Here is a 47,228-nt window from a genome sequence, read left to right as displayed (position 1 = left end):
TCTGATTCGAGCTTCAACTGCATAATCAACCCAGCTTAAAGTTTGGTTGTTAACATACCAGATATCTGGAGGATTTGTAAGCCCAGAGGCTGAAGCATAATAATTTCCTTCTGGTTCTTGCACTATAGTCCAATTAGGTCCTTTTGCCTTTCTCATGCCCGCTTGCCAGGAGAACCATCCATCAGCTTTATTATCTTCAAAATCTTCCTGTAAAAGAATGTTGTCCAAAGGAATGGCTGTAAAAGTCGGAGTCAAAGTTGGAATTTCAGTTTTTGTGGGAATTGGAGGCGACTTCGTTGGCGTTTGACTTGGCTCACTTGTTTTGGATGGAGTAACAGTTAATGTTGGAAGTGCTGTTTGCGTTCTCGAAATTGCCGTCTGGATCGCACCTTCCGATGGCGCACAACTCGCTAAAACGATGATGAAAAAAAGTACCACATTGAACTGTTTCATAGCGGTCTCCTAACAAACATTATTCTTCAAGGTAATCCGCGGATTCCTAATTCCCAATCCTGCCCTGGGAGGAGATTGGCTTTGTCGAGCCACGCGTAGCGGTCCACGCCGTCTTGGGTTAGGCGGGCGTAAAGTCCGCGCATATCATCCCCTTGTGGGACGGGGTCACGGTCCGCGTGGGCGTACCCTACGGGCATGATATGGCAGAGAAAGACTTTGAGGGGGCGTTTGTCCATAAGGATGAAGGATGAAACTTAGGACAGGTCAACAACGTGATTTTTTAGCCATTCAGTAAAAGTATTTCGGTCAATTTTCCCAGAAGCAACACCAAGAATAAGGTCAACTTGTTCATCCACGTTTGCGGATATTTCATAACTGTTGAACATGAGAAAAGATTCCATTGCGGCATGACCTGCGCGTTTATTACCGTCAATAAATGGATGATTTTGAATCAAGGAAAATCCAAGCGCAGAGGCTTTTTCCACAATCGTTGGATATAACTCGTCACCGTTAAAAGTCATGCGCGGTTGGGCAACTGCCGATTCCAACGCGCCGAGATCACGAATTCCCACTCCGCCGCCTGATTGCCTCATCACTTGGCTGTAAATTTCTAATACTTCTCCCACCGTCAAGTACCGCATTTATGCCAGCCGTTTGTATAACTCTGCGTTTTTGGTCAAAACCCGTTCCACTACTTTTTGAAAATCGTCCAGCGGACGGGTCAATAATTCTTCCAAACTGGCGCGTACTAATTCTTCAGGGGCAATGCGAAAACGTTCTGCAAGTTCTTGCAGTTTCTTCACTCGTTCATCGGGTAATGTAATGGTAAATGTGGTCATAAGTTACCTGCTTTCTCTTGTGAACAAATTATACAACCGAAAATGAGTGATGCCTTGTTTTTTGGGCGGCGAATCTGAGCCAGGGGCACGTCCGCTTGACCCAGTGTGGGTGACGGATATTCGTGATCAATGCCTGCGGGCTAAAAGTCCCATTTTTCTTTAAACAATGGGGCGGCGTGCAAAAGAAGAAAGCAGGCAGAGTCCTTGAAGGCAGAACGTGGGATGAGATGCCAGTCAACTTGGTGAGAGCGTAAATGAAAAGCCAGTCCGCTGCGGGGCTGGCTTTTTTGTCACCTCAACTTGTCTGACAAAGCGTGAAACAGTCCTCTGATCCTATATCCATCCCCTATCCATCCTCTATCCCAATGTTTCATGGCACAGGTGACGGATATTCGAGATCAATGCCTGCGTTCAGAATGTGGGATGAGATGCGAGTCAACCTGGTGAGAGCGTAAATGAAAAGACGATAGACCGTTGATCTTGGCCTATCGTCCATTGCTGGATTTGCGCTTCATGCGGCGGCGGGAGTTGGTTCTATTTCGAGGATATTTAATCCGCGCCTACGGGATTCCCCACACACTAATCGTGCCATTCGTTGAAACCGCAATCAAACTCTTTCCATCCTCAGAAAAATACAACAGTTGAAATCCGTTTTTATTTGGGTATTTGCCGTTCACTTCGCCGATCTGTTCGCCCGTTTCAGAGTCATAGAACCTGATCACGTTGTCACCCACCGATGCGGCGATCATTGAACTGTCCGGAGAGAAGGCCGCATAATATTCTGATATTCTATAAAGTTCTTTTCCGTCTGGAATCGAGTATACGGTGGCAACACGAGCATCCGGATTCAAAGAATACGTGAACAGTATTTTGCTGTTATCAGGGGAAATCGCCACGGGGAAAAAGCCCGGTTTATATTGTGAATATTCCGAGGCAGGGATCTTTATTGTCATTACACTTTTCTGTGTTTGGATCTCCCACAGACTGGCAACCCCTTCAAGCCCAGACCACGAGAAAACAAATTTCCCATCGGGCGAAATAGTCAGGCTGTGTGTGCCATCAGGTTGAAATGGATTGGAGTTAGGCGCCCAAACCTTGATACTGGGCAGGGCGGTTCCGTCGTCTGCATTCCAAACCCTGACAAAACTGCTGAAAGCATTACCGACCAACAGTAAATGATCAGACGCAGAGTAAACAGACACCAATCCATAGAGTTCCTTTTCATCCACCTGAGCCATGCTCTTTATGAATTGATTCCTGTTATCGGAAATATCCCACACATAAGTACGGCCCTCAAGTACAGTTATCAAGGATTGTCCGTCAGCAGAGAAAAACACATTGGTGACGGGCTGGTAATCAGGATGCCCATATTTCCCATCTTCCTGTTTATCAAGAAGGCTGCCCGCCTTTCCGTTAATAAAATTGACCCTCTTTCCATCAAGCAAGTCAACAATAAATACTATATTTTTATTGGTGTAGGCTATTTTGTTTTCCTTCACAGCTACGCCCAATCCCGCATCTGTCCCGAAACGATATTGGTCGTAAAAGAAATCACCTGATATAAAAGTATCCGGAAGCGTACTGATCACCTTGCCGCTCAAAACATCCCAAATGGATATCCTTCCATTACTTTCAACAAGCAGTCTGGTTCCATCAGGTGAAAATGAAAGGAAACGAACCGGGCCTTCCGTTTCCAAGGTCAGGGTATCGGAAAATCCCTCTCCACTCCTTAAAATGATTTTTCCATCGAATTGTCCTGTCGCCGCAATCTTTTGATCTTTCGAGACATCCAAAGCAGAATAATAATCACCGGCAAAGGAATAGCTGCCATCTTCCGCGACATCATAGGTATAAGCCACCCCGCCAAAGGCGGCAAGAATTTCATAGGATGTTCCATCACGTAGTTCCACGTCCGTTCCAGACTTAACAACAATTGTGTTTCTTTCAGAAAGAGACTCAACAGATATCCAGTCGAGTCTATCGACATAAAAAGAACCGATCTCGCTGCTGTCGACAGCGCTGATCACACGAACTAAAAATTGCCTTTTTTGGCGTCCAAATTCATCTACACTGAGGCCTGAGTCTTCCACATTGAAATATATTTTCGCCTTATCCTCTGTAAAAAGCGCACTCCCATCTTCAACACGCTGGAGCGAAGCATATTCATAAACATTTCGTCCCAAAGATGTATCCACAGAAAATTGGCTGCCATCATCAGACCAGTCAACTTTTGTTACAAATCCTTTTCCCCACACAGCCAATTCTGTCAATTGAGGAAGATTGTCTTTCGAAATCACAGAATCACCAGGGTTTACGGTTCCCCCATCCTGAACTGGAAATTCAGGAGTCAGCGGAACGTTTGGCAGAGAAGTAGACACTGGGGAAACAGCAGTGGCCGTTTCAGTATTAATTGCAACAGCAGGTGCAAGGTTGGAACAAGATACAGTTGCGAGCACGATGAATAAGATCACAGATAAGTGCTTCATTGTTTTCTCCTGAATTGTTTCTTGAAAATCAAGGATACAGAGCTTTGTGAATTTCCATTTCCTAATCCCGCCCCGGGAGGAATTTGGCCCTGTCGAGCCAGGCGCAGCGGTCTACGAAGAGTTTTGGTTCGATTTCCCGGCTTTGAAATTATACGACCGAAAACAAACGCATTGTAAATCTAACGAAAGCGTAAACGAAAAGCCAGTCCGCTACGGGGCTGGCTTTTCTACTTTATTAAACCGAAATGGCACAACGAAACCCGATCGCACTTTCAGACAGATCGGGACCGATCCAACTGCGATAGAAGGTTCTTTGATCGTTCGGCCCTTCACTCCACGCACCGCCGCGGATCACCCGGCTGCCGCCTCTTGTCAAATCCTCCCGTCCATCCGTTGCATCGTAAGGATAAGGCTTATTCAAACTGCTCGTCCATTCGAAAACATTTCCCGCCATGTCATACAGGCCGTAGGGGCTTTGTCCGCTTTCATAATGACCTACTTCTGAAGTTTCTCCTGTGCAAAAGACATCATAATCGGGATCACCATCGTAATTGGCTTGATCGCAACTGATCCCCTCTCCCCATGGATAGGTCCGTGCATCTGTGCCACGGGCGGCTTTTTCCCATTCCGCTTCCGTGGGCAGGCGCGCTCCACGCCACATTCCACAATATGTCTGTGCCATGTACCAATCCACGTAGATCACTGGAAAATTATCGTACTGGGAATTGCCATAATAACTGGAGCGAAAATCCGATCGAGGATAATGCGGAGGGACGCATACGCCCGCCAGCACACAGCTTTCGTAAAGCGCATTGGTTACCTCATATTTATCCATATAAAATGCGTCAAGGGATATGGTATGCGAGTTGTCGCCACTCCCCATTATAAAAATCCCCGCAGGCACAAGGCGCATGGAAACCCCTTTTGTGTCTGTGGTCTCAACTGGCAATTCGGCTTCTATATCTGATACGAGGGGTGATGGCGATGACAAATTTTGAAAATCTGGATTCCCTGTAATTCCCCGATCAATATCATCTCTCCAAAAAAGCATGACAACCGCCAACAGCACAATGGCTCCAATGACGGTTGTCTTTTTACTCATGTGTCATTCTCAAATGTCAACGGATAATTTCCGATACTGACTGCTACGGCCCATCACTTGCACAGCGAAAACCGAAACTCAAAAAGACATCGGTGGGTTTGACGCCGAGGCGGGCGCTGGTACGGAGCAGGTACTCATGCTGATTCCAACCGCCGCCGCGCAGTACACGGCGATCTCCCGTGTCGGCTCCGGAAGGGTTATCCGTTTCTGAAGCATCGTATGTTGGGGAATACCAATCGGCCACCCATTCCCAAACATTGCCCGCCATATTGTATGCGCCGTATGGGCTGAGACTGCCCGCATAATTGTTGAAAGGCTGGGTATCGCCGACGCAATTCAAATAATTCGCCTGATTGCAATCGATCCCCTCACCCCACGGGTAGGTCCGCGCATCGATGCCGCGCGCTGCCTTTTCCCATTGTGCTTCGGTGGGCAGTTGAGCATCGCGCCATTCGCAGTAAGTATTGGCCATCTCCCAATCCACATACACCACAGGATGATCCTTATACTCCGGGTTATCGTAATTCGTTACATCCTGCGGCGGCTTACAGTTGCCATCGGTCACGCAAATCTTATAATCTGAATTGGTGACCTCGTATTTATCAATATAAAACTCATCCAGATACACAGTGTGAACGGGTCTTTCATCGTCATCGCCGTTATCACTACCCATTACGAAATCACCCTCAGGCACCAGCACCATCTGCGCATTTTGTGAATCCGTTATCTCGGCGGCCAAAGGATCGGGTCTCATCATAAAAGCAATGACCAGGGCGATGACGACCACCGCAGCGACTCCACCCAAAGTGGCGATCTTCCAATTAAACGGAGGCAGCTTTCGGGTCGAAGAAGACGCGTCTTTCTTATCCGATAGTTGATCGGGCGATTCTGCGGCAGAATCGCCCATACGGATCGGTATCTTCGTCTCCGCATTGCTTAATAAATTTTCGATCTCTTTGATGAATTCCGTCAGGCTGGCATAGCGATTGGCAGGTTCACGAGACAACACCTTGAGCAAAAATCGCTCCACTGATTCAGGCAGGTGCGGCACGATCTCACGCGGAAAAAGCACCGGCTCGGTCACCTGCATCAGGAAGACGCCGCCCGGGGTATCGGCTGTATATGGCCTGCGCCCGGTGACCATTTCATACAAAATGACTCCCAACGAATACATATCCGCTTGTGGGCCGGTCTTTCCCGTCCACTGCTCAGGCGCCATGTATTCGGGCGTTCCCATGGCCATGCCGGAAGCGGTTAGCGCCGCGCCTTCATTTTGAAATAATTTGGCGATCCCAAAATCGGAAAGGGTGGGCATGCCGTGTTCGGCGAGAAGAATGTTCGAGGGTTTGATGTCGCGATGAATGATCTCGCGATTATGGGCATATTCAACCCCGCGCGCAACAGGCAGGATCAAATGCATGGCATCCTGCCATGACATGGGTTCCCCGATCCTTTGCTTGAGTGTGCCTCCGGGCAGATATTCCATCACCAGGAAAGGCGAGCCTTCAAATTCCCCATAATCCAGCACTTTGACAATGTTCGGGTGCGACAACCGCGCCAGAGATTTTGCCTCGCGCTCAAAACGCTTGAGCGCATCATTCAGAACTTCCGGCGGGAAGGCTTCATGCCGAATGACCTTGACCGCCACTTCACGCTCAAGGCGGGTGTCGTAGGCTTTATACACAGTGGCCATGCCGCCCTGCCCCAACAGGTCGAGGATCTTGTAACGGTCGATGTGTTGTCCGATAAGATTTTCCATTGTAAGTAAGATTTCTCTTCAACTATAAAGATATGGAGCTTCCATTCCGGTTACAGGTCATCTCAAAATATCACCCGGAGCGAGATGCTATTTTTGAGTCGGGTTTTAGTTTTCCAACAGATAACAATAGCATTATACGCTGACTTTGTTTCAGCAGACATGACATCCCAATCCCTAAAAAGTGCGGTCTGCTTATGGGGTTGTGCTGCGGGCACAGCGAAAACCGTAATATCCATATTGAGCAAGGGACGGCACCACATCCCAGCTGCGCAGGGAGGAATGCATCGAACTGGAAACATTGCTCCATGAACCGCCGCGGAGCGCACGGTACTGACCCGTTTCAGGCCCCAATGGATTGAGCGATGGGGAGATGCTGTAATAATCCTCCTGATACCAGTCGCTGATCCATTCCCAAACATTGCCAGCCATATCGTATACGCCATACGGGCTCTTTCCGCTTTCGTAATATCCAACAGGCGATGTGTCGCCAAAGTAATCGTTGTAATCCTTGTTCGCCCAATCCAGCGGACAATTCGAATCGCAGAAATTTACCCGAGTCCCGTCGAATTCATTTCCCCATGGGTATATCAGCCCGTTTGTACCGCGTGCAGCTTTTTCCCACTCTGCTTCGGTGGGCAGGCGGGCGCCGCGCCATTCACAATAGACTTTGCCATCTGCCCAACTGACATGAATCACAGGGTAGTCATCAAACTCTGCGAGGCCATAATACTCATCACGGGTGAATGAACTGGTGGGAGATGGCGCATTGCAAACATCCGCCGCCACACATTCGGCATAGCGAGAATTTGTCACTTCATATAAATCAATGTAGTAATCATCCAATGTGACCAAATGCTGGGGGGTTTCATTCGTAAACCACCAGAGTTCACATTGTCCATTGGTATCCTTCTCACAATTTGCGAAGTCTTGCTCCACCCGTTCCTGGAGCGACCCCATCAAAAACGACCCAGCCGGAATCAGCGCCATCGGGACACCTTTTTCATCTGTGATCTGCGCGGGCAGGGGAATCGAAGTGGGAGGCGGTGTTTCCGAAGGAAGGATGGGGGTCTGCGTATCCAATGGTACAGGTGTTGAAGTTACAGCAGGCGATGTCAACGTGGCCGCGAGTCTTTCTGGTGAATTCCTTAGTCGCAAGAACATCAAAAAGAGAACTGCCGCCGCAGTAAAACAGAGCAGGCCCGCAACCGCTCCCCACCCCAACATACCCCAGCGCGAATCCTGACGAGGGGATTGGGCGGGTTGTTGATGGGTCGGGGTAGCGAGATGTAGACCGTCTCGAGTTGTATTCGTTTCAGGCTGCGGGAAAATCAACTGTGTGGGTTGTTCCGCAAGCAGTTTTTTCATGACAGCGGCAAATTCATCCATACTTTGGTAACGGTTATCGGGATGTTTTGCCAGCGCTTTGAGCAGAACCTTTTCCACCTCATCGGGCAAATTCGGCACGAACTGCCGCGGGTGCGGCAGGGGCTCGCTATTATGTTTGAGCAGTACAGCCATCGGTGTATCTGCCAAAAAAGGCTGACGCCCCGTCACCATTTCATATAAAACAATACCGAGGGCATAAATATCGGCGCGGTGATCAACAGTCTTGGAGGTGACTTGTTCAGGGGCCATGTATTCCGGTGTGCCGATCATCATGCTTGTGCCAGTCAGTTCTTGCGTATTTTCAAGGTCGAGGATTTTGGCGATGCCAAAATCAGCCATCATGGGCTGTCCACGCTGGGTAAGCAGAATATTGGATGGCTTCACATCACGATGGATCATGTTCTGGCTGTGGGCATAATCCAGGGCTTCGGCAATCGGCAAAAGCAACTGGAATGATTCCTGCCAGGAAGTGGGTTTCCCCAATTTCTTTTTCAGCGTGCCGCCAGGCAAATAGGGCATGACCAGATATGGCATGCCTTCAAATTCTCCGTAATCAATGACTTTGACGATGTTGGGATGGAGCAGGCGGGCGAGCAGTTTGGCTTCACGCTCAAACCGTTTGAGTGCATGGTCCAGTACGCTTGGAAGAATGTTATCTGTTCGAATGACCTTTAACAGCTACATCGGTTTCGAGGCGGGTATCGTAGGCTTTGTAGACGATGGCCATGCCGCCTTCGCCCAGTTGCTCAATGATGTGATAACGTCCAAGAGACTTTCCCGTTAGATCGGGCATAACCACCTCTGACCAAATGAAACCAGTATCTTCACAACATGCTGTTCACATGGGTATTTCTTCAGCCGTATCCCTCCCATGCCGTTGTGACATTTAAATTATAAGTCAGATTCCACCATTTCCGCAGCAAGCAAAACATAAAAAAAACAGCCAGCCTGTGATGGGCTGGCTGTTCGGTAGCTCATTTGATTCTATTTACGCTTCCAGAAATACAGCAGGGCGGCGGCAATGGCAACGACCACAGCGATGGTCCACAGCGGGAAGGCGGCGGGCTTTGGAGTTGTTGCGTATTCCATTGCGGTGGGGCTGGTCGGCACGATGGAGGGAGTGGCGATCGCGGGCTGTGTGGGCGTGGCGGCCACTGTTGCAGTGGCGGTCGGTTCCTGGGTCGGCAGAACAGGTGTCGGCGCTGGGTCGAAGCGAGCGTTGACGTCGGCGATTTCCGCTTGAATGGATTCGCCCGGGGCGAAGATATCGAGCATCCCATTATTGATCACAAAGCCGTCGTTCGTACCGAGCTGCAGTTTTGCCTTACGTAGGTCGAGGATGAAAATACCGTTGAGGCCAAGAGCGGTCGCGCCGTTTTCATCGAGCATAATGGCGGTGTCTTTGTTGACGCCGATGGCAATGAATTCGGGATGATTGTAGGCCAGCGAGAACAGACGACCAAAACGCAAGTCGGCCAGCAACTGCGGCTCGATGGTGATGTTAAGGAAACCAAGGCCGGGTGCCATTTTGGTGCGTCCCTGCCAGAAGGATTTTTGTGTGGCGAGTTCCTGCAGTTCAGAATCATCGGGTGTGGGTTCGTGGTTGGAATAGAACGCGCCGAGGACAGGCGTGACGGCGTTATCGGCCATGACGGGTTTGCCCGCCAGCCAGAAATCCTTGAGCGGCGCGAGCGCTTCCACCTTGACCTTGGAAGTGTCTTTGCCTACGACAAGCACGGCGGTGACATCATCAGGGATGACGATGGGCTCATCACCGACCACCAGCGATTGAACCTGCACGCCGAGTCCTTCAGTATATTTCTTGATGGCGGTCTCAGCAGAGCGCGATGACGGATACCCCGTTGCAACGATGAGAATATTTTCGCCCGCCACTGCCTTGAATTTTTCGAGAATGGCACTGCCTTTGAGTGTATCGAGTTGATCGCCGCCGAGGAAAAGCGGACCTGCGCCAGCAGGCAGAGTCAATGCATCGAATTCACGTTCGAGCACATCAGGCGGGTTGCCAAGCGATGAGGTGCGGGTCTTGAGGTCGTAGGTGACATCGCCCGGGGAAAGCAGGTTCAAAACGATATTGCGGACACTGATCAACGGCGGGCGGGTTTCACTGAATTCGACATATTTCACGCCGTCGGCGGAGTGATAAGTTTCCGCATCCAGAACGGTGACGGTGTATAGGCCAAAGACATCGCGCAGAACTTCGCTGTCTGAAACGACGCCGGTGTAGGCATCGACGCCCACACCCACATGCGGCATGCCGGGTTGGGTGATGACGTTGACCAGGCGTCCCATGCGGGCACGTTGGAAGAAGTGCTGATCGAGAACGGCGTTTTGAATGCTGAAGGAAAATCCGTGCTTTTCCTCGGTATTCCAGAGTTTCAATGCGCCTGCCTGAAGTCCGTCATCGGTGGCATAGCCGATATTCAATGAGGCGATCATGATCTTGGATTGCATCGCTGCCCCGGCGCTTGTGCCCGCGATGATGGTGCCCATTTCATGCAACTGATTAATGCGCTCTTCCACGGGCGTGTTGATGATGGCGCCCATGCCGGTCTCCTGGTCACCGCCGAGGATGAAGATCATCGAAACGTCATCAGTGAAATAGGCAAGGTTATCGGGGTTGTTGGAGTCTTCCTGGGTGAAGATGGGCAGGAGTTCCACTTTGCAGGTGAGCGTGGAGCCTTCGGGGATGTTACGCTGGCAGGCGCCATCGGTCTGCAGGCGGCGTTCCTCGGCATCTTTTAGATTTTGGGCACGCTCCCCTTCTGAAATATGTTCCGCATCGGTGGAATAGGGAGAGGCCAGCACAAGAATATGAACCATGTCACCTTTGGCGTTGGCAACCGCGTGCTGTGCCATGGCGGTATATGTATCGGTGTAGCCTGCTCCAATGGGCAGAAGCAGGCCTGGGGCAGTCTGAGCCGAAGTGCCGCTTAATGGCAGAAACAACAGGGCCAGTAAAATGCTCAAGATCATGAATTTTGATTTCATTGGAAATCTCCCTACTTTTATTTTGACTTTATGTTCTTAAAATCGTTCCCGCTCTGTCATCGAAACTAACCTCCGATGGAGCGGGAACACGAATTATTTCTTTACAGAATGACGCGGGTCGAGTGCATCGCGCAGGCCATCGCCGAGGTAGTTGATGGCAATGACAACGATGAAGATCATCAGTCCGGGGAAGATGGCGGTCCACGGGGCGGTGGTCATCTGGCTTTGCGTATTAGAGAGCATATTGCCCCACGTAGGAGTGGGAAGTTGAACACCGAAACCGAGATATGACAAACCCGATTCGCTGATGATGGCACCTGCCAATCCCAGTGTGGCAGAGACGATGATGGGGCTGGCGATGTTCGGGAGAATTCGCAAAAAAAGGATGCGTGCATCGGAGCCGCCCAAAGCACGACAGGCATGTACGAATTCACGTTCGCGCAATTCAAGCGTGGAGGCGCGCACGAGACGGGCAGTACCCATCCATGAAAGTGCGCCGATGACAAGCGAGATCGGCAGGAAGGAACCTGCTTTCAAACTGGGCAGGTCGAGCGTACGCAGGAACATACCCAAAGCGATCAACACGAACAGGCTTGGAATGGACATGAAGATCTCGGTCAACCGCATAAGAAAGCCGTCGATCCAGCCGCCATAATAACCAGAGACAAGCCCGATGGTCGAACCAAGGAGAATTGCAATTCCCATGGCAAGCATGCCCACGCTCAAAGAGATGCGTCCGCCATACATGACGCGCGAGAACATATCACGCCCGAGATCGTCGGTGCCCATCCAATGCTGGCTGGATGGCGGCTGAAAACGGTTGAGCAAATCCTGTGTCATGGGGTCGTAATCGGAAACCAGCGGTGCAAACACGATCAGGATGAGAATCAAGATCGTCACCACCCCGCCGATGAGGGCCATGGTGTGTTTGCGAAAACGCAGCCAATAGAACATGAACAGGGATTGTTCACGCAGGGTCTTTGGACGTTCGGAGGAAAAGGGGGAAGTCGTTGCCATGGTTACGATAACCGAATGCGCGGATCAAGTGCCGCGTAGATAAAGTCCACGAGCAGATTCGAGCCGATGATGAGCGCGGATTCGATCATCAGGACCGCCATCACCAGCGGATAATCGGTCTTGAGCGCGGCGGTGAAATACAGCCGCCCGATGCCCGGCCATGCGAAAATGGTCTCAGTGAACAACGCGCCACCGAACAGCGACGGCAGGTCGAGCGCGACCAAAGTCACCAGCGGAATGATGGCATTGCGTAAAGCGTGGCGATAAATGACAAGGCGTTCTTTTAATCCCTTGGCACGCGCCGTGCGGACGTAATCTTCATGAATAACATCGAGCATAGAGGAGCGCAGATAACGCATATACCCTGCCGCTGAAACAAAGGTCAGCATAGAAACGGGCAGGATGAGATGCTTAATGCGGTCGGCAATCGAAAACGGTTCACCGAGTGTGTACATGCCTGAGCCCGGTAGAAGCGGTTTTCCATTTCCACCTTTCAAGGTGACAGCAAACACGATAATGAGCAAAAGTCCGAACCAGAATACGGGCAGAGATTGTCCCGCAAAAGCAACCGTAGTCATAATGTGGTCGAACCACGTATATTGTTTCACCGCCGATATAATGCCCAATGGAATGGCGACCAGCAAAGTGGTCACCAACATGATACCCATCAGAAGCAGGGTGTTCGGCAGACGATCTGCAATTTCCTGCAGCACGGGTCGTTTTGTTGTAAATGAATTCCCCATGTCACCCTGAAGCATAGCGGTCAACCACTTGAAATAACGCACAGGAATGGGATCGTCCAACCCAAATTTCGCGCGGATGCGTGCCAGGTCTTCCTGTGTAAAATCCGACCGTTCCGTGTAAGCGCTCATGAATCCGCCGGGCACGGAGGAGATCAGGCCGTACAGGATCATGCTGATGACGATCAGGGTGAATAGGGATTGCAAAACACGACGGGTGAAATAAATGGCCATAATGATGACTTAACCCAGATTGCTGCTTTCTTATTCAAAAAGACGCCAGGTCTCTTTGTTGAAAAAATACCGTGTGGGGATTACAGGGCAAAATTATACTTTTCAAAAACTTGAAAGATTGCCCCTCCTCTAAAAAGAGGAGGGGCAAAAATAAACCTGGCTTACTGTCCCATCCACCAGTTGGCGGAATCCCAAGCGAAGTCCACGAAGGTCGGGGAAATCTTCAAACCGTGGAATTCGTTGCGGTGTCCCATGATGGAAAGGCGTTCGTACAGGTAAATGCGCGGCAGGTCTGTGTTGATCTGCTCGACAACCTGGCAATACAGTTCCTTGCGTTTGGCGGTATCGGTGATGGTGGCAGCTTCATCGAGCCAGGCATCCACATCGGCGTTGATGTAGCGGGCGAAGTTGGCACCGGAGCCTTCATTGTCCGCAGTGGGGATCTGCGAGCTGTGGAAGCTTGAGTACAGGTGGCTGTCCGGGTCGGTGGACGGGCCGGTGGTATACATCACGAGATCGTAAGTACCATGATCGCGCATGCCGTCACTTTCCCAACTTGCAAACAACACATCGGAGGGAACGTTCTCGATGACGAGTTCGATGCCGGCGGCCTTGAGCATTTCAGCCAACACCTGCTCGGTCTGTTCGCGCAACTGGTTGCCAGTGGTGGTGGCGATCTTCAAGCTCATGCGTACGCCATCCTTCTCGCGGATGCCATCTGCGCCGACGACCCAGCCAGCCTCATCGAGAAGTGCATTGGCTTTTTCGAGGCTAAATTCGCTGACAGGCTGCGGGCAGCCGAAAGTTCCAACAGGAACCGCACTGTTACCAGCCTTCACGTTGCCATAGAGCAGCGTGTCGACGATCTGCTGCTTATTGATCGCAAGCTGCATCGCCTGACGCACGCTCAAGTCGAACAGGATCGGGTGCGGAGCGGTGGCGGGGTCGGCAGGAGCGGTGCCATCACTGGCTCCGAGATTCAAAGAGAGTAATTCATTTTCGCCGGTCACGGTGGAAACGAACGAAACACCCTGTGAGGAAAGCTGCTCAAGCTCGGGGAAGTTGGCTTCTGTCAAATCCCATAAAGCGTGGATTTCGCCAGTGCCGAGCAACTGCATACCCACTTCGCGGGAAGGTAGGATCTTGATGATCACACTATCGAGATAGGGCTTGCCTTCTTCACGGTACAGCGGATTGCGGCTGAATGTGAGGTGATCGCCGGGTTCCCATTCGGTCAGGATGAACGGGCCGGTGCCCACCGGGTTGCGGTTGAGGTCCCAGGTTTCCATGTCTTCCAACGCGCCAGCGGTATCGGGCACAGTGTAGGAAAACAGGCGCAGGTACGGAGCGTACACTTCGCCAAAGGTAGCCACCACAGTATAGGGATCGGGGCATTCAAGGGTTTCGATATCGCGGTAGCCGGAAGCGCTCACCTGTGAAAGGTCAGAAAGAGCGCCTTCCATTGTGAAACGCACATCATCGCAGTTGAAATCGGAACCGTCAGACCACTTCACGCCTTCGAGCAGTTTCCAGGTCACAACGAGACCGTCTTCAGAAACGGTCGGCAATTCTTTCGCCAACACGGGCACATATTCACCCTTTTCGTTGACAGATACAAGTCCCTCGCCAAACAATGACACGACAGCATCTTCGATGGAAGAGGAAGTCAGCAGCGTGTTCATCATGCCGGGTTCCTGCGGAGTGCCGATGATCACGGTGCCGCCGCTAACGGGGGCATTCGGGTCAACAACTGGCGCTTCCGTGGCGGCAGGCGCATCGGTTGCGGCGGGTTCACTCGTGGCAGGTTCAGCCACAGCTTCAGTGGCAGCAGGACCGCCGCAGGCAGACAACACGAACGATGCAACGAACAGCAATACCAAAACAGTCTTCAAAAACTTCATATTCTTCTCCTTTTTTGATCTATGCTCCAACTAATCCACCAGGAGCTTTTTTTTCGGGAGGGACGCTTTTCGCGTCCGCCCGTCGAACACACTGTTATGGGTCAACACATGCACAAGCAGATTTGAAACCGCAACCGCGCCGCCATGTTCGATCTCGGCGACATCGGTATCGGTGATTTGGAGACCGTCCACGATCGTGACCGCGCCCGAGCCTGCTACTGTCAAACGGGCATTATCTTCAACAATGGCGGCGGTGTCCTCATCGATGCCCACGCCAACGACACCGGGGTGCGAAGACACGGCATAGATCAGGCGACCCAATCGGTCACGCTGACGGAAATGCTGGTCGAAGATGAATTTATCGGTGAAACCAAGGCCCGCCGAAAACTGGATGATCCGCTCACGGGGAGTCGGACCGCCATTTCCGTAGGCGATCATTGTCTTTGAGAGGATCGATGCCCCGGCGCTGGTCCCGCCGACGATGCATCCTCGTCGATAAGCCACATGGATCTCGGCTTCGAGAGCCGTTCCGCCCATCACGGCGGCGATCCGCATTTGGGTTCCACCTGAGAAAAAGATCCCGCTGGCTTTGCGAATCAATTTGATCTGTTCGGCTGTTCCCGCCTCGGAACGCTGGCGGAATTCGAATGAGAGCGCTTCCTTTGCGCCAAAGGATTTGAACAGTTCCACATATTCGATACCCGTATCGCGCCGCGCCGAAGCCTGCGGCAGAATGACGATACGAGCCTTCTTCCCGCCCGCGCGGCGCAGGAACTCCTGCAGAACAGTGGGGTCTTTGCGTTCGTCGAGTGCACCGCCCATCGGCATCAATGTGGTGGTCATGAATTCGCCTTGAGGGAATCGATCAGGTTGCGCGCAGCAGAGAGGATGTGTTCCTTCATGGCTTCGCCGGCTCGTTTTGCATTACGGTTTTCCAGTGCATCCATGATGGCACGGTGTTCCATTTGGTCCTGCATATCACGCTGCGGAAGCGGCCGTTGTGCCGTCACAGCGAAGTTGCCGATCAACATGGTGGGGAAAGCCTCCCACATCTGGGTTAGGGTGCGGATCAAATACTCACGCCTGCTGATGAGGAAGATCGTTTCATGAAATTTGCGGTTAATTTTGCGATATTGGGCGATCTGTTCCGGAGGCAGCGATTCCATCTCGGTCACCATCAATTTCAGATCGGCAATTTCCCCTTCAGTAATATATTCCACGGCTTTTTCAGCCGCTCGGCCTTCGAGAAAGGCACGGTGTTCGTACAGGTCTTCGATGTCTTCCACCGAGAGCGCCACCACACGCACGCCGCGATAGGGCACATGTTCGATCAGGCCTTCGGCGGCCAATTCCTTGAGCGCCTCGCGGACCGGCATCTGGCTGACGCCCAATTCCTGTGCCACCCGCTCCTGGCGCAGCCATTCGCCTGGCTTGAAACGTCCGTCAAAAATGGCAGCCCGGATTTGGTCTGCGACAAGTTTTCGTAACTGGCGATGGGAGGGAAGTTCCTCAAGCATAGGCTTTTCCTTGATATTAGATATAATATCTAAGATAGCATATCAGAAAACAAGAGTCAAGCGCTCACCCGTTTTTTTAAGGTGACGTTTTGGCCTTAAAATCAAAAACCAGCCCAAAATGGGCTGGTTTTTGTAAATCAGAGGGGAATTAAGGCAGGTACTTTTTCATTTCAGGGTTCGAAGCCAAGCTTTCAGCCACCATTTCCCGTGTCCACACCCCCATTCGCCGCACGGTGAAACCCGGAATCCAATCGTCGATATAGAGAACGGGCTTGCATAGGTTGAACGGCGGCAATTCCAAATTAAGCTGACGCGCACCACCGGTCACAATATCGGCATTCGCGGTGCAATCGGTGTGAATGGAGGTGAAAATATATTCGATATCACTGCGCAGAAAATTCGCCAGCGTCTTGAAGATATCTGCATACGAAAAATGGAACAGACAATCGCGGCACATCCACATATCGGCCTGGGGTAGCGCATCCGCGATCACATCAAGAGAAATGAAACTCGTGCCCGCATCCCCGAACCGCACCTGATTCTGCCTGACCAATTCCTCCACAATATCCCCGCCGATATATTCCATTCCAGCAGGGCGCTGTACCGCCTGAAACCAGTTGTAGTCGCCGCAGGGGGCATCTAAAAATTTTCGAACCTTGAACCGCTCCACCAGCAATGGGATTTCCTTGCGCACATTCTCGGTATATTCAAGGGTTGAGCCTGCGCCCGAAACGCTTTCCTTGTTTCCCCAAAAATTATTGAAATAATAATCCGTGAAAACGCTCTTTGGGTCGGCGGGCTGGGTCGGCGGGTTTTCCTTCACCATAGCAACAGGCGCAGGCTGAGGTTTTCTTCTCTTTTCGATGATCCACGCCACAATCCGCTCGCCGTTCGGAAAAAGCAGGATGATCTTTTTTATCAAAGCCTTGATCGCAGTTGCAAGATTGGTCATTTTCATTCCTTGAAGCCGTTTTAAATTCAAATTGCGTGCCCATTATATATCCCTTTCCAGTTGATTTTGTGGGAAAATTACAGAATACGATTCACAAACGATCTCAACCTTAATTTATCAATATGCCATGACCCAGCACGATATCCTAATCATCGGCGGTGGTCCCAGCGGACTCTCCACCGCATTACATCTCAAAAAGATCGACCCGCATCTTGCGACCCGCATCCTGATCCTCGAAAAGGAGCAGTATCCGCGCTTCAAGTTGTGCGCAGGCGGACTCGTCATCGACGCGGAGATCATCCTGCAGCGCCTCGGCCTCGACTCAAGTGAAGTACCGCACGTGGACGTTGACAAGGTGCATTTCGATTTCATGGGCAGCGGATTGCAAGTCCGCGTGCCGAACAGACACGCCCTGCGCGTCATCCGCCGCAACGAGTTTGATGCATGGCTCGCAAAGAAAACGCTCGAAGCAGGCATCGAGATCCGCGAAGGAATTTCCGTAAAAAACGTAATCCCCGACGGTGACGGTGTGACCGTTGAAACTGATCAGGGAAACTTTTTTGCCCAGGTCGTCATCGGCGCCGATGGCTCGAACGGCATAACACGTAGATGTATTTTGCCGAATGCGCCCATTTACACCGCGCGAGTCCTGGAAATCATCACACCCTTGGAACAAAACAGTACCGAGCCGCACAAACGCAACGATGCCTACTTCGATTTCTTTCCCGTTCCGGATAATATCGCAGGATACGTTTGGGACTTCCCCACCCAGATCAACGGCGAGGCAATGAGATGCTGGGGAATCTATGATACAAATCTGCTTGCAGATGAAAAGCGGCCTGCATTGAAGGAACCGCTCGCAAAGGAAATGGCGCGTCACGGCTTTGACCTGAGCCAGTACGAGATCAAAGGACATCCCATCCGCTGGTATGCGCCGCAGAATCAGATCTCGGTGCCGCGCGTATTGCTGGTGGGCGATGCCGCAGGCGCAGACCCGATCTTCGGCGAGGGCATCAGCATGGCGCTGGGATACGGCGCAATCGCGGCGCGCGAGATCAGCGAGTCGTTTCGGCGCAACGAATTTTCATTCAGTGGCTACAAGCGTCGGTTTGCGCGAAGCGGGCTCGGTCAGACTCTATTTGCGCGCTGGGCGATCACAAACATCATTTACCCCATCAAATGGAAATGGTTTCAGATCCTGCTGTGGAGAATCGCAAAACCCATCGTCCTCATCGTCGCATGGATATTTGTTTTGAATTGGAGTAAACGCATTAAATGATCCCAGGGCTGGACGGTTTACGGGCGGTGGCATTTCTGATCGTTTTCTTTTTTCACACACGCAACCTGCCCTTCGGCTGGATGGGCGTGCAGTTGTTCTTTGTGCTCTCTGGTTTTTTGATCACGGATATTTTGCTGCGCATGAAAGAGAAATTGCCGCAGCGGGAGTTCTTCATCAAGTTTTACGGGCGGCGATTCCTGCGCATCTTTCCCCTTTATTATTTTTATTTGATCCTGCTTGCCGCGCTGATCTTTTTATTACCATCCCTGAACCTGAGGACGTTGAATGTGGAACTCGGCAGGGGATTCTTGAATCAGATTTGGGTGGCGGCGGTGTACCTGTACGATTTCTTCCATGCCAGCGCATTTTTTGAAAGAAGCAGATTCTTTACTCACCTTTGGTCGCTTTCGGTGGAGGAGCAGTTCTATTTATTATGGCCGCTGCTCATTTTCCTCGTGCCGCGCGGAAAATTCAAACAGTTGTGTCTTACTGCCATCGGACTTGGTTTTCTCTTTCGTCTGGGCATTACATTGATTTACCGCGCGGAGGCATTCTCATTTTTATTGAACGACCCGCAACAGGCCGTGAATGTCCTGCCGTTTTCACATCTCGATGCGTTTGCCTTCGGCGCATATATTTCCCGTTTTGAAATCCCGCGTCCGCGTTTGCAGTTGCTTTTGCTGGCGATCTTCGTCCCCGCGCTTGGCCTGCTGACAGATTTTCTCTCGAAAGGTGTCGTCGTTGCATCGTCGCTGGGCTATGACCTTCCAATGACTGGCTTCTACAAGGAAGTATGGGGCTACACCCTTTTGAATTACCTTTTCGCGGTATTGATCTATTGCGTGGCGCGCACCGATTTCCTCACAGGCATTTTGGATGGAGCGCTTTTACGCTATCTGGGAAAGATTTCCTACGGACTGTATGTCTATCATTATGGGATCATTGCCCTGGCGGTCGCGATCTTCCGCGAATACGAACTCCCATACTCCGTGCGGTCGCCGCAAATGTTTATAGTCACGATGGGTGCAACAGTATTGATCGCCACGCTTAGTTTTTATCTTCTTGAAAAACCGATCATCGATTTGAAGGATAGACTTTTCCGCGTTTAAAAAAGATTATTGCCCGTTTCAAAATTTTTCACATATAATTCTTTCAGGAACAACATCGCCATGGGCACCGCAGACCTGCACATCCACAGCATCTACTCTCACGACGCCACAACCACCGTGCGCGCCATTCTCAAGCAGGCATCAGATGTCGGCTTGAACGTGATCGCCGTTACCGACCACGATGAAATTCGCGGCTCGCTCGAAGCCCGCGAACTCGCCCCAAAATATGGAATCGAAGCCATCCCCGGCGCAGAAGTCACCACCAAAGACGGGCATCTTGTCGCGCTGTTCGTCGATACTCTCCCCCCTTCCGGGCTGCCGCTCGTGGAAACCTTGATCCACATCGGCAAATTGGGCGGCGTTGCCATTGCCCCACACCCATTCAACAACCTGCCTGGCAGCCTTTCGATGGAAGCCGTGGTCAGTGCGCTTACCAATCCACGCGCCAAAAGCGTCCTCAAAGGCATGGAGACGCACAACATGGGCACTCAATCCTTCGACACGGTTGCGCAAAAACTTTCCATTTACCTGCCGCTGGCAAAGATCGCATCCAGCGACGCGCATATTTATTGGGCGGTTGGCGCAGGCCGCACGGAGTTTCCCGGCGAAACCGCAGCAGACCTCCGCGCCGCGCTCGAAAAAAACACAACTGTCCCCATTCCTTATCACGAAGAATTCTCCGCGAGGGCGATCTTAAGCTGGGTACGCCGCGTGACCCTGCGCAGGTTCGGCTATGCATCAGACAGCGTCTCGGCCACACAGCCGATCAATACCCAAAAGCTCACCGAGTCCTTTATTCAAAGGACAAAGAAGAAAAAGATCATCGACAAATAAAAAGATGGCCGCATGGCCATCTTTTTATTTGCACTTCATGACTTGATCCGCTTGATGAAGCCCGGCGTATTCAGCTCGCGCTCCAGCAAATAAGTGAAATAGCCCTGCATCAGGGCTTCCGCTTCCTTCTGGACCTCGGGACTGGGGTGTGCGCGAGAGGCATCTCTGTAACTTGATCTTTGGAAATGGCGCAAATACTTGAGCGTCTCCATGGAGATCTTCGCAAGGTTGGGCAGCCCCTGCCCGCACTGCGGACAAATCACACCGCCCGTCGCGAACGAGAAAAACTGATCTTCAGGCAGGATCTCGCGACCGCAATTTGCGCACTCGAACAACTGCGGTCGAAAGCCAACGATATCCAACAGCCGCATCTCATAATAACGGACCGAGAGCCAGGCTTCATCCTCTTTTTCGATCCGTCCCAATGTATCCACCAACAGTTTGAAGAGCGATGGATTCCCGCCTTCCTCTTCATAGGAAAAACGATATAGCAATTCAACGATATAGGCTGCGTACCCAGTTTTTATCAGGTTATCATGCAAAGGCAAAAAGGCATCCACGGTTTCCGCCTGGGTCACGATCAACAAGTCGCGGCCCTTTGCCAGTTGCACAGTGATATGCGTAAACGGCTGTAAATGCCCGGCCTTGCGCGATGTGATCTTGCGCGCGCCTTTCGCCAGTGCCTTCACCATTCCCTGCTCGCGTGTGTACAATGTAAGCAAACGGTCCGCCTCGCCCCAATCAGCATGGCGGACAACAACAGCAGAAGCGCGAAACGAACGGAATTCAGTCATGTAGGAAAAGGGTGTTTATAGCTTCACTGTAAATGTTTCGGAGTAAATGCCTCGGGCAATAACTCAGCCACGCTCATTTCTTTTTTCAAGTTTCCACTTCCATCTGCGATCAAAACGATGGTATCCAGCCCGAATTCAGCCATCACCTGCCTGCATCCACCGCAGGGAGAGCCGCCATTATTAGTAACCACCGCCACAACATCAAATTCGGTCTCGCCCTCTGACACCGCCTTGAAGATCGCCACGCGTTCTGCGCACATGGTATGAGGATACGCGGCATTCTCGACATTCACACCGGTATAGATTTTCCCCGTTTTCGTCCGCACTGCTGCGCCTACGGGATAATTCGAGTACGGGACGTATGCACGCTTGCGTATCTCAACAGCAGCTTGAATCAAAGTTCGTCGTTCGTCATTCGTTAGATTCATTTCTCACCTGTTTACGTGTATCTCTACTTCATTAGATTGCTCCAATGAAGCCAAATGGCTTTTCTACTTTTCAACCTTCTTTGTCTTTCGCTCCAACTTCCGAATGGCGCGTGCTGGCATCCCCACCACAAGTGTATCTTCTGAGACATCCTTTGTCACCACCGCGCCTGCACCAGTCCGGGCGCCTGCGCCGATCTTCAGCGGCGCAACCAGCATGGTATCGGAGCCGATGAAAACATCCTCGCCGATCTCGGTGGCATGCTTCTTTTCGCCGTCGTAATTACAGGTGATCGTGCCTGCACCGATGTTCGTATTTGCACCGATCTGGGCATTACCGATATACGAGAAATGTCCCATCTTCACACCTTCGGCAAGATATGAATCCTTCACTTCGCCAAAATTCCCCATGTGTACGTGATTCCCCAAATGAGCGCCCTTGCGCAAACGCGCGAACGGACCCATGTCAACATGATCGTCCAGCATAGCGCCTTCCAATACAGAAGCAAGCACCTTGCAGTAATTCCCGATCTTTGAATCACGGATGATCGTATTTGGTCCGATCACATTACCTTCACCAATCTCGGTTTTACCATGAAGGTAAGTATTCGGCATGATGACCGTATCCTTGCCGATGCTCACACCTGCTTCAATGTAGGTGGATGCGGGGTCGATCATCGTCACGCCATTCAACATGTGCTGCTGGTTAATTCTGCGGCGCATGGCAGCTTCTGCATCTGCGAGATGTATGCGCGTGTTAATGCCGATGGTCTCCTCGACGTCATTCATCACCGTAGCCTGCACCGGCAAACCAGCCCTGGATGCAAGTTCGACCGTATCGGTCAAATAGTATTCACCTTTTTTCGGATTCTTCGGGATGCGATGCAAGGCATCCCAAAGCCAGTTCGCATCGAAGCAATAGCCGCCCACGTTCAATTCTTTGACCTGTAACTGCTCGGGCGTCGCGACATATTCCTCTACGATGGCATCCACCGTGCCGTCTGCTTTGCGGATAATACGACCGAATCCACGCGGGTCATCCGCATGGACCGTCAGCATGGAGATCGGTCCTTTGTTATTCTTCTGCGTTTCAACCAGCGCCTGCAATGTTTCGCCGCGCAATAATGGCATGTCACTATAACAAACGACCACCAGATCGGTATTTCCCTTCAACAGGGCTTCAGCCTGCATCACAGCATGGCCCGTACCCAATTGCGGTTCCTGCAAAACGGTCTGCGCGGAATCGCCGAGATATTTTGTCACATCCTCCGCGCCATGGCCCACGACCACGATGGGTTTCTCGGTCGTGGACTTGCTGATGGCTTCCAAGGCATGCCAGATCAACGGTTTTCCTGTTACTGGATGTAAAACCTTGGGCAGGTTTGATTTCATGCGTGTTCCCTGCCCGGCGGCAAGGAGGACTGCAGTCACTTTCATGATGTCACCTCGATAAGAATATATGAAAACTGCCCTTCGACTACGCTCAGGACGGATGAGTTATAACGAAAATAGGACCTGCGCGAAAATATATTGCTCCGCGACAAATCCTATTTGAGAAAAGAAGCCCCGCATAAGCGGGATTGTACCCCGCGTGAGCGGGTAATGTGGCTGGGGCACCTGGATTCGAACCAAGATCCACAGCTCCAAAGGCTGGTGTGCTGCCATTGCACCATGCCCCAGTGCGGCCAAAATTGTATCACAAATTTTTTACTTTCCATCTCCGGGAAGGAGCCCCAGCTTGCGTGCTTCTTCAAGAGAAATGACTTCATTGCTGGTCGGTTTGCTGCCATGTTTTTCAGCCGCCTGACTCCAAAAATCATCCATGTCTGTTGACTTGCTTTGCTTGGCGGCCGCATCTTTTAGCAACGCTTCCATTTCAGGAGAGGGGGGAACTTCAGCGGGTTTCTCTGCCGGTTTGACAGAAGCAGGTATCGGGATGGTGGGAGCCGCTGCTGTCGCCAGAGGTACGGTCTTCGGGGAAATCGAATGCAGTTCGCCGGTCACACCGATCGAGCGCAGGGATCGTTCCACTTCCTTTCGCAGGGCAAGCAGGGCATTCACAGTTTCGAGGATACGATCTTCGTGAACAAGTCCTGTGCCTGCAACGAGCAGGGCGTACATCGGCGCAACAGGGATGAACAGCAGGTCGTTATCGCCGCCGCTGAAAATATGATACGAGGCCAGTTTTTCCTGATGATTATATTTTGCGACCTTGAGCCCTGCGGCATGGATTGCCATCAACGTGGAAATCAGCGAGACTTCCATGCTTTCATCGTGCAGTTTACCGGTGCGGGCCTGCACAAGGCCGCGATCATTCAACAGGAAGACCGCCTCGGCGTTTATATCCTGCCTGAAATTCGCCAGAAGATCAGACACTCTGGCATGCCGTTGTTCGGTTTTTTCATCGGAGGGTCGTTCGGGTGGGAAGATGGTTTGCACGAGGCCAAGGCCGCGTTCGACTACATCCAAAAAATCCGCAAGCGGAATCGGTTTATCGAAGATCGCCAGTGCCCCAGCGTTGAGCATTTCCTCGCGCACTTTGCGGTCGGTCATGCCGGTGATGAGGACGACTTTCGCTTCCGGATGGCGCGCGCGCACCTTGTGCATCAATTCCACGCCGCTCATGCCCGGCAATTTGTAATCCGTGACCAGCAGATCAACCCTGTGTCGTGCTGATTCGATCAAGGCTTCTTCGCCGGACGGGGTTTCAAATATTTTAAGACCCTGGATCTTTAACGTATCAAGCGTGGCATGCAAAAGACGCAAAATATCGCGCTGGTCATCCACAAGCAAAATATTGCGTTCCATGAGATTCCTACTTCACCATCCAACAGGCAACCCAGTGTCCGGAAACGGCTTCGCGGAATTCGGGTTCCTGTTCGGAACAGATCTTTTCCGCAATGGGGCAGCGCGGGTGGAAGCGACAACCCTTGGGCGGATTCAGTGGGCTGGGCACATCACCCTTGAGCACTTCACGCTGGCGCTTGAGCTTCGGGTCGGGGATCGGAATGGCGGACATCAACGCCTTGGTGTACGGATGCAGGGGATTCTTGAAAAGGTCATCACGGGAAGTGAGTTCCACCATCTTACCGAGGTACATCACCGCCACACGGTCAGAGATATGCTCCACCACGCTCAAATTGTGTGCGATGAACAGATAGGTAAGTCCAAATTCCTTTTGCAGGTCCTTCAAAATATTCAACACTTGTGATTGAATGGATACATCCAAGGCAGAGACGGGTTCATCACAAATAATAAAATTGGGACGGAGGGCAAGCGCACGCGCAATACCAATGCGCTGACGCTGACCGCCGGAGAATTCATGCGGATAACGGCGGGCGTGATAATCTTCGAGGCCGACCTTTTTGAGGGTCTCGATCATCAGGTCGTAGCGTTCCTGCGGTGAGCCGATCTTGTGGATATGCAGACCTTCCATCACCGATTCGCCGATGGGAACACGCGGATCCAAAGAAGCGTAGGGGTCTTGAAAAATGATTTGCATGTGGCGGCGCACATCCTTCAAATCATTGCCGCGCAGCTTCAACACATCCCTGCCGTCATATTGGACGGACCCGGAAGTCGGCTCCACCAGCCTGAGCATGGAACGCCCGATGGTGGTTTTTCCGCAGCCCGATTCACCCACCATGCCAAGGGTCTCCCCTTTCTTCACGGTAAACGAAACATCGTCCACGGCCTTCACCCAGTTTACGACGCGCTGCATCAAACCGGCGCGCACCGGAAAATATTTAACCAAATGTTCAACTTGTACGAGGTCTTCCGCTTTGTGTATTTCCGTAGTTTGACTCATGCTGATCGACTCCAGACGATTTTTACATAAAACTGGCAAATGAAACTTTAACTTGGAAGCGCCCCCGAAAAACCGCTCCGAAATTACCCCTGTTTTACCTTTAACGGTGCTTGATGATCTTTCGAGTTCTGATACAACCAGCAGCGCACTTTGTGACCGGGCGCAGAATCAGTCAGCTCGGGTTTCGTTTCTGTACAAATTTTCAAACCGAATTTTTCGCGTGCAGTACAGCGCGGCGCAAAGCGGCAACCAGCAGGCAGGTTCACCAGGTTCGGCACGGAGCCGGGAATCACATCGAGGCGTTCCTTGATCTGGCCAAGAATGGGGATCGAACCGATCAAACCCTGGGTGTAGGGATGCAGAGGCTGTTCGAAAAGTGAATTCACTTCGGCCTGTTCCACGATCTCACCCGCATACATCACCGCCACACGTTCCGCCATTTCAGCCACCACACCGAGATCGTGCGTGATCAAAATGACCGATGTTCCCATCTTTGTGCGCAAGTCACGCATCAGGTCGAGGATCTGGGCCTGGATGGTCACATCCAATGCAGTGGTCGGTTCATCGGCGATCAATAATTCGGGCACACATGCCAGCGCCATCGCGATCATCACACGCTGGGCCATACCGCCTGAAAGTTCATGCGGGTATGCTTCAGCGCGACGCTCAGCATCTGGGATGCCCACCATCTTCAGCAACTCCACAGCACGTTTCTTGCCAGCTTCCTTGCCAAGGGATTTGTGAATATTCAACACTTCAGCGATCTGATTATCGACCTTGAACACAGGGTTCAACGCGGTCTGCGGCTGCTGAAAGATCATTGAGATCTTGTTGCCGCGCATCTTTGTCATTTCATCTTCGGAAAGGCTTAACAGATTCTTGCCGTCCAGCAAAATTTCCCCTTCGGTGATCTTCCCAGGAGGCGCGATCAGGCGCATGATCGAAAGGGACGTGACACTCTTTCCACATCCTGATTCACCTACGATCCCCAGCACTTCCCCGGGATACACTTCAAAACTGATGCCATCCACGGCACTTACCACCCCGTCTTCGGTATAAAAATATGTCTTAAGATTGCGGACTTCCAACAAAGGCTTCTGGTCAGTTTTTGTCACAGCCTGCTCCTGATAATGAATTACGGCGATTATACTCGCTTCTTTCTCAAACAATTATAACGTTCAACGATAAAAATGCGAATTATCGGCAGGCTATGGCGTCGGAACTGCAATGGCGGGCGCTCCATACAAACCGCTCCAGCCGCTCAACACGCTTTCCGACGGATAGACAATGTTTTGATACAAGTCCGCCTGTGTGACGGTGAACAACGGGATGAAAGGCAATTCCGACATCAAAGCCGTTTCAACCTCACGGAAACCCTGCTGCGCTCGATCCAGATCGGACTCAACCCGCAGCGCATCACACGCCGACTGGAACCTGCCACTGTTATACAAGGGCAGATTCTGCCCTCCAAACATTTCACACAAATACGCGGGATACTCGCTCAGCCGCCAGCCCGCCACAGCCATGTCATATTTCTGCGAGCTGTATACCGCATAAACCAGCTCCGCCATGCTCATTTCCTGCACGGTGAGGGAGATTCCCAGGTAGCCCGCCCGCTCCGCCACGTAATTAGCGGCAGTATATCGCAGCATATCTTCATCTCGTGAAGGTGTAATCAATGTGATCTGTGGAAAAGGGTCACCATTCGAATAACGCAGGCCTTGCCCGGCACTGCTCATATCGGGTTCACTGGCCCAAAAATAACCGGCATCCTTCATAAATTTCACAGCCTGCTCAATGCGCGCAGACTCATCCATACCTGTGCAGGAGTCTCTGGCGGCAGGCTCATGCCATTGGGGAGACAATATAAAAGCATCGAATGGCGCGGCGCGGTTTTGCAAAATATCCGTCGCCAACAAGTTACGATCCAACATGCAGCTGAGCGCGGAATGAAAAGCGGGGTCGGCGAATTGCGATCTCAAGGGATTGAATACGAGGAAGCGCGCGCTATAAGTTGGGCTGCGTTTCACACCAGCCATGTCCACCGTCAGGTCATTGGGCGAAAGGATAAAATCGACTTCCCCGTTCTTGAATGCAGTGATCGCCGCTTCTTCACTTCCGAGGATCTGATATACGGCACGATCAAAGTTTGGCTGGGCGAAAGGAAAATCAGGGTTGACCTCGTTCACCCATTGACCATTTTGCATTCCAATCGGAATCCACGTGCCAAGTACGGGTTCTGCTTCATCCTCGGCATTGTACAAGGCACTCTGCGCCGAGGTGATATTCGCCGCATATTCTTCGAGGAATCGATCCAGATTGCTTTGAACGAATATCTGTTCGTTCTGCTTTCGTTTGAGGTCGCTATCCAGAATGCGGTTTTGTTTGCCGCTCAGAATCAGTGCAAGCACCTGTTCACTTAACTCGGCAACATCCGCTTTGACAGTTTCGAGGTCGGCTTGTGTCTTTGCAATATCTGCGCGCAGGGCATCGGCGGGCAAAAGGCTTGCAGAGTCTCCTACTGATTTTTCCCAGAATGCTTTTTGAACAATAGGTCCTTGCAGTGCGCCATATTGCCAGACACCTACATTCGGCTTTTGCTTGAAATAATATTTCACTGTAGCCAAATCGATCGCTTCGGCATGGTGGAGATAATCACGCGAGTAATAAACACCCCAATCATAGCCAAGCTCAAAGGAGAGCGCGGTGTTCACGGTGAAGGCGACATCTTCGGCAGTGAATGAGGTGCCATCGGTCCATTTCAAGTCTGTGCGGAGTTGAACTGCGGCGACGTAAAAGTCATTTTCCTGGGTTACTTCGGTGGGCATTCCGTTTGCGGCGAGAGGCTCGAAGGTGGATTCAGGTGGGAGGAGATGATACAGGCGCGGCCAGGACTCGGCGCGCAGGGCATAGTCGGCATAGGTTGCGCCAGATTCATCGAACAATTCCCAAACATTAATTTGCTCAGCACGCGGTTCCCCGATCAATGCAAAACGGATCTCGGGGGCATGCTGCACGAGAGCAGCCGTCGGGGTGGGGATGCTGGTTGGCTCCGCCACCCGAACAGGCTGAGGGGAGCACGAGGCGAGCAAAAAGGTCAGGAAAAGCGTAACGCGGAAGAGTCGTCGCATTAATTCTGGCAGGCTTCGCCTGATGCGATCGCTTCGATATTCCAAAGCGGATTGGCGGTCGGGTCCAGATCGAAGTGACAAATACCGGGGCGAGTAGCGGCAACACGCAGACGGTAATACAGCGGAATGGCGGGAAGCTCAGCCGAGAAAAGCACCTGGGTCTGACGATATGAATCGATGTAGGTCTGCTCATCGGGCAGAGAGTCCTGTGCGGCGCGACAGGCGGTGTCGTACTCGTCATTGCGATAGCCAGTGACGTTGGTGCCGATCCACGAATTGTCGGTGGTGGGAATTTCAGAAGATGTGAACCAATCGCAGGGCGGTTCGATGCTGTTGACTCCCATCGCATATTCGATGAGATCGAAGCGGCGGCCGAACAACGCGCCATCGGGGCCGGGGGCATACAGGTCATTTTGCGAGAAGTACTGCACGTTGAGTCCGATGCCGCATTCAGCCAGCGATTTTTGGAGAATTTCAACCACCTGCCTGCGTTGAGTGGCAGTGGTAGTGTAGTAATTCAATTGCAAAGGCGTGCCTGCCACAACATTCTTAACTGTGACAGCCTGACGCGGCGTGGCGGGGTTGCCGTCGGTATCCTTCCAGCCTGCCTGTTCGAGAAGTGAAATGCCTGTGGAAACATCGAACGGGAGCGCTTCGATGTTCGAATCATACAATGGATGCTCAACGGGAATATAGGTGGACGGGACAGTTGTGAGGCCGAACAAAACATTGTTCACCACCGACTGACGATCGAGACAATAGGCAATGCCCTGACGGGTGTGAGGGTCGGAGAAAATATCGGGGCGATCCTTTTGGTAGATCGTATCATAACCATCGTCATAGGTGGATGGAGTTGTGCCAAGCCCAAGCCATTCGATGGTCATACCGGGTGTGAAGAAGACCTGCGCCTGTTCGCCTTTTTGCATTTCCATCAACAAGCTGGCGTGATTATCGAGCCGAATGCTCGGGTCGAGGATGTCGCAGCGGCCTGCCACCATTTCACTCAGGGCAGCATCCGGGTCGGAGATGAAGCGGAAGGAAAGTGTATCGAATTTTGGATACCCTTCAGCAGCAGCAAAGTAATATGGATTCTTCGTCATGGTGATGTGATCCCCTGCGATCCATTCCTGAACCATGTAAGGACCCCAGCCGATCGGAGTGCGCGAGGCAATATCAATTTCGGGCAATTGATTGGCGAGAAACTCACCCCAGAGGTGCTTTGGAGCAGGCGTCCAGAAATTTGTGAAGTAGGTCGGGTCAATGAAGCCTGGCATGCTCCACCATTGCACGGTCAACGGGTCGGTTGCTTCATAAGTGTAGGTGCGGTCGATCAAATACGTGTTTGAAATGGATCTGGCATCACGCGAAAGATCAAATGCATAGACTGAATCGTCGGAGGTCATCGGGGTGCCGTCGGCCCAGGTCACGCCTTCGCGCAGGCGGAAGGTGACGATCATTTGATCCATCGCAAACGCATCGCCCTTGCCTTCATAGGTAACAACACAGTCGTCGCTGCGACATCCAGCAGGACGGAATTTCTTCCCCACTTCCAGCAAAACGATATTTCCGTCCGCATCCATTGCTGGACTTCCGGGCTGGACCGAGGTCGTGACGATCTCAGCGTCGCCGTTTTCAATGGAAGGAAGCTGTGAAAGGATCACAGGCTGGTATTCGTACCCGACCATATCAATGGGGCCATCATTGATGGCCGCCAGCACACTGCGAGCGGCGGTGTTGGGACCACCAAACGGATAAAGGGTGTTCGGTTCCTGACCCAGACACACGGTCAACGAACTGGGAGCAGGTGTGGCCGTTGGAAGAGGAACTGAGGTATCAGCAGGAATGGCAGTGGCTTCCGGGGTTGCAGAGGAAAAACCACATGCCATGATAAAGAGCAGCAGAAATGGAAAGAACAGTTTGATTTTCAGTTTTGAAGAGGGCATGGCAAATTCCTTTTTAAGAAAACGCATTTGCCAATTATACAAGCAAGCCGCCTTTATCGGGCGGCTTGCTTGTGATTCATGTTCCATGAAGGTTCGGAGGCCTGTTTCCAGGCCTCCGAAGGGATTGCATCAGATCTAGTCTTTGTACATTGTGTAGTAATAGAAACCGGGGAAGATCGGGTTCAACACTACGCCCTGTAACCAGCGCTGTGTGAAGCCGTGGGAGGTCGCAACTTCCAACGGAATGCCGACAGCGAGGTCGTAGTACAAGGTATTGGCTTCCTTGTAGATCTCGGCGCGAGCGGCGGGATCGGTCTCGGAAACACCACGTTCGAGAATGTCGCGGAACTGAGCCTTGACATCATCGGGCAGCGACTGGCGACCACCATAAGTACCGGTGGTGTACGGCTGATACCAGTTGTGCGGATCGTGAATGTCTTCGAGCCAGCCACCGGTCATGAGCGGAAGCTGCTTGGCGCGTTGTGCGCGCAGGTAAGCAGGCCACGGCAAACCGAGGGTCTCGACCAGGAACAGTTCGTTCACGGAAGCGAGGCTGCCAGAGAGGATCTCGGTAATGGTCTGGCGGGTGGGGTTACCCTGGTTGTAGCCCATCTGGACGCGGAAACCGGTGGTCCAAACGTCACCTTCAGGATCGTCACCAGCGGCGATGCCATCCTTGTCCACATCGGCGAGCTTGAATTCAGCTTCGCACTGAGCAGTATCAAAGGAATAGTGCGGGGTGTCCAGGAAGTAACCGGGCATGCCAGCGAGAGGCAATTGCAGAGATTGAACAGCCTCACCGCTGAATACGTCGCTAAGCAAGGTTTCGAAATCGAAGCAGTAGGCGAAGGCTTTGCGGATGTGGACATCGCTGAAGAAGTCAGCGGGGATACCATTGCCATCCAAAGCGCCGGATCCAATGTAGGGATTCGGGCTCTCTTCAGAGGTCGCGATGTTCCAGTTATACAGGAGCACATCCATGCTAAGAACTGGTCGTCCGATGCGCAGGAGGAACTGGCCATTGTTACCGGTTTCGCCAGCGGCGCACGCAGTGAACTTGGCAGCAGCCAAAGCGCTGTCATCGTATCCGCAGACTTCCTGCAATGGTCCATAGGTGTTTGCAGCAAGATCGAATTCCTGATAGATACCAACCAATTCATCCATCTGGGAGCGGTTGGCTGAAGGTACTGTGGCGATGTCGGCATCACCAGCCTGCATCATGGCGAAGCGGGTACCCCATTCAGGAACCTGCTTGAGGATGACGCGTTCGAGCTTGGCGGGTTCGGCCCAATAGCTTTCGTTGCGAGCCAAAATGATCTCTTCGCCGTTGGCGAACTTCTCAAGAATGAACGGGCCGGTGCCGTTGACAATGCCACTGAATGGATTGTCAGCGGAAGCCATGCCGTAGAAGTTCTGCCAGGTATCGCAGGAACCATCCCAGCCGCCGTTCTCAACAACCCAGCTCTGGCTCATGATCGCGCCCCAGGATTGTGCAATCGTGGGAAGGAACGGACCCCAAGGTTGGGCAAGGGTCATGGTGACGGTGCCAGCGGCATCATCAGCCACGATCGCGCTCTTTACCTTTTCGCAGGCCGCTACCACTGCAGCGGAGTCGAACGCGGAGAGCAGTTCGCGGTCATCGTACAGGGTGCCTTCGGGATCGACGACCACCGAGACATCATCAACGCCCACACCGAAGAACGGCTCGGCCAGCAACCACTGCGGGGAGGACGTGCCGCCCTGCAGAAGGCCGCGCTGGAACGAGTACGCCACATCGGACGCGGTCAGATCCTGACCTTCGTGGAACTTCACACCCGAGCGGATCTTGAAGGTGTAAGTCATGCCGTCCGCGGAGAGTTCCCAGGATTCAGCCAGCATCGGAACGAATTTGTCGGTGGCTTCCCCATCGTAGAACACCAGGGTTTCGTAGGTGTTCTGGATGATTTCAGCCGAAGCGGTGTCGTACGCCAAAGCGGGATCAAGAGTATCGATACCAACTTCAGATTCAGCAACAATGAGTGTTGAAGGATCAGCAGACTTGAATTCGGCAGCAGCGGGGGCGTCGGTGCCGGTATCGGTGGAAGGAGCCTCAGTGGCTTCTGTGGTCGTATCACCGGTGGATGGAGCTGCTGTGGGAGCCGTACCGCCGCAGGCCGAAAGGGCCATGCTGGCGATCACGAGTAGGCTCAATAAAGCAAACATTTTACGCATTTTGTTCTCCTCACGAGATTATGATGTGCAAACTTACACTAACTGACAACGATCGTGCAACATATTCCTTTCCCTGCAAGCAACCACCTCCTTCTTTCTTTAAAACCGTACGGCGGGCAATAACCCAACCCTTGTCATCCCCAGAAAAAGTACGCTTTTATCAATTATACGATTAAGCCGCCTTTAAGGGCGGCTCAATATCTTAATCAGATCTTTTCCTTTTTTATCCACACAAATCGTAAAACAACCCCCAACACAAGAATGATCACAGATGCGATCAGAATTGGTACCCGTGAAGTGACCATCGGTGCAGAGAATGGCTGCGGAGTGGACGTTGCCGGAGGCGGCCCCACCCGAATGGAACTTGCATTGGCCTCGTTGATCTCACCGTTTGCGGTCAAAAGGTTGTTTTCGCGCAATAGGAATGCAGTTACCTGCCAGGACTCCTCTTCAGTGAGGCTTGCAGGTTTCCAATAAGGCATCGCAACAAAAATATAAGAACGCAAGCTGGCGGCAGTTTCAAATTTCTGCAATGTTCTCGAACCAACGACCGCTGGTATGGCAGTCGGCAATTCAAATCCGTTTTCATATGGCTTCTCACCATGGCATCCCGACATCCAGCAATTCTGGTCTTCTTCTGGATAGGCTTTTCGGAATTCCTCAGTCAGGCCCTGGCCACGATCCCCGTGGCATGGAAGGCAGGAAAGCCAATACACCTGCGAACCCTGATCCGCTTGCGAAGGGACGGCGGGCAAGGTCGGCTGGGCAAGCCTGTCCACAGTTGGCGTGGGAGCCGACTGCGAGGCAACTGTTCCAGTATCGAAGAATAGCCCTGCAACAAGCAGGGCTATTCCAATCGTTACCAAAAATACTCGGGAGAATAATCTGTATCGCACAGACTATGTCTTGCCGCGCATGCGCGGATCCAAAACATCGCGGAGTGCATCACCTACAAGATTCCAACCCATCACGAAGAACACAAGCGTGAGACCAGGCCACACAATGATATACCAATAAGTATTCAGACTGGTGATCCAGTTGCGGGCAAAGGAAAGTACCTGTCCCCAATCTGCATAACCAACCTCAGTACCAATGCCAAGGAATGAGAGTGCAGCAAAGGATAGCACCACATCACCGATGGCCAGAGAAGCCAGAACGAGGGTTGGGAAAATGGCATTCGGCAGAATGTGACGGAAAAGGATACGGCTATCCTTAACTCCGATGACGCGAGCAGCCAGCACATAATCGCGTTCCTTGACAGACAGGATATCTCCGCGAATGATGCGGGAATATCCCATCCACCCAAATGCGATCAGTGCCGCCATGGCAGGAATTAGACTTTTACCTATCCTCGGGGTCAGCACAGCGGCAAGAATGAGAACAGCCAGAATGCCGGGCAGGATCAACAACACATCCACAACACGCATCATGAGGTTATCCACAATGCCGCCATAATAGGCTGAAATGGAACCATAGATAATTCCGATAAGGAAGGTGGAGAAGGTAACAACAAGGCCGGTCTGGAAAGCGGTCCGTGTTCCCCAGATCATGCCATAGAAAATATCATATTGACCTTCGGACGTGCCCATGATGTGAACCCATTCATCCTTACCGGTCACTGCCTTATACCAAAAAGGAATATCTGGAACGTTGCGGGTCCATTCAGAACCCATCGGGCGTGGGTCGGAACGAAAACCATCGCGAGGGATCTTATAAGGATCATTGGGAGTGACTGGCGGCATAATGACCGGGGCAGCAATGGCGATGAAAATGAAGAAACCGATCAGGATCAAACCACCGATCGAGGCAGGGGTCTTAAGCAAACCTGTAAGGATGCGATAATTCTCGGGGCCAAGGAAACGTTCAAGCCGCCCAATCTTACGGGTGGCAACATCCTGACCTAATAGAGTATTATCGCCGCTGGGAGTAAGAGCTGTCATCGTAAATTCTCCTTATGATAGGCGTACGCGCGGATCAACAAACGCGTATAGAACATCCACAACCAGATTGGCGACGATCAAAATAAATCCATTGAAGAGCGCAAAACCAAGCATGGCAACAACATCAAGGCTGGTCGCTGCGCGCGCCGCCGCAGAACCAATCCCGGGGAAGTTGAAGACTGTTTCAGTAATGACCACTCCCCCGAGCAAACCAACTATGCTGAAACCTGCCAAAGTCAGGACCGGTAACATGGCATTAGGCTGGGCATGCTTGAATATGACGTCCCTTTCAGGCAAGCCCATGGCCCGTGCCGTATTGACATATTCCATGCGCAAAGTCTCAAGCATGGAGCCACGGGTCACACGCAGGAAGGTCGCCCAGTTAATATAAGAAAGGGTGAGGATTGGCAGGAACATATGGCGCAGGGCATCCAGAAACACATCGAAGCGGCCATTAAGCAAGGCGTCAATGGTCAACACCGTGGTGTAATGGCGAAAAGCGTCCGATTCGATCACGCGGTTGAATTCATCTGAAAGACGGCCGGGGGAAAACCAATGTAGATTGGCATAAAAGATAAGCAACATCAGCAAGCCGAATACAAAGGTTGGGAAAGAAGTGCCTACAATACTGAAAACACGGGCAGCCTGATCTATAAACCCATTGTGATGCACAGCGGCCTGCACCCCCAACCAAATACCTATTAAGATCATTGGAGCGACTGCCCAGATGGTCAAATCAAGTGTATTAGGGAAGCGGCGCTGGATCAATTCGGCCACCGGCTGGGAAGCGGAACGGGAGTATCCAAAGTTTCCGTAAACGATACCACCTTCGCGTTCACCGGTGGTCTTGTCCACCTTACCAACCAACCAGGTCCAATACTGAACGTAAAAAGGCTGATCGAAACCATAACGCTTGATCAGGCCTTCGATCGCTTTTTCGTTCTTTGGAAAATCGCGCACGTACAACGCTGTACGCTCCACCGGGGAAAGGAACTGTAACATGCCGAAAATCAGCACTGTCACCCCGAAAAGAAGCACGGGCACCAACAGCAAACGACGAATGATGTATGTAGTCATTAAACAACCTCTTTTCCATCTTCAGTATTTTCTGGCTTCCAGAATAAAAAGAACCGTTCGTTCTTTTTATTCTGCAAAACAGAATGAAAAAAATTGGGTTCGGAGGCCTGTTTCCAGGCCTCCGAAGGAATTGCATCAGATCTAGTCTTTGTACATTGTGTAGAAGTAGTTACCAGGGAAGATCGGGTTCAAAACCACGCCCTGTACCCAGCGCTGTGAGAAGCCGTGGGAGGTGGTGACATTAAGCGGAATACCAACAGCCAGGTCGTAGTACAAGGTATTGGCTTCCTTGTAGATCTCGGCGCGAGCGGCGGGATCGGTCTCGGAAACACCACGTTCGAGAATGTCGCGGAACTGAGCCTTGACATCATCGGGCAGCGACTGGCGACCACCATAAGTACCGGTGGTGTACGGCTGATACCAGTTGTGCGGATCGTGAATGTCTTCGAGCCAGCCACCGGTCATGAGCGGGAGCTGCTTGGCGCGCTGTGCGCGCAGGTAAGCAGGCCACGGCAAACCGAGGGTCTCGACCAGGAACAGTTCGTTCACGGAAGCGAGGCTGCCAGCGAGGATTTCAGCAATGGTCTGGCGGGTAGCGTTACCCTGGTTGTAGCCCATCTGGACGCGGAAACCGGTGGTCCAAACGTCACCTTCAGGATCGTCACCAGCGGCGATGCCATCCTTGTCCAAGTCGGCGAGCTTGAATTCAGCTTCGCACTGAGCAGGATCATAGGAATAGTGCGCGGTGTCCGGGAAGTAACCGGGCATGCCAGCGAGAGGCAACTGGTATGACTGCACAGCTTCGCCGCTGAACACGTCATTCAATAAGGTTTCGAAATCGAAGCAGTAGGCGAAGGCCTTGCGGATGTGGACATCGCTGAAGAAGTCAGCGGGGATACCATTGCCATCCAAAGCGCCGGATCCAATGTAGGGATTCGGGCTCTCTTCAGAGGTCGCAATGTTCCAGTTGGTCAACAGCACGTCCATTTGAAGAGCCGGGCGTCCGATGCGCAGACGGAACTGGCCATTGTTACCGGTTTCGCCAGCGGCGCACGCGGTGAACTTGGCAGCAGCCAAAGCGCTGTCGTCGTATCCACAGACTTCTTGTTCAGGACCATAGGTGTTCGCAGCAAGATCGAATACTTGATAGATACCAACCAATTCGTCCATCTGGGAGCGGTTGGCAGCGGGTACAACAGCGAGGTCAGCATCACCAGCCTGCATCATGGCGAAGCGGGTACCCCATTCAGGAACCTGCTTGAGGATGACGCGTTCGAGCTTGGCGGGTTCAGCCCAATAGCTTTCGTTGCGAGCCAAAATGATCTCTTCGCCATTGGCGAACTTCTCAAGGGTGAACGGGCCGGTGCCGTTGATAATGCCACTGAATGGATTGTCAGCAGAAGCCATGCCGTAGAAGTTCTGCCAGGTATCGCAGGAACCATCCCAGCCGCCGTTCTCAACAACCCAGCTCTGGCTCATGATCGCGCCCCAGGATTGTGCAATCGTGGGAAGGAACGGACCCCAAGGTTGGGCAAGGGTCATGGTGACGGTGCCAGCGGCATCATCAGCCACGATCGCGCTCTTTACCTTTTCGCAGGCCGCTACCACTGCAGCGGAGTCGAACGCGGAGAGCAGTTCGCGGTCATCGTACAGGGTGCCTTCGGGATCGACGACCACCGAGACATCATCAACGCCCACACCGAAGAACGGCTCGGCCAGCAACCACTGCGGGGAGGACGTGCCGCCCTGCAGAAGGCCGCGCTGGAACGAGTACGCCACATCGGACGCGGTCAGATCCTGACCTTCGTGGAACTTCACACCCGAGCGGATCTTGAAGGTGTAGGTCATGCCGTCCGCGGAGAGTTCCCAGGATTCAGCCAGCATCGGAACGAATTTGTCGGTGGCTTCCCCATCGTAGAACACCAGGGTTTCGTAGGTGTTCTGGATGATTTCAGCCGAAGCGGTGTCGTACGCCAAAGCGGGATCGAAAGTATCGGTCGCAACTTCAGCATTTGCCACAACCATGGTTGTGGGATCAGCAGACTTGAATTCGGCAGCAGCGGGGGCGTCGGTGCCGGTATCGGTGGAAGGAGCCTCAGTGGCTTCTGTGGTCGTATCACCGGTGGATGGAGCTGCTGTGGGAGCCGTACCGCCGCAGGCCGAAAGGGCCATGCTGGCGATCACGAGTAGGCTCAATAAAGCAAACATTTTACGCATTTTTCTTCTCCTCACAAAATTTGGAAATTTTGGTTTACAAACTTACATTAGTTGACAGTAGGTTTATTATTATTGACCTTTACTTGCAAGCAACCACCTCCTTTATTAAGAATACTAACTTTTACTTAACCAAATGACAGGCTACAAAGTGGCCTGGATTAACTTCACGAAATTCGGGTCGTGATTCGGCACAAATCTTGTCTGCGATTGGGCAGCGAGTGCGGAAACGACAACCAGAGGGTGGATTAACAGGCGAAGGAACATCACCTTCAAGAATGACGCGCTTACGCTTGGAATCTGCAATGGGGTCCGGGATCGGAACCGCTGAAAGCAGAGCCTGGGTATATGGATGCAAGGGATTTAGATAAAGTTCATCGCGCTCCGCCAGTTCCATGATCACACCCAGATACATAACTGCGATGCGCTTGCTAATGTGGCGGACCATGGAAAGGTCATGCGCGATAAACAAGTAAGTGAGATTGAACTGCTCCTGTAACTCCTCGAGCAGGTTTACCACTTGAGCTTGAATTGAAACATCGAGCGCAGAAATGGGCTCATCACAAACGATAAAGGAAGGCTGGAGTGCCAACGCACGCGCAATACCAATGCGCTGACGCTGTCCGCCGGAAAACTCGTGCGGATAGCGGGTGGCAAAAGCCGGGTTTAGATTCACAAGTTCGAGAAGGTGAGCAACACGCTCTTGAATTTCCTTGCCAGTTCCAACATTATGAACCATCAAAGGCTCGGCAACAATATCAGCAACTGTCATACGGGGATTCAAACTTGCATACGGATCCTGAAAGATCATCTGGACCCTGCGGCGTGTCTTGCGCATGTCCTCGTTTTTCAAACCAACCAGGTTGATGCCTTCAAAGAACACATTGCCTGCGGTCGGTTTGTACAACTGTAAAACCGTTCTACCGGTGGTAGACTTGCCACAGCCAGATTCACCGACAAGTCCGAGTGTTTCACCGCGCATTACCTCAAAGGAAACACCATCCACCGCGTGGACGGCTCCCACCTGACGCTGAAATACGCCACGGTAGATGGGGAAATGCATCTTAAGGTCATCGACCTTCAACAATACTTCATTACTTTGTGAGTTCATTAGCGGCTTCTCCCCGTTTTAGTATCAACCCAGCAGGCAACGCGATGTTCATTGGAAATCGGTTCAAGCGCAGGGTTTTCCTTCCAGCATCTTTCCATGGCCCATTTACAACGAGGCGCAAACGGACACGCTGTAGGTTTCTGATACAGGACAGGGGGGTGGCCTTCAATGGAAAATAGTTTGCCATGTTCGGCTTCATCCACACGCGGCAAACTGCCCAACAAACCCAGAGTATAGGGATGCGATGGATTTGCAAACAGGTCGTTTACAGAGGCTTCTTCAATAATGTAACCACCGTACATCACAAGCACGCGCTGGGCAATACCAGCAACAACGCCGAGGTCGTGGGTGATCCAAACAATGGACATGCCCAATTCCTCGCGCAGGCGTTTGACCAATTCCACGATCTGAGCCTGGATGGTCACATCCAACGCCGTGGTCGGCTCGTCTGCGATCAGGATCTGCGGGCTGCATGAAAGCGCCATGGCGATCATCACGCGCTGACGCATGCCACCGGAATATTGATGAGGATAATCGTTAAGCCGGTCTTTGGCGTTTGGGATGCCAACGAGACCTAATAATTCTGCCGCACGTTCCAACGCCTGATTCTTCGTCATGCCCGTATGCAGCATCAACGGATCCTGCAACTGGCGGCCAATGGTCAACACTGGATTCAAGGACGTCATCGGGTCCTGAAAAATCATGCTGATCTGCGCACCGCGCACGTGGCGAATCTCTTCGCGCGTCATTTTGAGAAGATCCTGGCCAAAAAAGAACGCTTCACCCGCCGTGACTTTTCCTGGAGGTGAAGGTATCAAACCCAGTACTGAGTGCATGGTAACGCTCTTACCACAACCGCTCTCCCCCACCACCCCTAATGTCTCACCTTCTTTCAAACCAAAAGAGACACCATTTACTGCATGAACAATCCCATCCGGGGTCTTGAATTGCGTCTCAAGCCCTCTTACATCTAATAAAAGATCAGGCATCCGCTAGGTCCTTTTCTAAATTGGGATAATAACTTCCTGCAAACCAACAATTTGCAAGCGAACCGAATTATACCTAATTCCATTAAGGCGTCAACATGACAAACTACATGACTGGCTTGTCCAGTCCAATACACGTATAAAAATACACCAAAAGACGGGATTCCACCCCCTACTAGAGGACTGTTTTTTTCTAGTATATGTGGTCAGAACATGGGACATGAACGCATAAACCACACTTGTCATACATATATTCCCATGCCTCCAGACAAATCAATATCATGCAGAAAGCTACGGGAACACATCATCCATATTCAATTGGCCGCATTTTGTTGACAAGCCTACCTTACTAAAATAGAATTCGAGCACAAGCCATCATCACAAGGAGAAACCCATGTTAAAAGAATTCAAAGAGTTCGTCATGCGTGGCAATGTATTGGACCTGGCAGTTGCTGTCATTATTGGCGGCGCGTTCGGCAAGATCGTCGGATCACTGGTCAATGACATTTTGATGCCGTTGGTCGGTCTGGCTATGGGAGGGGTCAACTTCAGCGAGCAGGCCTTCACGGTCGGCGCGGCGGTTGTGAAATGGGGCATGTTCGTGCAAACCGTCATCGATTTTCTGGTTGTTGCCTTCGTCATTTTCATGGTCGTGAAAGCTGCCAACAGCATGAAGAAGACCCCGCCCCCGGCTCCCGCTGCGGCTCCAACCACCAAGGAATGCCCGCACTGCTTCACCACCATTTCCATCAAAGCGACCCGCTGCCCCAACTGTACTTCGGAAATAAAATAATCATTTGCAGGATCTCAGGAACTTCACCGCTCTGGCGGGGGCATGCCCCCGCCAGAGCATTTATAATGGCTCCCATCATGATGGATTTTTTAAATAAACTTAACCCGCAACAAAAAAGCGCTGTCACAGCGCCGGATGGACCCGTTTTGGTCGTGGCAGGCCCGGGGTCCGGAAAGACGCGTGTGCTGACTCAGCGCATCGCATATTTGATCGCGTCTGAGGGAGTCCGCCCGTGGCAGATCCTCGCGGTGACATTTACCAATAAAGCCGCAAAGGAAATGGATCAGCGTGTGAAGGCAATGCTGAACGAGCAGGCCACTGAAGGCATCATGCTCGGCACGTTCCATTCGATCTGTGCGCGCATTCTCAGGCGTGAAGCGGATCAACTGCCGCTCGAATCCAATTTCGTTATTTTCGATTCCGACGATCAGGAAAGGATCGTAAAAGCGATCATCCGCGAATTGAATCTCAACGAAAAGCTGTATCGCCCCGCCAGCGTTCACGCATCGATCTCACGCGCAAAGAATGAGTTGATCGGCCCTGAAGATTATCCGATCAACACGTATCGCGATGAAGTTGTAAAGCGGGTTTATGTTGAATATCAAAAAAGATTGATCAACAGCAACGCCGTAGACTTTGACGATCTGCTGGTTTACACCGCGCGCCTGATGGAGGATGTGCCCAGCGTGCGCGATAAATATGCCCAGCGATTCAGGCATGTGCTGGTGGATGAATTTCAGGATACCAACCTCGCGCAATATGCGCTAGTAAAACACCTCGCTTCATATCATAAGAATATTTTTTGCGTGGGCGACCCCGACCAGAGCGTGTACGCCTGGCGCGGCGCGGACTATCGCAACATTCAACGCTTTGAGCAGGATTTCCCCGACGCACAGGTGGTTTTGCTTGAACAGAATTATCGTTCGCATCAAAATATTCTCGACGCCGCAACCAGCGTGATCGACCGCGCGCGTAACCGCCACAAGAAAAGATTATTCAGCGACCGCGGCGCAGGCGAGAAGATCTTCTTCTACGAAGCCCGTGATGATTACGGCGAAGCGGCCTTTGTCGTGGATACCATCGCACAGCTTGTGTTGAGCAAACAATTCGAGCCCGGGGATTGTGCGGTGATGTATCGCACCAATGCCATGTCGCGCTTGCTCGAAGAAGCGTTTTTACAGGCACGGCTTCCCTATCGTTTGGTGGGCGCGCAAAGATTCTACGGACGCCGCGAAGTGAAGGATGTCATTGCCTTCCTGCGCCTTGTTCACAATCCCGCAGACGAAGCCGCACTGAGCCGCATTATCAATGTCCCTCCGCGCGGCATCGGTGAAAAGACTTTAACCACGCTTTACATGATTGCGAGTCAAAACAACATTTCACCCAGCGCCGTTCTGCTTGATCTCGCACGCGGCGGAGACTCACCATATTACAAGTCCTTCACAGGCCGTGCCGCATTGCCCCTTGCCGATTTTGGCGGGATGCTCGCCAACTGGCGCGCCATCGCACCGACATCCACAACCGCGGAACTTTTTGACCGCATTGTCAAAGACATCAACTACAAGGATCATATCGTCGAAGACGAATCAGAAGAAAGCATAGAGCGCTGGGAGAACGTGCAGGAATTGAAACGTCTCGCCCTCGAATATTCCACACGCACGCTGGAGGAATTTCTCGAGAATGTCGCCCTCGTTGCCGACCAGGATACGATCACAGATGTCAACGCGCCCACACTGCTCACGCTTCATGCCGCAAAAGGACTCGAATTCGGCGCGGTCTTCATCGTCGGCCTCGATGACGGCATCATTCCGCACAGCCGCTCATTCGACGAGCCCGAGCAAATGGAAGAGGAACGCCGCCTCTTTTATGTTGGCATCACGCGCGCAAAAGACAAACTCTATCTGCTGCGCGCCATTCAACGCGGCGGACGCGGCATGTCGGAAGAAACCTATCCCTCGCGTTTTCTCGAAGACCTGCCCGCTGAATTGCTCGTTGGAAAAACGCGGACGGGACGCCCGACCACCTCGCGTGGACAATACGGACGCGCCGACTCTTCCTCCGATACAAGATGGACGCTTCCCTCTCCGCCTCAGCCTGCTCCTGTTGCAACAAGCAGATATAAGGCTGGAATACGAGTCAAACACGGCATGTGGGGCGAAGGCATCGTACTCGACAGTAAATTACAGGACGGCGACGAGATCGTGGATGTCGTGTTTGAATCAGTGGGAATCAAACGATTGGCGGCAAGTTTGGCAAATTTGACGATCATATAATGACGGTGGACCGTGGACAGTGGACCATAAAATAAGGTCTACCATCCACGGTCTACAGTTAAGGAGAAAACATGCAATACACCAACCTCGGCAAAACTGGATTGAAGGTCTCGCGTTTGTGTTTGGGGATGATGACCTACGGCTCGAAGCAATGGCGCGAGTGGATATTGGATGAAGAACAGGCCAAGCCATTCGTCAAGCGCGCGCTGGATGCGGGCATCAATTTCTTCGACACGGCGGATGTTTATTCATTGGGGGAAAGCGAAAAAGTCACAGGCAATTTACTAAAAGGAATCAAAAGAGAAAATATTGTTGTCGCTACAAAGGTATTTTCCACCATGAGTGATGATGTAAATGACCGCGGCCTCTCGCGCAAGCACATCATGGACTCCATCGACAAATCTCTGAAACGCCTGCAAATGGAGTACGTGGACTTGTACCAGATTCACCGCTGGGACTACAACACGCCCATCGAAGAGACGATGGAAGCGTTGAATGATGTCGTCCGTGCGGGAAAGGCGCGTTACATCGGCGCGTCTTCGATGTTTGCGTGGCAATTCATGAAGGCCCTGCATGTTTCAGAGATGAATGGCTGGTCGAAGTTCGTTTCGATGCAAAATCACTACAACCTTGTATATCGCGAAGAAGAGCGCGAAATGATTCCGCTATGCAGGGATCAAGGCATCGGGCTGATCCCGTGGAGCCCGATGGCGCGCGGATTTTTTGCAGGCAACCGCAAACGCGGCGGAGGCGGCGAGACAACGCGCGCGCAAAGCGATCCATTTGCAAACGAGTTATATTTCCGCGAAGAGGATTTTGTCATCGCCGAGCGCGCAGCGGACGTGGCGAAGAGTCACAACGTATCGGCTTCGCAGGTGGCATTGGCCTGGGTGCTGAACAAGCCCCATATCGCCGCACCCATTATCGGGTCGAGCAAGATCGAGCATTTGGATCAGGCCATCGCCGCGTTGGAGATCAAACTCAGCGAAGACGAAATCAAGTCGCTTGAAGAGTTGTATCAGCCGCATCCAATTCTGGGACATGCGTAAGATGTATATCCGTTTTCTATTCCTTGGCTATCGAATCTTTTGTTTTTTGTTTCGGCCTGTGCGCATGGGCGTGCGGGTGATGATGATCCAGGATTCGAAAGTGACGCTCGTGCGACAAACGTATTTACCGGGCTGGTTCATGCCCGGCGGCGGACTCAAACGCGGCGAAACGTTGGATCAGGCCGCGCGGCGTGAAGCATTCGAGGAAACCGGTGCAGAGCTTGGGAAGGTTTGGCTGATGGGCGCGTACACCAGCTTCAAGGATTGGAAGACCGATCACAATCTTGTTTTTGTCTGCGAGGATTTCAAGATCACGGGCAAACCCGATAGTGAGATCGCCGAAATCCAATCCTTCCCTTTGGACGCATTGCCCGCAGGGTTGTGGCCGGGACATGTGCGCAGACTCGAAGAATATAAAATGGGACAGGCGAACCCGCAATTTGGAGAGTGGTGAAATGGAATGGAAATTGCTCTGGGAAATTTTTATACTATTCACACGGGTAGCTTTGTTTTCATGGGGCGGCGGACCGGCATCGCTGGCGTTGATGCAGCGTGAAGTGGTGACCGCGGGCTGGGCATCCAACGAAGAATTCGCGGATGCGGTGGCGGTGGGCAATGCCTTGCCCGGGCCGATCGCGCCGCAGGTTTCTGCGTATGTGGGGTATAAAATATCCGGGCTGTGGGGTGCCATCTCTGCGACGATGGGAACGGTGTTCCCAACGACTTTATTGATGCTGATCATGGTGGTTTATTTTTTCAGCATCAAAGACAGCCCGGCGGTGGCGGCCATGTTGAAGGCTGTGCGGCCTGTGGTTGTAGGTCTGCTTTTATGGACGGCGTATACCATGGCGTATGCTGTTTTTAGTGTAAGCAAGGTCGGCTGGGGAAATGGCCTCGTGCAAAACTGGGACAAGGTCATCATCGCGATCATCGCTTTTGCGCTGCTTACTTTAACAGAGATCAACCCGGTCTGGCTGGTCATCGCCGGGGCCGTTTTTGGATTTATTGCATACAAGTAAAAAGGAGATCACTCATGCTTAAGAATTTACCATCTACACCAGAGGCCATCCTTGCAATGGAATGGTCCGATTACGAACCGCATTTCAAGGCTTTGCAATCCGTCGAATTGACAGCCGCCAACGTAGGCGAGTGGCTCTCCGATTGGTCTGCGCTGGCAGATAGATTGGACGAGCAATTCACGCGCCGCTTTGTCGCGACCACGCAATACACGACCGATGAGGAAATCGAGAAGAATTTCAATCACTTTATCGAATCCATCCAGCCCAATGCGCGCGCAGAGGAGCAGAAACTGAAAGAGAAACTGCTCGCCAGCGGTTTACAGCCTGCGAACTTCAAAATGGGTTTGAAGAAAATGCGCGCCGAAGCGGATATCTTCAAGCAGGCCAATCTTGAATTGCTGACCGAGGAACAAAAACTGAGCGGCGAATACGACAAGATCCTCGGCGCACAGACCATGATGTGGGAGGGTGAGGAACGCACCATCTCGCAAATGTTCCCCCTGTATCAGGACAAGGATCGCGCGATCCGCGAAAAAGCGTGGAAACTGGTTGTGGATGTGCGCGTGGAGAACCGCGAAGCGATCCATAGCCTGTGGAAAAAGTTCATGGACTTACGGCTCAAGATCACAAAAAATGCCGGTATGTCCAACTATCGTGACTATATGTGGGCGCAGCGATTCCGCTTCGATTATTCACCCGCCGATTGCAAGACCTTCCACGATGCGATCGAAGAGGTCGTTGTCCCTGCGGCGACCCGTCTCTATGAAAAACGCAGAAAGAAGCTGGGACTCGAAACGCTGCGTCCGTGGGACCAGATGGTAGACACATCGAATCACAGTCAGCTTAAGCCATATCAAACCATCGACGAATTCAAATCCAAGTCAAAGGATGTATTTACCAAAGTGGACCCGAAGTTTGGTGAGTACTTCCAGATCATGCTGGATCATGACCTGCTCGACCTTGAAAGCCGTAAGAACAAGGCGCCGGGGGCGTACAACCTGATCTATGGTGTCAGTCAAAAACCATTCATCTTCATGAGCAATACCGGCACACCGCTGGATGTGGATACCATACTGCATGAAGGCGGACATGCCTTCCATGCATTTGAAGCGGCAATCGTTCCGTATTTCCATGAGCGTTCCGAGAATTATGTCCCTGCTGAATTTGCGGAAGTGGCCTCGATGGCGATGGAATTGCTGGCTTCTCCCTATATCACCAAAGAACATGGCGGTTTCTACACCGAAGGCGAAGCCGCGCGCGCGCGTTTCGAACACCTTGAGGGGATCGTCACGTTCTGGCCGTATATGGCATTGGTGGATGCCTTCCAACATTGGATCTACGAAAACCCGAAGATCAGTTCAGACCCGGGGCAGTGTGATGAAAAATGGGGTGAGTTGTGGGATCGATTCCTCCCCGGTGTGGATTACAGCGGACTCGAGGATGCCAAGAAGACCTACTGGCATCGTCAGGGACACATCCACACGGCTCCTTTCTATTATATTGAATATGGTCTCGCTCAATTGGGCGCGGTGCAGGTGTGGGCCAATGCGCTCAAAGACCAGAAGAAAGCCGTGGAAAATTACCGCAGGGCGCTGGCGCTCGGCTCCACGGTTTCGCTGCCTGAGTTATTTGAAACGGCGGGAGCGAAATTCTCGTTCGACGCAAAAACGCTCAAGGTGTATGTGGACCTGATCGAAGAGCAGATGGAAAAGCTTGAGAAAATGGAAGGGTAAATAACAGGTCTGCACCGGGATTCTTTATAGATTGGTGTGTGGATAAAAAGAGATAGTCATCTGTGAGGTGGCTGTCTCTTTTTTGTAACTTCATTCACTTTATA

General features: G+C 52.0%; 39 protein-coding genes, 1 tRNA gene and 2 pseudogenes. 10 read left to right on the top strand and 32 right to left on the bottom strand.

Annotated features, from left to right (window positions below):
- The 4 genes and pseudogenes from IPI86_RS08150 to IPI86_RS08135 all read right to left on the bottom strand — a co-directional run.
- Positions 1-453, bottom strand: a pseudogene (locus IPI86_RS08150) (hypothetical protein); the annotation flags it as partial.
- A gap of 26 nt (positions 454-479) precedes the next feature.
- Entirely contained in the window at positions 480-689 is a 210-nt protein-coding gene (locus IPI86_RS08145; RefSeq protein ID WP_345297501.1) for a hypothetical protein, read from the bottom strand.
- An 18-nt stretch (positions 690-707) separates the two neighbouring features.
- Positions 708-1,094, bottom strand: coding sequence for a type II toxin-antitoxin system death-on-curing family toxin (locus IPI86_RS08140; protein ID WP_345297500.1), 387 nt, complete (start codon positions 1,092-1,094; stop codon positions 708-710).
- Complete coding sequence (locus IPI86_RS08135) at positions 1,095-1,292, bottom strand: DNA-binding protein (protein ID WP_345297499.1); 198 nt, start codon at positions 1,290-1,292, stop codon at positions 1,095-1,097.
- Positions 1,293-1,353: 61 nt separating this feature from the next.
- Here IPI86_RS08135 and IPI86_RS08130 point away from each other — a divergent pair.
- Positions 1,354-1,546: pseudogene (locus IPI86_RS08130) on the top strand (DUF5131 family protein); the annotation flags it as partial.
- Between the two features lie 306 nt (positions 1,547-1,852).
- On the opposite strand, the gene IPI86_RS08125 reads toward IPI86_RS08130, so the two are convergent.
- The 12 genes from IPI86_RS08125 to IPI86_RS08070 all read right to left on the bottom strand — a co-directional run bounded on the left by IPI86_RS08125 (position 1,853) and on the right by IPI86_RS08070 (position 17,395).
- A complete protein-coding gene (locus IPI86_RS08125; RefSeq protein ID WP_345297498.1) occupies positions 1,853-3,778 on the bottom strand; it encodes a hypothetical protein in 1,926 nt (641 codons plus the stop codon).
- A gap of 235 nt (positions 3,779-4,013) precedes the next feature.
- Positions 4,014-4,880 carry a formylglycine-generating enzyme family protein gene (locus tag IPI86_RS08120; RefSeq protein WP_345297497.1) on the bottom strand — a complete coding sequence of 289 codons (867 nt, stop codon included), beginning with the start codon at positions 4,878-4,880 and terminating at the stop codon, positions 4,014-4,016.
- Between the two features lie 43 nt (positions 4,881-4,923).
- Positions 4,924-6,639: a bifunctional serine/threonine-protein kinase/formylglycine-generating enzyme family protein gene (locus IPI86_RS08115; RefSeq protein ID WP_345297496.1), complete on the bottom strand. Its 1,716-nt coding sequence runs from the start codon at positions 6,637-6,639 to the stop codon at positions 4,924-4,926.
- 192 nt (positions 6,640-6,831) lie between these two features.
- Positions 6,832-8,661, bottom strand: a complete 1,830-nt coding sequence (locus IPI86_RS08110) for a bifunctional serine/threonine-protein kinase/formylglycine-generating enzyme family protein (protein WP_345297502.1) — start codon at positions 8,659-8,661, stop codon at positions 6,832-6,834.
- A 16-nt stretch (positions 8,662-8,677) separates the two neighbouring features.
- The gene (locus IPI86_RS08105; RefSeq protein ID WP_345297495.1) at positions 8,678-8,818 is read right to left on the bottom strand and encodes a hypothetical protein; all 141 of its coding nucleotides are present in this window, start codon (positions 8,816-8,818) and stop codon (positions 8,678-8,680) included.
- A 191-nt stretch (positions 8,819-9,009) separates the two neighbouring features.
- A complete protein-coding gene (locus IPI86_RS08100; RefSeq protein ID WP_345297494.1) occupies positions 9,010-11,034 on the bottom strand; it encodes a cyanophycinase in 2,025 nt (674 codons plus the stop codon).
- Between the two features lie 93 nt (positions 11,035-11,127).
- Complete coding sequence (locus IPI86_RS08095) at positions 11,128-12,051, bottom strand: ABC transporter permease (RefSeq protein WP_345297493.1); 924 nt, start codon at positions 12,049-12,051, stop codon at positions 11,128-11,130.
- 2 nt (positions 12,052-12,053) lie between these two features.
- Positions 12,054-13,025, bottom strand: coding sequence for an ABC transporter permease (locus tag IPI86_RS08090; RefSeq protein ID WP_345297492.1), 972 nt, complete (start codon positions 13,023-13,025; stop codon positions 12,054-12,056).
- 161 nt (positions 13,026-13,186) lie between these two features.
- Positions 13,187-14,926 (bottom strand): peptide ABC transporter substrate-binding protein, encoded by a 1,740-nt coding sequence (locus IPI86_RS08085; RefSeq protein WP_345297491.1) that lies wholly within the window; start codon positions 14,924-14,926, stop codon positions 13,187-13,189.
- Positions 14,927-14,956: 30 nt separating this feature from the next.
- Positions 14,957-15,769 carry a cyanophycinase gene (locus IPI86_RS08080; RefSeq protein ID WP_345297490.1) on the bottom strand — a complete coding sequence of 271 codons (813 nt, stop codon included), beginning with the start codon at positions 15,767-15,769 and terminating at the stop codon, positions 14,957-14,959.
- A complete protein-coding gene (locus IPI86_RS08075; RefSeq protein ID WP_345297489.1) occupies positions 15,766-16,443 on the bottom strand; it encodes a GntR family transcriptional regulator in 678 nt (225 codons plus the stop codon). The genes IPI86_RS08080 and IPI86_RS08075 overlap by 4 nt, the downstream gene beginning before the upstream one ends.
- Positions 16,444-16,591: 148 nt before the next feature.
- Entirely contained in the window at positions 16,592-17,395 is an 804-nt protein-coding gene (locus IPI86_RS08070; RefSeq protein ID WP_345297488.1) for a class I SAM-dependent methyltransferase, read from the bottom strand.
- 127 nt (positions 17,396-17,522) lie between these two features.
- On the opposite strand from IPI86_RS08070, the gene IPI86_RS08065 reads away from it, so the two are divergent.
- The 3 genes from IPI86_RS08065 to IPI86_RS08055 are packed head-to-tail and all read left to right on the top strand — an operon-like array spanning position 17,523 to position 20,617.
- Positions 17,523-18,674 (top strand): NAD(P)/FAD-dependent oxidoreductase, encoded by a 1,152-nt coding sequence (locus tag IPI86_RS08065; RefSeq protein WP_345297487.1) that lies wholly within the window; start codon positions 17,523-17,525, stop codon positions 18,672-18,674.
- Positions 18,671-19,783 carry an acyltransferase gene (locus IPI86_RS08060; protein WP_345297486.1) on the top strand — a complete coding sequence of 371 codons (1,113 nt, stop codon included), beginning with the start codon at positions 18,671-18,673 and terminating at the stop codon, positions 19,781-19,783. Before IPI86_RS08065 ends, IPI86_RS08060 begins: the two co-directional genes overlap by 4 nt.
- Positions 19,784-19,843: 60 nt before the next feature.
- Positions 19,844-20,617, top strand: a complete 774-nt coding sequence (locus IPI86_RS08055; RefSeq protein WP_345297485.1) for a PHP domain-containing protein — start codon at positions 19,844-19,846, stop codon at positions 20,615-20,617.
- Between the two features lie 35 nt (positions 20,618-20,652).
- Here the strand turns inward: IPI86_RS08055 and recO are convergent, their stop codons facing one another.
- From recO to IPI86_RS07975, 16 genes are all read right to left on the bottom strand, one after another.
- Positions 20,653-21,411, bottom strand: a complete 759-nt coding sequence (gene recO, locus IPI86_RS08050) for a DNA repair protein RecO (protein ID WP_345297484.1) — start codon at positions 21,409-21,411, stop codon at positions 20,653-20,655.
- A gap of 23 nt (positions 21,412-21,434) precedes the next feature.
- A complete protein-coding gene (gene cdd, locus IPI86_RS08045) occupies positions 21,435-21,839 on the bottom strand; it encodes a cytidine deaminase (RefSeq protein WP_345297483.1) in 405 nt (134 codons plus the stop codon).
- A gap of 63 nt (positions 21,840-21,902) precedes the next feature.
- On the bottom strand, positions 21,903-23,273 hold the full coding sequence (gene glmU / locus IPI86_RS08040; RefSeq protein WP_345297482.1) for a bifunctional UDP-N-acetylglucosamine diphosphorylase/glucosamine-1-phosphate N-acetyltransferase GlmU: 1,371 nt from the start codon (positions 23,271-23,273) through the stop codon (positions 21,903-21,905).
- A 168-nt stretch (positions 23,274-23,441) separates the two neighbouring features.
- Positions 23,442-23,515, bottom strand: a tRNA-Gln gene (locus IPI86_RS08035).
- 28 nt (positions 23,516-23,543) lie between these two features.
- Positions 23,544-24,644, bottom strand: coding sequence for a response regulator (locus tag IPI86_RS08030; RefSeq protein WP_345297481.1), 1,101 nt, complete (start codon positions 24,642-24,644; stop codon positions 23,544-23,546).
- Positions 24,645-24,651: 7 nt separating this feature from the next.
- Entirely contained in the window at positions 24,652-25,644 is a 993-nt protein-coding gene (locus IPI86_RS08025; RefSeq protein ID WP_345297480.1) for an ABC transporter ATP-binding protein, read from the bottom strand.
- An 83-nt stretch (positions 25,645-25,727) separates the two neighbouring features.
- The gene (locus IPI86_RS08020; RefSeq protein WP_345297479.1) at positions 25,728-26,759 is read right to left on the bottom strand and encodes an ABC transporter ATP-binding protein; all 1,032 of its coding nucleotides are present in this window, start codon (positions 26,757-26,759) and stop codon (positions 25,728-25,730) included.
- Positions 26,760-26,852: 93 nt separating this feature from the next.
- Positions 26,853-28,775: an ABC transporter substrate-binding protein gene (locus tag IPI86_RS08015; RefSeq protein ID WP_345297478.1), complete on the bottom strand. Its 1,923-nt coding sequence runs from the start codon at positions 28,773-28,775 to the stop codon at positions 26,853-26,855.
- Entirely contained in the window at positions 28,775-30,718 is a 1,944-nt protein-coding gene (locus tag IPI86_RS08010) for an ABC transporter substrate-binding protein (RefSeq protein WP_345297477.1), read from the bottom strand. The genes IPI86_RS08015 and IPI86_RS08010 overlap by 1 nt, the downstream gene beginning before the upstream one ends.
- Before the next feature lie 135 nt (positions 30,719-30,853).
- The gene (locus tag IPI86_RS08005) at positions 30,854-32,929 is read right to left on the bottom strand and encodes an ABC transporter substrate-binding protein (protein ID WP_345297476.1); all 2,076 of its coding nucleotides are present in this window, start codon (positions 32,927-32,929) and stop codon (positions 30,854-30,856) included.
- A 206-nt stretch (positions 32,930-33,135) separates the two neighbouring features.
- On the bottom strand, positions 33,136-33,795 hold the full coding sequence (locus IPI86_RS08000; RefSeq protein ID WP_345297475.1) for a hypothetical protein: 660 nt from the start codon (positions 33,793-33,795) through the stop codon (positions 33,136-33,138).
- Between the two features lie 33 nt (positions 33,796-33,828).
- On the bottom strand, positions 33,829-34,869 hold the full coding sequence (locus IPI86_RS07995) for an ABC transporter permease (protein WP_345297474.1): 1,041 nt from the start codon (positions 34,867-34,869) through the stop codon (positions 33,829-33,831).
- Between the two features lie 12 nt (positions 34,870-34,881).
- A complete protein-coding gene (locus tag IPI86_RS07990) occupies positions 34,882-35,946 on the bottom strand; it encodes an ABC transporter permease (RefSeq protein WP_345297473.1) in 1,065 nt (354 codons plus the stop codon).
- Between the two features lie 141 nt (positions 35,947-36,087).
- Entirely contained in the window at positions 36,088-38,142 is a 2,055-nt protein-coding gene (locus tag IPI86_RS07985; RefSeq protein WP_345297472.1) for an ABC transporter substrate-binding protein, read from the bottom strand.
- A gap of 142 nt (positions 38,143-38,284) precedes the next feature.
- The gene (locus IPI86_RS07980; protein WP_345297471.1) at positions 38,285-39,271 is read right to left on the bottom strand and encodes a dipeptide ABC transporter ATP-binding protein; all 987 of its coding nucleotides are present in this window, start codon (positions 39,269-39,271) and stop codon (positions 38,285-38,287) included.
- Positions 39,271-40,260, bottom strand: coding sequence for an ABC transporter ATP-binding protein (locus IPI86_RS07975; RefSeq protein WP_345297470.1), 990 nt, complete (start codon positions 40,258-40,260; stop codon positions 39,271-39,273). The genes IPI86_RS07980 and IPI86_RS07975 overlap by 1 nt, the downstream gene beginning before the upstream one ends.
- Positions 40,261-40,651: 391 nt before the next feature.
- Between IPI86_RS07975 and mscL the strand changes: the two genes are divergently transcribed.
- The 6 genes from mscL to IPI86_RS07945 all read left to right on the top strand — a co-directional run bounded on the left by mscL (position 40,652) and on the right by IPI86_RS07945 (position 47,124).
- Positions 40,652-41,050 (top strand): large conductance mechanosensitive channel protein MscL, encoded by a 399-nt coding sequence (mscL, locus tag IPI86_RS07970; RefSeq protein WP_345297469.1) that lies wholly within the window; start codon positions 40,652-40,654, stop codon positions 41,048-41,050.
- A gap of 77 nt (positions 41,051-41,127) precedes the next feature.
- Positions 41,128-43,323, top strand: a complete 2,196-nt coding sequence (locus tag IPI86_RS07965) for a UvrD-helicase domain-containing protein (RefSeq protein WP_345297468.1) — start codon at positions 41,128-41,130, stop codon at positions 43,321-43,323.
- Positions 43,324-43,394: 71 nt separating this feature from the next.
- A complete protein-coding gene (locus IPI86_RS07960; protein ID WP_345297467.1) occupies positions 43,395-44,372 on the top strand; it encodes an aldo/keto reductase in 978 nt (325 codons plus the stop codon).
- A 1-nt stretch (position 44,373) separates the two neighbouring features.
- Positions 44,374-44,826: an NUDIX domain-containing protein gene (locus tag IPI86_RS07955; protein WP_345297466.1), complete on the top strand. Its 453-nt coding sequence runs from the start codon at positions 44,374-44,376 to the stop codon at positions 44,824-44,826.
- A gap of 1 nt (position 44,827) precedes the next feature.
- A complete protein-coding gene (locus tag IPI86_RS07950; RefSeq protein ID WP_345297465.1) occupies positions 44,828-45,391 on the top strand; it encodes a chromate transporter in 564 nt (187 codons plus the stop codon).
- A 14-nt stretch (positions 45,392-45,405) separates the two neighbouring features.
- Positions 45,406-47,124: a M3 family oligoendopeptidase gene (locus tag IPI86_RS07945; protein ID WP_345297464.1), complete on the top strand. Its 1,719-nt coding sequence runs from the start codon at positions 45,406-45,408 to the stop codon at positions 47,122-47,124.
- Positions 47,125-47,228 lie beyond the last annotated feature (104 nt).

Source organism: Candidatus Villigracilis affinis (assembly GCF_016705895.1).
Taxonomy (GTDB): domain Bacteria; phylum Chloroflexota; class Anaerolineae; order Anaerolineales; family Villigracilaceae; genus Villigracilis; species Villigracilis affinis.
The sequence above is the reverse complement of the archived record's forward strand: the minus strand, read 5'-3'. Positions and strand labels throughout refer to the sequence as shown.

Bases quoted from the DNA above. Each gene is read 5' to 3' on its own strand.
- IPI86_RS07945 (WP_345297464.1), top strand. From the start codon at position 45,406: ATGCTTAAGAATTTACCATCTACACCAGAGGCCATCCTTGCAATGGAA.
- cdd (WP_345297483.1), bottom strand. From the start codon at position 21,839: ATGAATCTAACGAATGACGAACGACGAACTTTGATTCAAGCTGCTGTT.
- IPI86_RS08080 (WP_345297490.1), bottom strand. From the start codon at position 15,769: ATGACCACCACATTGATGCCGATGGGCGGTGCACTCGACGAACGCAAA.
- IPI86_RS08060 (WP_345297486.1), top strand. From the start codon at position 18,671: ATGATCCCAGGGCTGGACGGTTTACGGGCGGTGGCATTTCTGATCGTT.
- IPI86_RS07975 (WP_345297470.1), bottom strand. From the start codon at position 40,260: ATGCCTGATCTTTTATTAGATGTAAGAGGGCTTGAGACGCAATTCAAG.
- IPI86_RS08025 (WP_345297480.1), bottom strand. From the start codon at position 25,644: ATGAGTCAAACTACGGAAATACACAAAGCGGAAGACCTCGTACAAGTT.
- IPI86_RS08055 (WP_345297485.1), top strand. From the start codon at position 19,844: ATGGGCACCGCAGACCTGCACATCCACAGCATCTACTCTCACGACGCC.
- IPI86_RS08095 (WP_345297493.1), bottom strand. From the start codon at position 12,051: ATGGCAACGACTTCCCCCTTTTCCTCCGAACGTCCAAAGACCCTGCGT.
- mscL (WP_345297469.1), top strand. From the start codon at position 40,652: ATGTTAAAAGAATTCAAAGAGTTCGTCATGCGTGGCAATGTATTGGAC.
- IPI86_RS08120 (WP_345297497.1), bottom strand. From the start codon at position 4,880: ATGAGTAAAAAGACAACCGTCATTGGAGCCATTGTGCTGTTGGCGGTT.
- IPI86_RS08070 (WP_345297488.1), bottom strand. From the start codon at position 17,395: ATGACCAATCTTGCAACTGCGATCAAGGCTTTGATAAAAAAGATCATC.
- IPI86_RS07950 (WP_345297465.1), top strand. From the start codon at position 44,828: ATGGAATGGAAATTGCTCTGGGAAATTTTTATACTATTCACACGGGTA.
- IPI86_RS08010 (WP_345297477.1), bottom strand. From the start codon at position 30,718: ATGCCCTCTTCAAAACTGAAAATCAAACTGTTCTTTCCATTTCTGCTG.
- IPI86_RS08065 (WP_345297487.1), top strand. From the start codon at position 17,523: ATGACCCAGCACGATATCCTAATCATCGGCGGTGGTCCCAGCGGACTC.
- IPI86_RS08125 (WP_345297498.1), bottom strand. From the start codon at position 3,778: ATGAAGCACTTATCTGTGATCTTATTCATCGTGCTCGCAACTGTATCT.
- IPI86_RS07960 (WP_345297467.1), top strand. From the start codon at position 43,395: ATGCAATACACCAACCTCGGCAAAACTGGATTGAAGGTCTCGCGTTTG.
- IPI86_RS08015 (WP_345297478.1), bottom strand. From the start codon at position 28,775: ATGCGACGACTCTTCCGCGTTACGCTTTTCCTGACCTTTTTGCTCGCC.
- IPI86_RS08105 (WP_345297495.1), bottom strand. From the start codon at position 8,818: ATGCCCGATCTAACGGGAAAGTCTCTTGGACGTTATCACATCATTGAG.
- IPI86_RS07980 (WP_345297471.1), bottom strand. From the start codon at position 39,271: ATGAACTCACAAAGTAATGAAGTATTGTTGAAGGTCGATGACCTTAAG.
- recO (WP_345297484.1), bottom strand. From the start codon at position 21,411: ATGACTGAATTCCGTTCGTTTCGCGCTTCTGCTGTTGTTGTCCGCCAT.
- IPI86_RS08075 (WP_345297489.1), bottom strand. From the start codon at position 16,443: ATGCTTGAGGAACTTCCCTCCCATCGCCAGTTACGAAAACTTGTCGCA.
- IPI86_RS08145 (WP_345297501.1), bottom strand. From the start codon at position 689: ATGGACAAACGCCCCCTCAAAGTCTTTCTCTGCCATATCATGCCCGTA.
- IPI86_RS07990 (WP_345297473.1), bottom strand. From the start codon at position 35,946: ATGACTACATACATCATTCGTCGTTTGCTGTTGGTGCCCGTGCTTCTT.
- IPI86_RS08115 (WP_345297496.1), bottom strand. From the start codon at position 6,639: ATGGAAAATCTTATCGGACAACACATCGACCGTTACAAGATCCTCGAC.
- IPI86_RS08135 (WP_345297499.1), bottom strand. From the start codon at position 1,292: ATGACCACATTTACCATTACATTACCCGATGAACGAGTGAAGAAACTG.
- IPI86_RS08030 (WP_345297481.1), bottom strand. From the start codon at position 24,644: ATGGAACGCAATATTTTGCTTGTGGATGACCAGCGCGATATTTTGCGT.
- IPI86_RS08090 (WP_345297492.1), bottom strand. From the start codon at position 13,025: ATGGCCATTTATTTCACCCGTCGTGTTTTGCAATCCCTATTCACCCTG.
- glmU (WP_345297482.1), bottom strand. From the start codon at position 23,273: ATGAAAGTGACTGCAGTCCTCCTTGCCGCCGGGCAGGGAACACGCATG.
- IPI86_RS08085 (WP_345297491.1), bottom strand. From the start codon at position 14,926: ATGAAGTTTTTGAAGACTGTTTTGGTATTGCTGTTCGTTGCATCGTTC.
- IPI86_RS07955 (WP_345297466.1), top strand. From the start codon at position 44,374: ATGTATATCCGTTTTCTATTCCTTGGCTATCGAATCTTTTGTTTTTTG.
- IPI86_RS08100 (WP_345297494.1), bottom strand. From the start codon at position 11,034: ATGAAATCAAAATTCATGATCTTGAGCATTTTACTGGCCCTGTTGTTT.
- IPI86_RS07995 (WP_345297474.1), bottom strand. From the start codon at position 34,869: ATGACAGCTCTTACTCCCAGCGGCGATAATACTCTATTAGGTCAGGAT.
- IPI86_RS08005 (WP_345297476.1), bottom strand. From the start codon at position 32,929: ATGCGTAAAATGTTTGCTTTATTGAGCCTACTCGTGATCGCCAGCATG.
- IPI86_RS07965 (WP_345297468.1), top strand. From the start codon at position 41,128: ATGATGGATTTTTTAAATAAACTTAACCCGCAACAAAAAAGCGCTGTC.
- IPI86_RS08140 (WP_345297500.1), bottom strand. From the start codon at position 1,094: ATGCGGTACTTGACGGTGGGAGAAGTATTAGAAATTTACAGCCAAGTG.